Genomic DNA, 57671 nt, shown 5'->3' with positions numbered 1-57671 from the left:
TTGTCATGGGTGGCAAGGAGATCGTGCTGGCGCGGCCGCTCGCTTCGTATGTCATGGAGAATGTATTGTTTAAAATCTCGTTTCCAGCTGAATTTCACGCGCAAACAGCCGTCGAATGTGCAATTCAGTTGCATGAACAGGTTGCGGGTCGCATTGACGAGATCGAGCGAATCGTCATCACGACGCACGAGTCGGCGATTCGCATCATTGATAAGAAGGGACCATTGTACAATCCGGCAGATCGCGATCACTGTCTGCAGTATATGACGGCAATCGGTCTTTTGTATGGGTATCTTACGGCAGATCACTACGAGGACGAGACGGCAAAAGATCCGCGCATCGATTGGCTACGCGAACGTATGGAAGTCATCGAGGATGTTCAATACAGTCGTGATTACCTCGATCCTGACAAACGTTCTATCGCAAACGCCGTACAGGTGTTTTTCCACGACGGATCACATACCGAGAAGGTCGTCTGCGAGTATCCGATTGGCCATCGTCGGCGTCGTGCGGAGGGACTGCCGAAGATTGTGGAGAAATTCCGAGCAAATTTGGCGACCCGGTTTCCACAAAAACGCGTTGATCGCATTCTCGGTCAATGTCTCGATACGCAATCCCTTTACGAAATGGGCGTCGATGAGTTTGTTCAACTGTTTGTTATTTGACGTTCGTGTTTTGAGGAGGAATAGCTTGTGGCCTGGTTGGTTGAACAACAGCCCAGTCAGGAAGAACTGGCACAACAGTTTTTAAAGCGCATTTCAGAAGCTGACATACTTAAAATTCCAGGTGCACACGATGGGCTGGCTGCGCGCATTGCCAAGCAGGTCGGCTTTGAAGCCTTGTATCTGTCAGGAGCGGCGTATACAGCAAGCCGGGGCCTACCCGATCTCGGCATCGTGTATTCCAATGAGGTGGCGGAACGTGCAGCGGATCTTGTCCGTGCTTCTGGGTTGCCGGTGTTGGTCGACATTGACACAGGGTATGGCGGCGTTCTCAACGTGGCAAGAACCGCAAAGGAAATGGTGGAGGCGCGCGTGGCTGCCGTGCAGATAGAAGACCAAGTGATGCCGAAAAAATGCGGCCATCTGAATGGTAAGCAGGTCGTTGAGCCATCCGAGATGATTGAGAAAATCCACATGCTGAAGACTGCCGCTCCGACGCTGGTCGTCGTTGCTCGTTCGGACGCGAAGAGTGTTGAGGGTATCGACGCGATGATTGAACGGGCAAATCGGTACGTTGAAGCAGGGGCCGACGCCATTTTCCCTGAGGCTTTGGCGAGTGAAGAGGAGTTTCAGTACGTTGCGGAGCGTGTACAGGCACCGCTTCTGGCCAACATGACAGAATTCGGGCGGACACCTTACTACTCAGCTGAGCAGTTTCAGGCTTGGGGATATCGCATGGTGATTTACCCTGTAACAAGTTTGCGTGTCGCAGCGCATGCCGTGGAGCTCGTATATCGGGAACTCGCCGAGCATGGTACGCAAAAGGCGTTTGAGTCAGCGATGTTGACGCGGCAGGCGCTGTATGAAGCCATACGTTATTATGATTATGAAGCCCTTGACACGCATATCGCACAGACGGTGCTCGAAGGCCACATGAAGAAGAAGTGACACCTACGTGAGAGCATCTTCATTGGCATTGATACCTCCACGCGCATGTGCGAGAAAGTGATCAATCAAGATTTGCTTAGGACCATGGGCGTTCGCGATGAGTGAGATGTTCCACGTGCATGCGGATTCGAGCGGCAGGTAGGTGACGCCGTCCGCACGCAGATGTGTGAACGATACGGGTATCAATGCGACGCCCATGTTTGCTGCGACAAACGCGACAATGGTTAAAATCTCGGGCGCTTCGACCGCCACCCGTGGCACAAATCCAGCTTCCTTGCAACACAGTGTTACAATTTCGTAGTAACCGGATCCGCTGCGGTACGGCGTGAGAATGAACGGATGCGGCGCGAGATCGCCAAGGGATACCGCCGTCTTGTGAGCGAGCGGGTGTGAACCGGGGAGTGCCGCCACCAAGGGCTCCTCGGCGATACCTTTGCAAATCAGGTTGGGATTGGCCACCGCTCCGCGGACGAGGCCGACGTCGATTTTGCCATCATAGAGTGCCTGCATTTGTTCCGTACTTTTCATTTGTCGCAACTCGATGTGTACGTCGGGAAAGTGCAGGCGAAACGTTTGCAGGATGGCCGCCACCCGATAGGTCAGGGAGCCAACAAAGCCAATCGATAAGCTTCCTTTTCGTCCTACGTGAAACTGCTCGGCCTCGCGTCGGGCCTGTTCCATGGCAGTGAGGATTTCCCGGGCTTTCTCCAAATAGACTTGTCCGGCGGCCGTCAGTTCGACGTGATGTCGATCTCGCGCGAACAACGGAAACCCTAGCATGTCTTCCAACTCTCGGATTTGTCGGCTCAGTGGCGATTGTGAAATGTGTAAGCGCTCGGCCGCGCGGCTGAAGTTCAACTCTTCAGCGACAGCGACAAAATAGCGGAGATGTCTGAACTCAATCATGCCAATCACCTTCCATCATCCTGACGGCGCTATTGTATCACGAGCGCTCTTGCCATGCGTTTGCGGGAGGTAAAGGAGGCGTTCTACTTGTTAAACGTTGCTGCACCAACGGCGGCAGATGTCGAAGCGGCCCGCGAGCGATTGCGCGATCGCGTCTTGTATACGCCGCTCGACTATTCCGAGACATTCTCGCAGTTGTCCGCCAACGATGTTTACCTAAAGCTCGAGAACCTACAAAAGACGGGATCCTTTAAGCTGCGAGGAGCTTACAACAAGATTTCCACGTTGACCGCAGACGAACAGGCACGTGGCGTGATCGCAGCTTCCGCCGGCAATCACGCGCAGGGTGTCGCGTATGCCGCGCGCGGCAAGGGTGTCCCCTGCACGATCGTCATGCCGGAAGGCGCGAGTCTTGCCAAGGTGATGGCGACGCAGCGCTATGGCGCGCGCGTCGTTTTGCACGGAAACGATTACGATGAGGCATACGCCCACGCTAAGCAACTGGCGGACAGTGAAGGTCTCACATATATTCACGCGTTTGACGATCCGTACATCATTGCGGGGCAGGGGACGATAGGGCTGGAGGTCCTGGAACAACTGCCGGATGTCGGAGCGATTGTCATCCCGATGGGCGGCGGTGGCCTTGCTACCGGGATTGCGTTGGCGGTCAAATCGCAGCGTCCAGACATCAAGATTATTGGCGTCCAGGCACAAGCTGTACCATCGTTCGTCCATGCTCTCGGGCGAGGCCAAATCGACGCTGTCCAGGGTCAGCCGACGATTGCCGATGGCATCGCCGTCAAGCGTCCCGGCGCATTGACGTTTGTTCTCGCCAGGCGTTATGTTGACGACGTCGTCACGGTGGACGAGGATGAGATTGCGCGGGCGATGATTTATTTACTTGAGCGTTGCAAGCTTGTCGCCGAGGGTGCCGCTGCTGCAGGCATTGCGGCAACGATTTTCCGAAAGATCCCGAACAACCTAGGGAAAGTTGTCTGTGTTCTCTCAGGCGGCAACGTCGATGTCGTTGTGTTGTCGCGCATCATCGAGCACGGCTTGACAGAAGCCGGCCGTTACCTGCGCCTTGCGGTCACTATTCAGGACAGAGTGGGGGCCTTGCGGGATGTGCTGGATATCGTGGCTCGGCATCGCGCCAATGTATTGACCGTGCACCATCAACGTGTCGGATCGCACATTCATCTCGGGCAGACAGAAGTGGAAATCGATTTGGAAACGCGCGATCACGCCCATATTCAAATACTGTGTGACGCGTTGAAGCAGGCTGGCTACACGCCAACCCTTCGCGACTAGCAGCCTTCATACCAAGAAACCCCGTTTTTGTGCGCGATATGTAGTCAGGGGTGGATCAAAGCATAGAAAAACTGGCCTTTACTTCGTGAATGGCGCGATGACCACAGTCTGATGTCGCGCACATCGCAAAGCAAAGGCCGTTTTATGCAAAACACATTTCGGTTAAACCCAGTTGTCTCCGTTGTTATCATTGAACGAGTCGTTTTGGAACGGGTCATCATTCGTTGGGAAGTCCACCTGGTTGTCCCAACTGTTTGGGCCCATGTCGCCATACGGCCCTTGGTCATACGGGCCATTGTTCCAATCGGCGCCCCCGTACTGATCCATGCCAATTTCTCGCTGCAATTGATCGATCTCATCTTGCTGAATAATGTTCTGCTGCATCAGCTCGTTGATCATCTGCTGATCTTCCATCTGGCGAAACATGTCGTATTGCATCATGTCGATCCGCCCTTGTTCCAATAGGTAACTGAGCAGCGCACCAGCCGCCATGCCGCCGAGAAACGATCCGGTTCGCCCAAAACCGGCCGTATACCCTGGGTTGCTGTACGGCGGGGTCACATCGTAATACTGGTTGTCGCGAAATCCGTTGTTTTGAAACGGCCCTCTACGATAGCCGTTCCCAGCTTGATTTCGCCTTGCCAACAACACGACAAGCAGAATGACGATCACGACAAGCAAAATCACGATCAAGATGTTTCACCTCTCGCTTTGATGTACCCATCATACCGATATCATCCCTCGCCGGCCATACAAAACACAAAAAATGTGTTGCAACTTTGCGAGGTTGCGTTATAATAAGGTCAAGGATAGTCAAAGTCAAACAAACACCTCTTATTGGTCAAAGATAGTTAAGGTTAACTGAGGATGATTCAGCTATTGCGAATGAAATGTTGAGTACAAGGGAGGTCAATCGACATGAAATGCAACTTATGTCACGAACGTCCCGCAACGGCACACATTCGGACGCAGCGAAATCAGCAAGTGTTCGAACTGCACCTGTGCATCGAATGTATGGCGAAAGTTCAAGCAGGCTACAAACTGCCCAGTGCGTTGGGCGGCTTCGATTTTGGTTCGGCAATTCCCGGAATGAACGACTTGTTTGCACAGTTTCGTGGTGTGCCGCGCGAGGCACAGATTCGCACACAAACGTCAGGCGGCGGTTTCCTTGACCAATTCGGTCGCAATCTAACACAGCTTGCGGCCGACGGCCGGATCGATCCGCTGATCGGGCGCGACAAGGAAATCGCGCGTACCATCGAGATTCTTAATCGTCGCAACAAGAACAATCCGGTGCTCATCGGGGAGCCTGGTGTCGGTAAAACGGCCGTCGTCGAAGGCTTGGCGTTACACATTGTGCAAGGTCAAGTGCCGAGCAAGCTTCGCGACAAGCAGATTTACGCTATCGATGTGGCATCCCTGGTCGCAGACACGGGCATTCGCGGCCAGTTTGAAGAGCGCATGCAGGGGCTCATTCGCGAATTGGAGTCTCGCGACGACGTGATCGCGTTTATCGATGAAATCCATCTGCTCGTAGGGGCTGGGTCGGCACAAGGCTCTATGGATGCAGGTAACATCCTGAAGCCCGCACTTGCACGCGGCGATTTGCAAGTCATCGGTGCCACGACCTTGAAGGAGTATCGGCAAATTGAAAAGGACGCAGCCCTGGAACGCCGATTCCAGCCAGTGACGGTCAATGAGCCGAGCGTTGACGAGGCAATCGCGATTTTGCAAGGGATCCGTTCGAAGTATGAGGAATTTCACCAAGTTCAATTCACGGATGAAGCGGTACGCGCGTGTGTGACGTTGTCTCAGCGTTATATCGCTGATCGGTTTCTTCCCGATAAGGCGATTGATTTGATGGACGAGGCGGGTTCCAAGGCGAACTTGGCTCAGGCCGATGGCCGCGCGGATGACATACAGGCACGACTTGCGGCATTGGCTCGTGAAAAAGCCGAAGCGGCCCGCGTCGAGGCGTATGAACGCGCAGCGGAACTGCATCGGGAAGAGATGCAATTGCGCGAGCAGTTGGCAAGCATGGCGGCGCAGGGCAGTCAGTCCAAGCGGCCGACCGTGACGGAACGGGACATCGCCGCGATCGTCGAAGGGAAGACGGGCATTCCGGTGACGAAGGTAGAAACCGATGAACAAACCAAATTGCGTCACTTGGAAGAGGATTTGGCGCAATACGTCATCGGACAGCCACAGGCGGTCAAGCAGGTGGCCAAGGCAGTGCGACGGAGCCGAGTGGGCTTGCGCAAGGGCGACCGGCCGATTGGTTCGTTCTTGTTCGTCGGACCGACTGGTGTTGGTAAGACAGAATTGGCGAAGCGTCTGGCCGAGCGCTTGTTCGGCTCCAAGGATGCGATGATTCGGCTCGATATGAGCGAATACATGGAAAAGCATGCGGTATCCAAGTTGATTGGTTCGCCTCCGGGATATGTCGGATATGAAGAAGCTGGCCAATTGACAGAGCAAGTGCGGAGAAAGCCGTACAGTCTGATCTTGCTCGACGAGATTGAAAAAGCGCATCCTGACGTACAACACATCTTCCTGCAAATCATGGAGGATGGGCGTTTGACGGACAGCCAGGGACGTACGGTCAGCTTTAAGGATACGATTCTCATTATGACGAGCAACGCGGGTGTCATGGAGCGCAAATCGACGGTTGGCTTTGCACTTGGGGAAGACAAGCACGATGTCTCGACGGAGTCGAATGCGGATCAGCTGACCGCGTATTTCAAGCCTGAGTTCCTGAATCGTTTTGACGCAATCGTGCAGTTCTCTCCGCTTGCCGAAGCCGATATCGCGCGGATTGTGGAGCTATTCCTCGGTGAGCGCAAGCAATGGCTGGCGGAGCAAGGCGTCGAATTGTCCTGGACGCCGGAGGCCGTAAAGGTGCTGGCTGCGCGTGGGTATCACCCAACACTGGGGGCGCGTCCATTGCGCCGAGCCATTCAGGAGTTGGTTGAAGACCCCATTGCCGACTTGTTGATCGATCACGAACATATTCAAGCTGTGCGGATCGACGGTAACGATGGCGCATTGGTTGTCGAACCAGCCATGGCCGCGCAGACGGCGTAAGCCGACAGCGTCATCATGCGAGTGAGAAAGCGATGGCTTCCCAAAGGGGGCCATCGCTTTTTATGGTTTTTCAGTGCAACTTCAGAGCTTGTATCTGAAATGGTTTCGTCAATCTTTTACGGCGCACTTTCTTCGGGTTTGCAATCTCTCTATCATGGAATTCAAAAGCGCCGTACAGGGAGGTATTGCGAACACTGTGCTGAATACCATCGTTGCCGTCATTTCGTTGGCAAATTTCGTATTGTTAATTTGGATCGTGTTTGGACGGGGAGGTGGATTGTCAAACAAATCAAACAATAGACAAGAATCAGGGGTTCAATTCGAACGCCTGGAGCGTGGTCTGCGCGACGAAATCATGGCGAGTCGCGAAGAGGCGAATCGATCGGCGCGCGAGGCCAGAATGGAGTTGGCGGCTCAGGTACAGGGGCTTTCGCAGTCGCTGGCACGCACGCTTGCTGAAGGCGCAAACAGCACTGTGCAAGCGATCACGCTGCAACAACAGGCATTGATCGATGCCATCGGTGAGATGTCGCGACAGCAAAAGGGCATGCTCGATTCGTTTAACAAGCAACTCGCCGATTTGGCTCAGCTTAATGCGAGTCAATTGGAGCAAGTGCGCGAAGCTGTGGAGCGCCGCCTGCGCTATTTACAGGAGGAAAATAGCAATAAGCTTGAGCAAATGCGAATGACTGTCGACGAGAAGTTGCACCAGACACTCGAACGACGCCTCGGGGAATCGTTTCAACTGGTCAGTGAACGCTTGGAACAGGTTCATCAAGGATTAGGCGAAATGCAGTCGCTTGCGGCGGGGGTTGGCGATTTAAAGCGCGTGCTGACGAACGTAAAATTCCGTGGGACGATGGGGGAATTGCAGCTTGAGACCCTGCTCGAGCAAGTGCTAAGTCCCGAGCAATATGCACGCAATGTCGCCATCCGGCAAGATTCACAAGAACGGGTCGATTTTGCCGTCCGTTTGCCCGGGAAGGATGACGGTGACGCACCCGTATGGTTGCCGATCGACGCCAAGTTCCCCCTCGAAGATTACCAGCGTCTGCAGGAGGCTCAAGAAGCGGGCGACCTCGACCTGTTTACAGAGGCGGCAAAGGCACTCGAAAATCGCATCAAACTCGAAGCCAAATCGATCCGCGACAAGTACATACAGCCGCCGCTCACGACCGATTTTGCGCTTATGTTTCTACCGGTAGAGGGGTTATTTGCCGAGGTCTTGCGCCGCTCCGGCCTCTGGGAGACGTTACAGCGCGAGTATCGCGTCATCATCACGGGACCAACCACGATTACGGCTCTCCTCAACAGCCTGCAGCTTGGCTTTCGCACTTTGGCTATACAGAAGCGATCCAGTGAGGTGTGGAATCTGTTGGGGGCGGTTAAATCTGAGTTTGGGAAGTTCGGGGATGTGCTTGAACGGACGCAGAAAAAGTTGCAGGAGGCGAGCAACACCATCGACAAGGCCGCGGTTCGCTCGCGTGCTATCGAGCGGCAACTGCGTTCCGTCGAAGCGAGTCCTTTACCTTCGGAACCCAAATGGCTGGAAGGCGAAGGGTGACGGCACAAGGCGGCCGTCACCTTCGTGATCGCTTTGGTCAGTGTTTTTTATTCGTTTTGATACGCCGCCACTTCCGATCGTCGTTGGTTGTTTCGGGAAACCGTTCTCCCTTGTGCAAATACACTCGCCGTGGGTGATGTAGATCCTCGCTGTCCGGGTGTGCTCCAACTTCAATGTACACGCCGTTGTTTGGTGCTTCATAGCCAGGGGTAAACTCGGAACGTTCGCCCATGTATCATCACCTCACAGCTAGTGTCCACCGCTTTGGCGGTTCACATGACTGGTGATTCGAGGCATGTTACGTAAGCAACGGTACCAGACTGGGCGCGAGTGCCAGCGTAATGAAGGCTGCAATTACCATCGACAGACTTGAGCAAGTACCTTCCATTTGCCCCATTTCAAACGCACGCGCCGTGCCGATGCCATGGCATCCCATGCCGAAGATGGCACCTTTGGCGATTGCGGATCGAATGCGGACATAGCGGATGACGAGGGGTCCGATGACGACGCCGGAAATACCAGTAATAATGACGAATACGGCCGTAAGCGTTGGAATGCCGCCAATGGTTTGCGAGATGTCCATGGCAATCGGAGTCGTCACTGACCTAGGCGCAACACTGGTCTCAATCATGCCGCCTAGGCGCATGAGCCGCGCGAGGAGGATGGACGACACAATGGCGGCCGCAGCGCCGGAGACGAGGCTGACAAGGAACTCAAGCCAATGCGCTTTTAATATGTGCACGTTTCGATACAATGGGATGGCAAGAGCCACCGTCGCCGGACTCAGCATGTCGGTCAGCCATTTGCCGCTTGCAAAGTAGGTATGGTATGAAACGTGCGCCAAGGATAGGAATGCAATCAGTACGGCTAAGCACGTCAGTACAGGATTCAAAAATACATAGTGAAAGCGCTGATACAATTTTTTGCAAATCCCGTAGCAAATCAAGGTCGATACGAGACCAAGCCACATTACCATGATGCCACCTCTTTTGCATCTTCATGTGCTGTGCGGCGAGTGCGGCGCCGCTGCCTTGCCTTCCAGATGTTATCGGCCATGGTGCCCGTGACGAGCATGACAATAGCTGTGCTACAAACAATCGTGACTAAAATTTGTAATCCCTCATGTAACATCAAGTGTCCGTATGTCATAATGCCGACGGACGAAGGGACGAAAAATAAAAGCATCTCGCGAATTAAAAGGTCGCCGCCACGAGCAATCCAGTCGAGTCTCAGTACCCGAAATTGCAGCAGCAAAAACAAGATGATGAGGCCAAAAATACTGCCGGGAATGGGCGTGTGCAGCAATTTCGAGATCAAACCACCAATATCGGCCAACCCGTACAAAACTGCGATCTGCAGAATGAGAACCGCAATTGCCACGGTTTTTTTGCGTATCCATGTCAAGCGTTGCATCGTTGCGCACTTCCTTTCCGTATTAAGCTTACGCCGGCCGGAATAGAAGGTCTAATATATAAATCGTAAGTGAATGAGTCGAAAAACGAATCATGAAATGGGGTGATGATGACGGAACTTCGTCAACTCGAATACTTCGTCGCCGTCGCTGAGGAGTTGCATTTTGGCCGCGCCGCGAAACGTCTTGGTCTGACACAGCCTCCCTTAAGTCAGCAAATCCGACAATTGGAAGGTGAGCTTGGGGTGCGTCTGTTGGATCGAACCAACCGCAAGGTGCGCTTGACCGACGCGGGAATGGCCTACTTACAGGAGGTGCGCCAGGTTTTGGCACGGTTGCAGGCGGCCACCGAGACGGCAAGACGAGCCGCGTCTGGCGCCGTTGGTAAACTTGTCGTTGGCTTTGTCGGGTCGGCTACGTATGATTGGTTGCCACCCGTCATTCGCCGTTATCAGGAACTCTGCCCAGGCGTCGAGCTCATCTTGCGTGAAATGCCGACACCGGCGCAAATGGAAGCTCTCCTCACGGGTGCGATCGACGTCGGTGTGCTGCGCACCCCGGCTGCTCATCCGGATTTGCATGTGTGTTCAATTCGGCGGGACGAGTGTGTGGTTGTGTTGCCGGTCGGCAGTGACTTAGCGGCCAAAAGCGGCGTCCACATGGAGGATTTACAGGGCGAGCCGTTGGTGCTTGTCGCGCGATCGATCTGGCCCGGGCTGTATGACAGTGTCGTCACGCTCTGTCGGGCGGCCGGCTTCGGTCCGACCATTCGTCTCGAAGTCACGGAGGTGCAAACTGCCGTTGGGCTGGTTGCGGCCGGCATGGGCGTGAGCATCTTGCCAAAGGCGACGCAAAACGTGCATGCGCGCGAAGTGCGATACGTACCCATCGAAGGGCCGGCACCAGTGGTGGAATTGGGCATTGCTTGGCGGCGAGACGACGATTCCAGCGTTGTCCAGCGGTTTTTGCAGATTGCTCAGGATTGACAAATGAAGAAACAAAGTGTTATGTTATATTCTGACTTCACGCGAAAGGAGTGTGCATTCCCATGATTCGTATGCTGACGATTGCACTGGTTCCCATGGTCATCCGCTCGGGAATGCGACCTCCGTCTCGTTGCGCGAAAGCATGAGCAAACGAGTACATATCGCGGGTCGCGTTCCGACGCGGCTCGCGTTTTTCATTTGCATGGTTTGCAAATGAAATTACGGCATGCCGCGTCAGGTATGCCTTTTTTGTGTAGGAGGACGAAACGTGTTCCAAGTATTGTGGAAATTGCGATGGTTTTTCTGGCAACAGCGAAAGCGCTATGCCATTGCCGTTGGCCTGCTCTTGTTCCTCAACTTCGTTGAGGTCGCTCCACCGGATATCGTGGGGCGCGCCATCGATTTGATGAATCAGCGGGGGATGACGGCGGGCACGTTGTGGGATCTCGTCGGCGCCCTGGCGCTTGTCATTGTCATCAGCTATACGTGCGGCTTCACCTGGCAGTATCAGTTGTACGGGGGTGCGCGCGTGCTCGAGTTGTCGCTGCGCAAGCGGCTCATGCGACACTTTCTCCAAATGACGCCGCGATTCTTTGAACAGAATCGCACCGGAGACTTAATGGCGAGATCGACCAACGACCTAAATGCGGTTTCACAGACCGCCGGGTTCGGCATTTTGACGTTGATCGACTCGACCACCTATTCCGCGACCATTCTTGTGACGATGGGCTCCTTGGACGGATGGAGGTTGACGTTGCTTTCACTCGTCCCCATGCCGTTTATCGCCTTGGCGATGACCAAGTATGGGAAGATGTTGCACGAGCGATTCACACTTGCGCAGGACGCGTTTGGCGATATGAACGATCGCGTCTTGGAGACCATAGCCGGCATTCGTGTCGTGCGGGCCTACGCGCAGGAAAAGCACGAGGAGGAGCGCTTCGCGGCGACGATGGCCGATGTCTATCGCAAGAACATCGCCGTGGCGCGCATTGACGCGTTGTTCGATCCGACCATCAGCATGCTTGTTGGCATTACCTATTTGATTGGCCTTGGCTACGGGACTTACCTCGTCTTTCAAAGCCAGCTGACGATTGGCCAACTGACGTCGTTTAACGTCTATCTGGGAATGTTGATTTGGCCGATGCTTGCCTTCGGACAGTTGATTAACATCATGCAACGCGGCAACGCATCTCTGGATCGAGTCAACGAGACACTTGCGTACAAGCCGGATGTCGTCGATCCGCCGACAACCGTGGCCGTTGACCGCCCTGAGGAGATCCGCTTTGAACACCTGACCTTCCGCTATCCAACTTCGGATCGAGACAACCTGAGCGACATCGAACTCGTTATTCGCCGCGGTGAAACCCTAGGCATTGTGGGGCGCACAGGGAGTGGCAAATCGACATTGCTACGCCAGTTGCTTCGCGAGTATCCACCATCGCAAACAGGTGCCTTGACCATCGGCGGCGTGCGGATCGAACAGATTGCCATGGATATCGTGCACGGTTGGTTGGGATATGTCCCGCAGAATCCCATGCTGTTCTCGCGCAGCGTCCGCGATAACGTGCGCTTTGGTCGGCACGATGCGACGGACGCCGAAGTCCTGGAAGCCTTGCGCCTCGCCGATTTTGTGAAAGATCTTGAAAGGCTGCCAAACGGCCTCGACACGTTGGTTGGAGAACGTGGGATTTCGCTCTCCGGCGGACAGAAACAGCGCATTGCTCTGGCGCGGGCCCTGCTCGTCGATCCTGAGATTCTCATTCTTGACGACGCCATGTCTGCTGTCGATGCCCGCACGGAGGCACATATCATCGAATCGATCCGCTCGGTTCGCCAAGGCAGGACTACTCTTATCGCAAGCCACCGCATGTCGGCAGTCGCACATGCCGATTGGATTGTCGTGATGGATGATGGGCGGATCGCAGAAGAAGGCACGTTTGCCGATTTGATGGCGCAGGGAGGCTGGTACGCGCAACAGTACGAGCGCCAGCAAGCGTACGGGGAAGAGGCACTGGATGACAGCGATGCCATTGCTTTGGCGGAGGAACGGGGGTGATTGATCTGAACGCCGAAAAGCAGGTAAACAAGCGACTTGTGGAATATGCAGCACATGCGAAGGGAGCCATCGCGTTAGCCATTGTCATGCTTGTACTCGCCGTGGCGGCGCAGTTGGCAGGGCCGTTTGTCGCAAAGGCCATTATCAATCGACACATCATGGGCATTCAGCAGGTCTGGTACGAGGTGACACCGCGAGCCGGCGGCGCGGTCGAGTGGGAAGGCAAGTGGTATGTGCGGGCCGACCGAATGCCGGCGCAGAGCAAGCGATTAAACCCACACACGCTGGTGGCCGTGGGCACGCGTACGTATTTTCTCGACGGCGTGGTATCGCATGTCGCGCGAGGCAATGAGGCAGGCCAGATTCGCGAACAAGAGGGCGGTCGCTCGCAGCTGATCACGGCCAGGCCGTTGACACGGCAGCAGCTGTTTTCGTTTTATCGTCCCGAAATCCCGGGCGTCATTCGGTTGGCTTTGGTCTACTTCGGACTGCTCGCTGGCGCCGCAATCTTTTTGTACGGTCAGCAGTACTTGTTACAAGTATCGGCAAACCGGATTTTACAGCGGATGCGCAAGGACGTATTTCACCAAATTCATCGTTTGCCGATCCGCTATTTTGACAACTTACCAGCCGGCAAGGTCGTCTCGCGCATTACGAACGACACAGAAGCCATTCGCGACTTTTACGTAAATGTGCTCGCCAACGTATTGTCAAGTATCGCGACGATGGTCGGTATCTACGTCGCTCTGTTCATTCTGAACGTCTGGCTCGGCCTGATGGCGAGTATTTTAATCCCGATTTTGATCGTCTGGATTTGGTTATACCGACGGGCGACGGTCTCCGTCAATGTACGCATTCGAGCCCTTTTATCCGAGATCAACGCGATGTTGAATGAAACGATCCAGGGCGTCCCTATCATTCGCGCCTTTCATCGCGAACAACGGACACAAGCCGAGTTCGACGAGCTTAACCAAGCGTATTACGATGGGCAAACGCGGTTGCTTCGCGTAAATTCAGCGACGGGATTTAATCTGGCCGGCGTCTTTCGCAATTCGTTTTTCATCGCTGTTATCGCCATCTTCGGCTGGCGCTCGATGCATCTGGAGTCTCTTGTCTCGTTTGGCGTCCTATATGCTTTTGTTGATTATCTGAACCGGCTTTTTCAACCCGTCACACAGGTTGTAAACCAATTGGCCAATCTGGAACAGGCGCGCGCTTCCGCCGTTCGCGTATTTGAATTGCTCGACGAGCCCGGGGTCGATCCGGTGTTTGGCTCCATCCCGCGCTTTTGCGGCGAGGTGGAGTTTGACCATGTGACCTTTTCGTATGACGGTGAACATAACGTGTTGAAGAACGTATCGTTTCGCGCTCAGCCAGGTCAGACGGTGGCGCTCGTCGGACACACGGGGTCTGGGAAGAGTTCCATCATCAATCTGCTGTTCAGGTTTTACGATCCGCAGGGCGGTCAGATTCGCATCGATGGCGTCGATATTCGCACCATTGCACCGCAGCAATTGCGCCAGCACTTGGGGATTGTGCTGCAAGACCCGTATCTGTTTACGGGAACAGTTGCATGGAATGTCAGCCTTGGCGATGAACGCGTCTCGCGGGCAAGGGTGGAGCAGGCGTTGCGCGATGTCGGTGCCGATAGGCTGCTCGCACACTTGCCCAACGGCTGGGATGAACCGGTGCTAGAAGGCGGCAGCACCTTGTCGGCAGGCGAGCGCCAATTGATTTCGTTCGCCCGCGCTTTGGCGTTTGATCCGGCCATCCTCGTGCTCGACGAGGCCACGGCGAGCATCGACAGCGAAACCGAGCGCCTCATCCAAGACGCGCTCTCCGTACTCAAGCGAGGACGAACGACATTCATCATCGCGCACCGACTGTCAACCATCCGCGACGCGGATTTGATCCTCGTGCTGGATGCCGGCGAGATCGTCGAACGCGGAACGCACGATGAACTCATACGCCTTGGTGGGAAGTACCGCCAGATGTATGAGTTGCAAACAAATATGGCGCCGGCTAGCGGCGCCTAATGCAATTGCGGTTATAGCTTGACGATCGCGCGCCCGCGCATGTCGCCACGTAGAATCCGTTCCAGCGTCTGCGGCAACTGATCCAGCGATATCTCCTGAACGATCTGTTCGAGCACCTTTTGTGGCTTCAGTTCCCGTGCGATGCGTTGCCACAGCGGGGCGCGGATCGACATCGGGCAGAGCACGGAATCGATGCCGATGAAGGTGATGGCGCGCCGCAGAAACGGAAATACGGTGGCGGCAAATTCAGGGCCGCCGGTAAAGCCGCTCACCGTGACGCAGCCGCCGTATTTTAAGGTATTGAGGATATACGGCAGGGCTTTTCCCGCAACCGGGTCGACGGCGCCGGCGAAACGTTCCGGTAGGTTCGCAAATGAGTCGCCATCGCGCAGCACGAGTTCGTCCGGCGACACGATTTCCTTTGCGCCCAACTCTCGCAGAAACACGTGCTCGCTCTCTTTGCGCGTGGAAGCGATCACGCGATAACCCAGTTGGCTGAACATGGCCACGGCAGTGCTACCCACACCGCCGGTCGCTCCCGTGACGAGCACCGGTCCGTTATCCGGACGTAATCCGTTTTCCTCCATTCGTTGCAAGGAAAGGGCAGCGGTAAAGCCAGCCGTACCTAGGATCATGGCTTCGCGCAACGTGAGTCCCTCCGGCAACGGCACGACCCACGCAGCTGGCACGCGTGCGATCTCGCTGTATCCACCAAAGTGCCCCGTACCGAGGTCGTAGCTGGTCACAATCACCGGATCGCCAGAACGGAACCGGGTGTCCTGCGATTCGATGACCTCTCCTGCCAGATCAATGCCTGGCACCATAGGGTATTGGGTGACCAGACGGCTGTTGGGCAACGAGCAGATACCATCTTTATAATTTACACTCGAATACCGGACGCGAATCGTGACTTCACCCAAGGGCAAATCATCGAGTGTCAACGTGCGGATGCCGGATGTAAAGCCAGCATCCGTTTGGTTGACGAGAAATGCGCGAAACGATTCCACCATCAATCCCCCGTTTCAATGGACGTGCACGCCGATTTTATCCAACAGGAAGGCATAAATTTCTGCTTGCTCGCGCATGTGCTCGAGTCGACCGGAAGATCCGAAGTGACCCGCACCCATGTGCGTCTTCATGACAAGGACGGTATCGTCAGACTTCATGGTCCGCAGCCGGGCTACCCATTTAGCAGGTTCCCAATAGGCCACGCGAGGGTCGTTGATCCCGGTGGTGACGATGATATGCGGATACGCTTTTGCCTCGACGTTGTCGTATGGGCTATAAGACTTCATATACGCGTAATACTCCGGGTCTTCCGGGTTGCCCCACTCGTCCCACTCGAGCGTCGTTAACGGAATCGTCGGATCGAGCATGGTCGTGACCACATCGACAAACGGCACACCGGCTGACAACGCCGCAAATCGATCACCGCCAAGATTAGCCACGGCACCCATCAACAAGCCACCTGCACTGCGCCCATCGGCGGCGAGTTGAGTGCGCGTTGTATATCCGCGACGAATGAGGTCGTCGGCAGCGGCGATGAAGTCGGTAAATGTATTACGTTTATTGAGCATTTTTCCGTTTTCGTACCATTGGCGCCCCATTTCCGATCCGCCGCGGACGTGCGCGATTGCGTAGACCACGCCAAGATCGAGAATTGGCAGGAGTTGTGGCATAAATGCCGGATCGAGATTGTGCCCGTATGAACCATAGCCGTATAGCAACAGTGGTGCAGGGCCGTTTTGCAGAACGTCCTGTTTGTAGACGACCGACACGGGCACTTGCACGCCGTCTTCGGCTGTTGCCCAGATCCGCTCCTGGCGATACATCTGTGGATCGAACGGGCCGCTGACGGGAGCCGTTTGAAGGGCGGACAGTGAGCCTGTTTTTGGCTGAAGGGCATATGTGGTGCGCGGCGTTAAGAACGATTCGTACGCCAAAAGCACTTCGCTCGTGTCGTAACGGCGATTTTCGCTCACATGTACCGCGTACAGCGGGTCAGGCCAGGCAAGGCGCTGCAGGTTGCCATCGCAGTACGTCCAAATCTGGGTTAGGCCGTCTTGCCGCCCTTCGATGACCAGCGCGTCGCGAAATGGGTGCACCGCAAGCAAATATCGAGTGTCGTCGTACGCAAACAATTCGCGCATCTGTGCCGGATTGAGCGGCGCGATTGGGTGTTCAAACAGGCTGAAATTGAATCGGTTGCGATTGGTCAAGACGAGCAGGTGATCACGCCAGTGCTCCAAGCTGTATTCCACGTCGGTCTCGCGCGGGGCGAAAACGGTCCATGAAGCAAGCGGTTGATCCGCAGCGAGATATCGGACCTCGGTCGTTGTTTTTGTCGATGAGGTCAAGAAGAGATAACGTCCACTTTGCGATTTCGCCAAACTCAGAATGTACGTGACATCCGATTCTTCGTAGAGCAAGCTATCGTTTGCCGGATCGTCCCCGAGTTGGTGGCGCCACAGACGATAGGGTCGTTGGCTTTCGTCAACCGTCGTATAAAATAAGTAGGAACCTGTTGCGTCCCACTCGACACTGTCCCCAATAAACACGTTTTCGATGCGATCCGATAGCAATCCTCCGGTCGTGAGATCCTTGACAAAGAGTGTATAGCGGTCGGTGCCGTCCCGATTTTCGAGATAAGCGAGCTTGGTTTCATCGGGGCTGATGCGTTTCTCTGTTACGCTCAAATATCCGTCGCCAGCGAGTTCGTTCAAATCGAGGATAATCTCTTCCTCGGCCGTGGCCAGTTGTGTCCTATCCGCGGCTCGTTTGCGGGCGTAGACCGGGTATTGCAAGGATTTTTCCATGCGGGTGTAGTAAAAGTAATGGTCACCTTGGACGGGCACTTTTTGCTCGCTTTCCGGGATACGAGCGACCATCTCCGCATACAGGTGATTCGTGATGTGGGAAAGCGCGTCCACGTGTTCACGATAGTATTCGTTTTCAGCTTCCAAATACGCCATGACGTCGGGATCGGACTTATCGCGCAACCAGTAGTAATCGTCCGGCCGCGTATCGCCATGAATGGTATGGGGATGGGGAATCCGCTTTGCTTTCGGGGCTTCCATGATGAGTGCCTCCTTGGGTTTTCAACAAAATATGTATCATTCTTTTGTATCATAGCATGCGGTATGGCCATTTTCCTTCAACGGGAGAAGTAAACGAACAGTCCTACATACGAAATGGGGTGAATCGCGTTGCGAAATCTATTTCCATATTTGCGTCCCTACAGGTTCGCCATTGTCTTTATCGTGACGTTTATCTTTATCCAGTGCCTTGGCAATCTATATCTTCCCACCTTGATGTCCGATATTGTCGACTATGGCGTGCTCAAGGGCAATCTTCACTACATCGTCACGACAGGTCTCTTGATGCTTGCGGTCTCCATCGCTTCCGTATGTTTTTCGATCGCGGCGAGCTTTTTATCCTCTCGCACCGCTTCGAGCTTTGGGAAAGTTCTGCGCCGCGAGGTTTTTGCCCATGCACAGACGTTTTCGCTACATGAATTTGACGAATTGGGCACGTCTTCGTTGATCACGCGGACGACCAACGACATCACGCAAGTGCAACAGTTGGTCAACATGATGCTGCGGATGATGATTATGGCGCCGCTCAATTGCATTGGCGGCATTTTGATGGCGGTCTACACGGATGCCAAATTGTCGTTGATCCTCGTCGTCATGGTGCCTGTTTTGGCTGCCATTATCGCGCTTGTCTTCACGCGGGCCACCAAATTGTTTCGCACGATGCAAGCCAAAATTGACACGCTTAACCGCGTTTTGCGCGAGAATTTGACCGGAATCCGCGTCATTCGATCATTTAACCGCGTTGCCTATGAACAGGACCGATTCGATGTAGCCAACTTTGATTTGACGAACACGACCACGCGCGTACAAAAAATCATGGCCGTGATGTCGCCTGCTCTTATGCTGGTCATCAATCTCTCGGTGATTGCGGTCATTTGGTTCGGTGGCATGCGCGTGGAGCACGGCACGATGCAAATCGGATCGCTCATCGCCTTTATTCAGTACATCACTCAACTACTCTTTGCCATCATGATGGTATCAATGATGTTTTTCATGATTCCGCGAGCGTCCGCTTCTGCCAACCGCATTTGGGCTGTGTTACAAACGAACCCGGATATTGTCGATCCTGTTGCTGAGGATGCCCAAGCATCGCGCACAGAGCACGGCCAAGTCGAATTTCGCGACGTCACGTTTCGCTATCCTGGTGCTGAAACGCCCGCTTTGTCTCATATTTCGTTTGTCGCCAGGCCCGGACAGGTGACGGCCATCATTGGCGGCACAGGGGCAGGCAAGTCGACTTTGGTCAACTTGATCCCGCGCTTTTACGACGTGAACGAGGGGGCCGTGCTGGTCGGCGGCGTCGACGTAAGGGCGCAAACGCAGTCGGCTTTGCGCGCAAAAATCGGGTACGTTCCGCAAAAAGCCGTGTTGTTCAGCGGCACCATTGCCGATAACATTCGTGCGGGGCGACAGGATGCAAGTGATGAGGAAGTCAGGCGAGCTGCGGAGGTAGCTCAGGCTATCGAGTTTATCGAGGAAATGCCGGATGGGTTTGCGTCGTACATCGAGCAAGGAGGTCGCAACGTATCCGGCGGCCAAAAGCAGCGTTTATCGATCGCGCGAGCACTCGCCAAGCAGGCTCCGATTTACATTTTCGACGACAGTTTTTCGGCACTCGATTTTCGCACGGATGCCCGCCTGCGTGCGGCGTTGCGCGACGAGGTGCAGGAAGCCACCGTCATCATCGTGGCGCAACGGGTAAGCACGGTACGCGATGCGCACCAGATTGTGGTTCTCGACGAAGGACGCATTGCAGGGGTGGGCACGCACGACGAACTGATCAATTCGTGCCAAGTTTATCGCGAAATTGTTGCATCGCAAATGGCAGAGGGGGAGAGCGCATGAGCGAGGCCGAACGCAGAGACATGCGGACGATGCGCCCGCCGATGCCAATGGGCAGGGGCGGTATGCGCCCTGGTATGCCAGTGCAAAAGCCGAAGGACTTTCAAGGCACGTTGCGTCGGTTATCCCGGTATTTTAAGCCACATCTGTGGCGGCTTGCCGTTGTTCTTTTGATGACGATTCTTAGCACGCTGTTTAGCATCTTGAGCCCAGATGTCATGAAAAATGCGACGGACGATCTCGTCGCTGGCATCCGCCATCGCCTGCATGGGCTCCCGGGCTCTGGGTTTCATCTATCTGGCATTATTCATGTCATCTTGGAACTGGCCGTCTTATACGTCCTAAGTGCGGTGTTTAGCTACATCCAACAGTTTGTCATGGCCGGCGTTGCCCAGAAGACGGTCTACGCCTTGCGCAAGGAAGTCAACGCAAAGATGGCACGCCTTCCCTTATCCTTTTTCGACTCGCGGCCGACTGGCGAGATTATGAGCCGATTTGTCAACGATTTCGACAACATCGGAAACACGCTGCAACAGACGCTCACCCAGTTAATTAGTTCGGTCGTGACGTTTGTCGGCGTGATTGTGATGATGTTCTCCATCAGTCCGTGGATGTCTGTCGTCGTATTTTTGACGTTGCCCCTGTCTTTCCATGTGACGCGTACCATTGCCAAGCGCTCGCAACGCTATTTTGTCGGGCAGCAACGCTCACTTGGGCAACTTAATGGTCACATCGAGGAGATGTACACAGGGCACCAAATCGTTAAGGCGTTTGGCCTTGAGGATAGGGCGATGAGTCAGTTCGTCGAGTATAATGAAAAGCTGTTTGAGTCTGGCTGGAAGGCACAATTTATTTCCGGGATGATTTTCCCTTTGATGAATTTCATCGGGAATATCGGCTACGTTCTCGTCAGCGTGATCGGCGGTTTTCTCGTCACTCGCGGCGCCATTGGTATTGGGGATATCCAGGCGTTCATCATGTACGCGCGGCAATTCTCACAGCCCATCACTCAACTCTCCAGCATCTCCAATATCATTCAATCGACAGTGGCCTCGGCCGAGCGCATTTTTGAATTGCTCGATGAAGAAGAGGAAACGCCGGAGCCGGCAGAGCCGGTGCTACTGTCTGCGCCGACGGGGGATGTGCAGTTCAAGGATGTGCGATTCGCCTATCAACCGGATAAGCCGCTCATGGAGCATCTGAACATTGACGTCAAAGCGGGACAGATGGTTGCGATTGTGGGTCCGACAGGCGCGGGTAAGACGACGCTGGTGAATCTACTCATGCGCTTTTACGATGTCGACGGTGGCTCCATTCGCATTGATGGTGTCGATATCACGCGACTGCAAAGGGGCCACTTGCGCAGCATGTTTGGCATGGTGCTCCAAGATACGTGGTTATTTCACGGCACCATTCGCGAGAATATCGCGTATGGTCGCGCTGGTGCGACGGAAGCCGAGGTGGTTGCTGCAGCAACGGCGGCGCGTGCGGATCATTTCATCCGGACGTTGCCTGATGGGTATGACACAGTGCTCAACGAAGAAGCCTCGAACATTTCGCAGGGGCAAAAACAGCTTTTAACGATTGCACGAGCCATTCTGGCTGATCCATCCATTTTAATCCTCGACGAGGCGACGAGTAGCGTCGATACGCGCACCGAGATCCTCATTCAGGAAGCGATGTCGAAGTTGATGGAGGGGCGAACGAGTTTTGTCATTGCGCACCGACTGTCGACTATTCGCAACGCCGATCTCATTTTGGTGATGAATCACGGCAGCGTGATCGAGCAAGGGACGCATGAGGATTTGTTGGCACGTCGCGGCTTTTATGCCGAACTGTACTATAGTCAATTCGCTGGAGCGCCAGCGTAAACGAGAAAATTCGTCCAGAAGGTACCGCCGCACGAGGTGGATAGCGCCGACTCATCAAGGGGGACAATGATTCGACACCTTGAAGAGGGAGGCGCATCTTAGATGAGGGCGAAGCTCGGTTGGGCAAGTGCCTGTGTCGCGGTTTCTCTGGCGGCCTTGACAGGGTGTGGCACACCGGCGAACACCGCAAACCAGGCTGCCAATACGGCCGCTGGTTGGGTTGCAGGCACGGGTAATGCAGTCGGGCGCGGGTTGGCGGACGTAGGCAACGCGGCCGGCCGCGGGGCAGCTGCGATTGGGAACTTTGCAGGCCGCGGAGCAGCTGATGTCGGCAACGCCATCGGCGGGGCACTGGATCCGCGCGTCGCGCCAAACGGACGCGCGACAACTCCGTATGCGGGCGATGTCGCCAGAGCACCGTATGGAACGATCCGACATCAGGTTCAAGTCAATGCCGCAGCGAAAACGGTGTATGTGCAACTGAACGCCGCCCTGCCGGCACAGACGAACGCTACACGGCCCAATTTGACTGCCAGCGACGGCCGCGCTGTGATGGCACCAACATCGCCGCGCGCCTTCACAGATGGTCGCGGGGTAACAGCACCAACATCGCCAAATGCCTTCACGGATGGGCGCGGTGTGACGGCACCCGGCGCTTACACGGCGGGCTCCGCTCTTGCCAACGGTGGTTGGCTACAAGTGTCTATCCCAACCGGCTGGAATGTCGTCGTAACCGGTAACCAGGCCAACCATGTGCAGCTTCGATCCGCTGGCGACCTGAATCGTGTGGGGGCCAATCCACAGCCTGGACGAACCGCCACGCAGGTGCGTTATCATTTGTCGGCGCCGGGTCAATTCCACCTTGTGACGACGGATGCAAACGGCAGAGTTGCGCAAATTCTCGATACCGTGATTGTCTCGAAAACGACTCAACATCCAGTTTTCACGGTACGATAACACAGCATTCATGAGTTAGAGCATTCGTGCGCACAGCATGCCAAAGTACGTCGGCCGCTCATATGACAGCAATTGCGGCCGGCGTGCTCTTGGCGGCACGGCCCCCGCAAGAACGAGTGCTTGCCAGATGCCATCCGGTTTAGCATTTTCGATGATTTCCTCCGAAAACTGCATAAGCCCTTCCAAATCCCCGCGCGAAATACATGCCACAACCGAATCGTCCAGCGCAGACGCATCCGGGTGCCAACCGTAAGGTCCACTAGGATCGTGGGTGTGTGACCAATCGCAACTCGCGATGATGGCAATACGCCTTCCCATCGATGTTGCGACTTTGGCAATCTGTTCACCCAGCTGAATGTGTTCCTGGTATGTGCGCGATCGCGCCGAATTGACAACGACAATGGGTATATCAGGCATATAAGATAGCGGAATGAGCGAGCCCCAATCGAGCGGGAGTGTCGAGAATACGCCTTTTTGGGTCGCGAAGTTGATAACGGCCATCGGTAACGAAGCGCTATTACTGGCAGCGCCAATGGCTCTGGCAAAAGCTTGGTCGACCACGCGGCGCATGTGGACTCGTTCTCCTACATCCGGACGCGTGTTGCCTACCATCTGGGCGACCGTTAGTTCCGATAACTCCCCTTCCATAAATGAACTTGCGGCAATCGTGAATTGATTGTCTGCGCGCAGGCCGTGCGGCGTGATGACAACGATGACATCGGCTTCCACGGCCCGCATTTGCTGTGCAAGTTTCTCCATACTGGCTCGTGTCTTGGCCATCAAATGGGGTTCATCACCGGCCAGTTCTTTGAGAATGGGCAACCCATGTGGCGTGATGCATGCAAATACGACGGACGATGATGCCATGATTGATCTCCTCCTGTCGCAACTGTACGCCAATTGCGTGCTATGGCCAAGGGAGTAGCAAATTGCTTCTATTGGCTTATGGAAGATAAGCGAATACAATTACAAACGAAGGACGCGAGGATCAGGGGAGATGAACATGGCGAAAAGCCGCGAGCAAGCATTTAACGAGATCGTGCGGCGTGTGCGCAAAGAGTGTTTCGGCAAGGGGCCGGAGCGCATTCATACCGTGTTTGTCGACAACATGGCCATCTCCATCTTGCAAGGAAACTTAACTCCGACAGAGAAATTTATCAGCCGTACGCCGGAAGGCGCGGAAATTGTCAGATCGGCTCGTACCAATATGATTCAGGCATTGTACGCGAAAAAGGTCCCGGAGGGCATGGAGGAACTGGCTGGCTCAAAGATGTTGTACCTGTTCTCTGACTTCAAGGTTGAAGAGGATATGGGCGTTTCCGTCTTTATTTTCGAAAAGCCAATTGGGCAAGGTGCTCTATCTTGTACAAATGCGACTGACGCCACAGATGAAGCGTAAGATATGATCATATCTATGGGGGCTAATCAATTTTTCCGTTGAATTCGCTTTCATAACTAAACTGTGCTATCATACGACATGTGGCGAGCGCATTCGTGTGAGTGAGCGCGCTACAAAAAATGCTCGACGCTTGTATGGTAGGCCTGTAGGCTCTGCAGGCAAACACATCGGCACAAGTTGACTGCTTTGGCGGACAATTTGTGCCTTTTTTGTGTTCTTTGGCTCTCATGGAATCCTGTCATGATTTTTCATTTTCCGGCTGAATTGAAGCATCCTATGCCTGTTCATGCGCGATCGAGCAGCGAAAAAACCTAGAAAGGTGGAATTTGGATGAGCAATTTCTTGACTCCGGCGGAAATCGCCCAAACCGCTGCCGCCATCGGCCACGACAAGGCAAAACAGTCATGGTGGAAACTGTTGATTCTTGGTTTTTTGGCAGGGGCGTTTATCGCGCTTGGATTCCTGGTGGACATTCGCGTGACTGCGAGCTTGCCAGACAGTTTGGCGTCCATCAAGAGTCTATTGGGCGGCGCCGTCTTCCCGGTCGGCCTGATGTTGGTGGTGATTGCCGGAGCAGAGCTTTTGACAGGCAACATGATGACGCTACCTCTCGCGCTGCACGCGAAGAAAATTGGTATCGGCGGCCTTGTGTACAACTGGTTTTGGGTGCTAATTGGCAATCTGATTGGCGCGTTGTTTGTCGCTGGTGTATTTGGGGTGGGTGTACATCTGCTCACCGAGGATCCGTTTAAGACGACTGTCATTGCGCTGGCGACCGCCAAGGCAAAACTGCCGTTTGGTTCGACCATCTTATCCGCCATCGGGTGTAACTGGCTGGTTTGTCTCGCCGTATGGATGGCGTATGGCGCAAAGGATATTGGAGGCAAGATTCTGGCCATCTGGTTTCCCATCATGACCTTTGTCGCGATCGGCTTTCAACACGTTGTTGCCAACATGTTTGTGCTACCGGCGGGTCTATGGGTTGGCGCACCAATTTCATGGGGCCAAATCATTGTCGAGTGGATTGGCGCGTTCATTGGCAATGCCATCGGTGGCTGGCTGTTCACCGCGACCGCATATTTTCTGGTCTACATGCGGAAAGCCGGGGACACCACGACGGGTTGACAAGCCCATCGTATTCATGCGTCGAATGCCGCGCCAAGAACGACTTTGGCGCGGTTTCTTGTCACATTCTCCGAAGCCAACTACATCATTTGCGATAAAAGCAAGGAGGTCATAGCCGTGAAGGAAGGACTCATTCACGTCGTGATTGACGGGCAGGAGCACTGGGTACCATCCGGGGCGTCCGTTTTAGACGCGATTCTCGACAGCGGCGTGGATCATCCGCACGTGTGTTACCATCCTGCACTTGGACCTATCGAAACGTGCGATACGTGCATCGCGCAGGTCGATGGTCAATTGGTGCGCGCTTGTGCTACGCAAGTTGCATCGGGCATGCAGATTCAAACAAAGTCTGTCGCTGCCCGCTACGCACGGAAAGAAGCGATGGATCGGATTTTGCAAAATCACGACCTGTATTGCACGGTGTGTGATAACAATAATAAGAACTGCACTCTGCACAACACCGTGATGAATATGGGCATTGAGCATCAAGCCTATCCTTTTACGCCAAAGCCCTATGAAGTCGACATGAGCAACCCATTTTATCGATACGATCCGAACCAATGTATTTTATGTGGGCGCTGTGTCGAGGCTTGCCAGAACTTGCAGGTCAGCGAAGTGCTCTCCATCGACTGGTCACGTGAGCAGCCGCGTGTCATTTGGGATCATGATGTGCCCATCAATGAATCGTCCTGTGTTTCGTGTGGCCACTGTGTAACCGTTTGTCCATGCAATGCCTTGATGGAAAAATCGATGCTGGGCGAGGCTGGATACCTGACCGGGATTGAAACAGGCACCTTGAGCCAAATGATTGATATCACGAAACAGGTCGAGCCTGGCTATTCATCGATTTTTGCGATCTCGGAAATCGAAGCGGAATTGCGGGAGGCGCGCATTCGTAAAACCAAGACGGTCTGTACCTACTGTGGCGTGGGCTGTTCGTTTGACGTATGGACGAAGGGCCGTGACATCCTCAAAGTGGAGCCCCGGATGGAAGCGCCTGCAAACCAAATCTCGACGTGCGTGAAAGGCAAGTTTGGATGGGACTTTGTCAATAGCGAGGAGCGCATTGTCGAACCGTTGGTTCGTCGCGGCGACGCCTTTTACAGTGTGACCTGGGACGAGGCGCTGGATGTTATTGAAACGCGAATCAAGGCGATTCAAGCCCGCGATGGGTATGACGCGGTCGGATGGATTGCGTCATCCAAGTCGACCAACGAGGAAAATTACTTGATGCAAAAGTTGGCTCGTTCCGTGATGTTTACCAACAACATCGACAACTGTTCGCGCTACTGTCAATCTCCGGCCACGGAAGCCCTGCGGCGGACGATGGGACTTGGCGGCGACACCGGATCGATCCGCGATCTCGAGTTGGCCGATCTCGTCATCATTGTCGGCGCTAATCCGGCCGAGGCGCACCCGGTGCTCTCGACGCGCCTGCGCCGTGCGCAAAAGAAGCGAGGACAGAAGCTGATTGTCGCCGATGTCCGCCGCAATATTATGGCGGAACGTGCCGATCTGTTTTTACAGCCGCGCCAGGGAACCGATCTCGTGTGGCTGTCCGCCGTGACGAAATACATGATTGACTGCGGCAAGCACGATCAACTTTTCCTGCGCGATCGCGTAAATGGCTTTGCGGAGTTCGTGCGCTCACTGGATGCGTTTACGCTTGCGTACGCAAGTGAAGTTTGCGGAGTGCGTGAGGCAGAACTAATTCGCATCGCCGAGATGATTATGGCGGCGGAGCGGGTGTCAATCTGCTGGGCGATGGGCGTCACACAACACGTCGGCGGTTCCGACACGAGTACTGCAATTTGCAACCTGCTCTTGGTGACGGGAAATGTCGCACGGCCTGGCACAGGTGCCTACCCGCTGCGGGGGCACAACAACGTACAAGGTGCGGGCGATATGGGCTGTGCACCTACATTTTTCCCGGGGTATGAGCCAGTGGCCAATGAAGCGATTCGCCGGAAATATGAACAGGCGTGGAAAACGCCCTTACCGATCACGCCGGGTCTCAACAACCACCAAATGGTAGATGCCATTCACGAAGGCAAGCTGAAGGCCCTGTACCTCGTGGGTGAAGACATGGCGGTGGTCGATTCCAACGCAAACTATGTGCAGCAGGCGTTCACAAAACTTGAGTTTTTTGTCGTACAGGACGTGTTTTTTAGTAAAACGGCTCAATTCGCGGATGTCATTTTGCCGGCGTGCCCGAGCTTAGAAAAGGAAGGCACGTTCACCAATACAGAACGCAGAATCCAACGCTTGTATCGGGTTCTGGAGCCACTCGGCCAGGCAAAGCCGGATTGGGAAATCATACAACTGGTCGCCAATCGATTCGGCGCGAATTGGCAATACACATCGCCACAGGAGATCTTCGAGGAGGCTTGTGGTCTTACGGAGTTATTCAAGGGTGCGACCTATGGCCGACTCGAAGGTTATCGTAGCTTACAGTGGCCAGTCGCGGCGGACGGTACAGATACGCCCCTCTTATATGTGGACGGTTTCGCCTTCGCGGACAAAAAAGCGCGCTTGTATCCGGTCGCCTGGACACCACCTATCACAGTTGCTGACGAATATGATCTTGAGCTGAACAATGGCCGCCTGTTGGAGCACTTCCATGAGGGAAATATGACGAGTCGCGTACCTGGCATCCACGCGAAGGTACCTGAAACATATGTCGAAATCTCACCTGCATTGGCGGCGGATCGCAAGATTGCCAATGGCGCACTTGTCCGTCTCATTTCGCCCCACGGACGCGTGAAGGTGCGCGTGGTCGTAACAGACCGTGTATCCGGGAACAAAATCTATCTTCCACTGTTGTCGCGACGCGACGAAGAGGCCGTCAACCTGTTGACGTCAAGCGATCACGACACGGCGACGTTCACTCCGGCGTACAAGGAGATGCGGGTGCGCATGGAAGTCATCGAGGCGCACGGAGAATCGCCGATAAAGACAGGGAACTTCCGCTTGGGTAAGCCGAACCCACAGCCTGGCGTCAATGTGGAGCAAAAGTGGGGCCGGGCAGACTACGCACCACTTGTGACAGACCGCCGTTCATAACGGCAGAAAGGATGGGAGCGATGGGCGAGCCTATTACATCCATTCAGCGGCCGCAGACCGCCGCCATGAATTCAAGCCAGTCCACGCACGAACGTGTCATGGCGCAACTGGCTTCCGATGAAGAAGGCGTCATCGCCGGCTTAAGACTGCTTGGCGCGCTTGAGGACAAAGGATTGCTTCCGCTACTCACCGCGATGGTGGAACGAGGTGACCAGGTTTTGGCCCGTGGGGTCGAGGCCTTGAACACGCCAAGTGGCATTTCCACTTTACAAATCGCAATCACTTTGTTGCAATGGGTAGGGAAACTCGATCCGGACAGCGTTTCCACGCTTTTGACCGCACTGACTGCGGGCGTCAAACGGGCCGCTGGCAAGGACGACGGAACTGCTGTAAGTGTTATGGAGAGCGGTGCACGCCCGCTGGGGATATACGATTTGCTAGCCAAGTTCCAGGACCCAAGTGTGAATACAGCGATTGCATACCTGTTTGAATTCTTGGCGGGTATGGGCGAAGCGCTACGCGAAGCCCGATTGTCGAAATAAGAATTTGTCGCGGGGACGGTGGATCGAACGGTGTGGACCAACATCGGTTGCGGCGAGCGGGTAGATCTCGATGAAGGGCTTCGGCTCTCGCGCCTGTTACCCGCCAGTGATGGTGGTGTGCCGCCGCTCGATCCGCTTTTGCTCGTCGACGACATTCAGATGAACGGGTATGGTTTTCCTTCGCATGTACACAGCGGTTTCGAAAAGCTCACGCTGACCCTAGAAGGACGCGTTCGACATACGGATGAAACCGGGCGCGACGAAATACTGTCTGCGGGCGATGTACACTACCTGTTTGCAGGAACCGGCTTTGTTCACGCGGAGTTACCCGTATCACAATGCCGAATTATCCAAATATGGTTTAATACACCTGCTTATACTCAGGGTGACAGAGGATTTGCAAAAACCTATCGACGACAAGCGTGTGCGACGCACAAGAAGGATTGGGGGAGCCTCATGGAGGTAGCTGGTCCTTCGGCGCCCATTCAATTGGTCTGTGCAGCTTCAGTTTCCATTTGGGAGATGAAACCTCGTGCCATTGCCGAGCCTGGCTGTCAAGGCATGGGCCTAGCTTATTTGTTGCAGGGGGAAGTGTCGACACCGCAAGGGATGGCCAGCAGTGGACAGTGCCTCACTGTTGGCAGCACACATTCACGGTCTGGGAAGATCCAGGCTGGTGATGAAGGATGTGTCTTCCTGTGGGTGACGGGTCAGCCCCTAAAGGAGCCCGTTTCCATGTTGGGCGGGCATGTCATAAAAGTCATATGAGTTCCAGTGTGCGCGAATTTCGTGGCAATACGCCGTTTATGTCGAAGGGTTCGGCCATTTCTCGGGAAATGTCGATCTAGGCAACAGGCTTTTGTGTATCCAGATGGCGGCCTGCGCACCTTCACCCATCGCAATGGAAACCTGCTCTGAGTGTGCCACGACGTCTCCTGCAGCCCATATGAAGGGAACCGAAGTCGCTTTTGTTCGCGCGTCAACCAATATGTGCCTGTTATGGTGTAACGATACACCCAGCTGGGCGGCCAATTCGCTGTGTACGGTGTTGTGTCCAAAGGCGACGAAGGCCCGTTCGACTTCCAGGATCGTTCCGTCTGTGAGTTCGACAGCACGGAGCTGCCCGCGACTCTCGCGAATCTGTTGTACATGTGCTTGTCGTCGCTCAACTCCGAGTTGTCGCAGGGATGCGGACAAGTCGTCGGGCAGGGGAGTCGAGTCGTGATCGATATAGATCAGCTTGGGTTGCCAATAGGTTAGGGCCAAGGCCATCTGCGCACCTGCCTTGCCCTGGCCGAGAACGACTGTCTTTTTACCGCGCACTTCGTATCCGTCGCAATCTGGGCAAACGTACACGGTTATCCCAAGGCATGCGGCGAGGCCTGTGATGTCTGGCAAGTTGTCCAGGACGCCTGTGGCAAGCAGTAGACGCTGTCCCAAAACGAGCTGTCCTGTGCGTGTGTGTACCTCGAACAAGTGCTCCTGATTCACGATGGTCTCGACCCAATCTTCCAGCCATGTGACGCCATATCCTTCAGCCTGCTGTCGGCCGAGTTGTCGAAGTGTTTCGCCACTCACGCCTGCAGGCCAGCCAAGCACGTTGTGATAAGCCCGGCAGAGCGTGCTTCGGCCATAGCCGCCGTCGATCACGGCGACTTGCCGACAGTAACGGCCCAGTTGTATGGCCGCTTGTGTGCCAGCAATGCCGCCGCCTACAATGATACAATCGTATGTCACTGCGAGGCACCTCCATATGCGCCCACCCTCGGACGCAATAGGTTTGCGCGCATACTGTGCCCAAGCAAAGACCTCGTTAGACCTGCTTCGTTAAATTTCAATCCATTGTTTGTGTTTCTTCAAGAGTGCGATGGGGCCACCCAGATGCATCAAATACTTCATCTTCGAGCCGTCTTTCAACACGAGTGCCGCGGTGCCTGTCGCGTGGTGATGGCCTACTTCAGCAACGCCGTAAGTCGGCCCAAGGGACGCGACCATGCCGTGATCGTGATACACGAATTCGTCCATCGTTCCGTTATGACAGAACCGTATGATGTTGTCTGCCACATGCTTGCCCATTTGTTCGGCCACTTGGCCGGTGGGAGGCAGGACCTCGCCATCCTGTGTCGTGAAGCGGGCGCTGTCACCAATGGCAAAGACGTCCGGATGCCCTTGGACCTGCAAGTAGCTGTCGACTTCGATACGATTGCGATCATCGACGGGAAGCCCGGATTGGCGTAATAGGGATGGGGCTTCGACGCCGCCTGTCCAAATGAAGGTATGCGCGTAAAGGCTCCTTCCGCTCGCCAAAAGAACTTCATCGGCGTTCGCTCCGATAACGCGCTCATTCAGAACGAGTCGCACGCCTCGTTCCTGCAATTTTTGCATGGCAACTTGCCGCAGATCATGATGTACGTTCGGCAAAATTTCGTCATGCGCGTGAACGAGGGTCAGTTGAAAATCGTCGGCAGAGAGTTGGTGTTGACGTAGCAGTTTCGGCGCGAAGTCAGCAAGTTCACCCATCAACTCGACGCCGGTTAGCCCGCCGCCAGCGACGACAATTTTGAGATCGTTCGGGTCGCCCGTGCGTCCGTAGCGCAGAAACGAGGCTTCAATGAGTTCGCGGATGGACTTCGCGGTCGCCAATGAGTCCAAGACAAAGGCGTGCTGAGTGAGTCCGGGAATGCCGAATGTGGCTGTTTGACTGCCTAACGCGATGACGAGTTTGTCGTACTCGTAGTAGCCAGCTTCTGTCCAAACCATGTTTTTGTGTAGATCCAGTTCTCGTACGACGTCTTTGACAACGACGCTCGTATCGCGGTGTAGGACATCGCGCAGATCGATCGCGTACGTTTGCGCGTCGTGGCGACCGCCCGCTACTTCGTGCAGCAGTGTTTTGAAATAGTGATAACTATGTTTGTTGATGAGGGTGAACGGAATGTGATGTTTTTCTAAGTGGATGGCCGCGGCGAGACCGCCGTAGCCCGCTCCCAAAATGACGATTTTCGGCTGCAAGGCTCTCGCTCCTCTCTGCCCTCATCATATACGAAAGATGATTCCAAGCGGAGAGAGAAGTGGCGAAGCGGGATCGAAAGACGATGACGAATCATACAAATGGGTCACACTCGTGTGAGTGTGACCTCGGTGAGTTTGCGCTGTCAATCAATAGGCGCCAGCGCCATAGGGCACGAGCAGAATGAACAACACGAAGATGATGAGAAACACGACAGCCCAGCGAGTGTAACCTCCAAATACGCCGTACATATCAGCACCTCCTCGTCGTTCGATGGTTCATCGTACGCAGGAGCCGCGAACGGCGCGTGGACGAATGTCCCGGGTGGTGGAAGAGCAAGGGGGCAGAAAAGAGGGAGGAGAGATGAAAAAAGCCCGGTTTCCCGGGCCGAGCATCTACATCGGAATCAATAGGTATCGGGATCTGGACCGAAGCGGTGATTCTGATTCAACCCGCGAATTTGTTCCATGTCTTCCGGGCTCAGTTCAAAGTCAAAGATATCCGCGTTCTGGATGATGCGATCTCGATGAACGGATTTCGGAATCGTCACGACTTCCTCTTGCAGATCCCACCGCAATACGATTTGCGCCGGCGTCTTGCCGTATTTTCGTGCAAGTTCCTGCAGTACCGGGAGGTCGAGATTGCCACGCATAATGGGGCTCCACGCTTCCAATTGAATCTGGTGTTCGCGGCAAAAAGCGTGTAGCGGTTGCTGTGTCAGCAAAGGATGGTACTCGACCTGATTGACCGTCGGCCTCACTTTGCAGTCGGCGAGAATGTCTTCAAGGTGACGAATCTGGAAGTTGCTGACGCCAATCGCCCGTGCCCGACCTTGCTCGTAAATCGTCTCAAGAGCGCGCCAAGTATCCTTGTACTTTCCGGAGATAGGCCAATGAACCAAGTAAAGATCGACATACTCCATACCAAGGCGCTTCAGGCTTGCGTCGAACGCGCACAGGGTCGAGTCGTAACCTTGGTCGTCATTCCACACCTTTGTGGTGACGAAGATGGAGGCGCGATCGATCCCAGATTCGCGGATGGCCTTGCCAACGCTTTCTTCATTTGCATATAAAGCTGCGGTATCGATATGGCGGTATCCGGCTTCCAATGCGTAGTGAATCGCGGTTTCGACTTCCGTGCCGGCCTGTGCTTTATACACGCCTAGGCCAAACCAGGGCATCTCCACACCATTGTTTAACGTTACCGTGTCCGCGAGATGTTTTGCGGTCATGAAAGCATCCTCCTTTGTCTGCATCCACCAGAGACGATTATAGACCAAGAGCACGCCGCGGTCACAAATTTTGACTTGCCTTATGCGTAAAGTCCAACGGCACCAGTGAGGACCAGACATGGTGACATTCACGTCTAGGCTGGACATTTCGCGCAATTCCGTTCATAGTTGAACTGAGTTCCGAATTGTTAGACGACATATGGGGGATGAGCGCATGGCATACGTCTATCTACTGGATACCACACTGCGCGATGGCACCCAAGGAGAAGGCGTCAGCTTGACAGTGGCAGATAAGCTTAAAATTGCGCAAAAACTGGACGATCTCGGCGTCGCCTACATCGAAGGGGGATTTCCTGGTGCCAATCCGAAAGATCAGGACTTCTTCCGGACGGCCAATGATCGTTTGCATTTAAAGCACGCCAAACTGACGGCCTTCGGCTCAACCAGGCGGCCCTCGACCAAGGCTGAGGACGATGCCGGATTGCAGACTTTGCTCGGCGCCAACACACCTGCCGTCGCCATCGTCGGTAAGGCTTGGGATTTCCATGTCACGGAAGCTTTACGCATTGAACTTGGGCAGAACCTAGACATGATTCGCGACACGGTACGCTATCTAAAGCGGCACGGGCGCGAGGTCATATTCGATGCCGAGCACTTTTTTGACGGCTTTAAGCACAACCGCGCATATGCGCTGGCCACGTTGCACGCAGCAGAAGAGGCCGGTGTCGATTGGGTGGCGCTGTGTGACACCAACGGTGGCAGTTTGCCCGATGAGATTCGCGAGATCGTCGCCACTGTGGTGAGCGAAGTCCGCGTGCAGGTCGGCATTCATACGCATAACGACGGAGAACTCGCCGTAGCCAATACACTTGCTGCCGTCCAGGCCGGCGCTCGCATGGTGCATGGAACCATCAATGGCATTGGGGAACGCTGTGGCAACGCGAATCTGGCCTCCATTATTCCGAACCTCGAACTGAAGCTTGGGTACTCGTGTTTGCCCAGTCGCCAGCATCTGCGCCAATTGACGTCGACGGCGCGTTTTGTCGGCGAGGTGGCGAATCTGGTCTCGCACAGCTATCAGCCGTTTGTGGGTCACAGCGCGTTTGCCCATAAGGGGGGCATACATGTCAGCGCCATCGCTCGCAATTCTGAGACCTATGAGCACATACAACCGGAGCTTGTGGGCAATGAACGTCGCGTCCTGATTTCAGAATTATCTGGCCTGTCAAACGTGCAAAGTCAGGCGGAGGCGTTTGGCATATCGGTGGCCGGGCGATCTGACGATTTGCGGACGCTCCTCGAGAAGATTAAGGAACTTGAATACCTCGGTTATCAGTTTGAAGGTGCGGAAGCGTCTCAGGAACTATTGTTCCGGCGCACACTTGGTGAATTTCAACAACCTTTCGAGGTGTTTTCCGTTCGCGTCGACACAGACGTACAAAGTGAGGCAGATGTCACATCGCAGGCGATTGTCAAACTGGGCGTCGGGGGAGAAATTGTGCACACCGTGTGCGAAGGAAACGGGCCGGTCAACGCCTTGGACGCAGTTCTACGCAAAGCGCTTGCCGCACATAGGCCGGAGATTGCACACATGCATTTGACCGATTACAAAGTGCGCGTACTCGATGAAAAAGACGCGACAGCGGCAAAGGTGCGGGTGTTGATTGAGTCGACCGACGGACAACGCGTATGGCGGACGATTGGCGTATCGGAGAATGTCGTCGAAGCGAGCTGGGAGGCGCTGGTCGACAGCATGAACTACTATTTGGCCATCGTAGTTCCGCAGCGCGAACTGGTGAGCTCAACTTGAATTTGGCTGCTCGGGGCGTCACAATCAGGTGGACGAACCGAGAGGAGATGTTTGTATGGCGACAATGAGAGCTGTTCAAATCGCCCAACGTGGCGGGCCATTGCAACTTGTCGAGTTGCCAATTCCAGAACCCGGTCCGGAACAGGTGCGCATTCGCGTGGAAGCATGCGGCGTGTGCCACGGGGAGATGGTCGCCATCGAGGGGCATCACCCACACATGGTGTATCCGCGGATACCGGGTCACGAAGTCATCGGCGTGATCGACAAGTTGGGGGATGGCGTCGCCGGTTGGCACGTAGGCGAGCGCGTCGGTGTCGGCTGGATGGGCGGCCATGGCGAAGTGACGGGGCTGACGCAGGACGGCGGCTATGCAGAGTATATGGTGGCCTACATCGATGGTCTGGCGCGCGTGCCGGATGGCCTGGAAGCGAAGGCAGCGGCCCCCTTGATGTGCGCTGGCAATACGGTGTTCACTGCCCTTCGCAGCAGCATGGCGCGCCCGGGTGACTTGGTCGCCATTGGTGGCATCGGTGGACTGGGTCACTTGGCGGTTCAATATGCCAGAAAGGCCGGTTATCGCGTTGCGGCCGTATCGCGCGGGCGCGATAAGGAAGAACTGGCAAAATCGCTTGGCGCAGACGTCTACATCGATGCAAAGGCTGACGATCCGGGTGCAGTGTTGCGCGAACTGGGTGGCGCCCGGGTCGCATTGGCGACAGCGCCAAATGCAGCGTCCATCCGGCAATTGTTTGAGGGCCTGGCACCAGGTGGCGAACTGATCATCGTCGCCGGATCGGGAGAGCCCATCGACATCAGTGCTGCGGAAATGCTCGGTGGCAAACGCGCCATGCGCGGCTGGACGGCTGGGCCGGCAGCGGATTCCGAGGCGACTATCCAGTTCAGTCTACTCACGAATGTCGTACCCATGATTGAGACGTTTCCTCTTGAACGAGCTCAGGAAGCGCTGGATAAAATGCTGAATGCCGACGTTCGCTTTCGCGCCGTGTTGTCGATGGCGTAGGAGCTGATGTCATGCAGCAAATAAAGCCTATATCCTGGCAGCGGACACTGTGGACGATGGCCGCTGTCCAGGCTATTATGATGATGGCATTTTCCAGTATGGGACCGTTTCTCGCCCTGTTTATCGGCCAACTGGGTGTCAAGAATGAGCATGCTGTCGAGGTCTGGGCGGGGGTGGTCGCAAGCGCCAACTTCCTGATGTCGGCCATTATGTCACCGATTTGGGGCGGCGTCGCCGATAAGCGGGGCAAGAAGATGATGGTTATGCGCACGACGTTAGCCATCGCCATTGCGACTTGCCTTATGGGGTTTTCCCACAACGTCTATGAACTTCTGATTATCCGTATGTTGCAGGGGGCGTTCAGCGGCTTTTCTGCCTCAGCGAACGCCTTGGTTGCCAGTGTCATTCCCGAGGAACGGCTTGGCTATGCCTTAGGGTGGTTGTCGACGTTTGCTATGGTCGGAAGCCTGCTCGGGCCATTGCTCGGCGGCGTCCTCGTCGATACGTTTCACCACAATTACCGCATCGTCTTCTTTTTGACTGCTCTGTTTGCATCGACAGCGTTTATCTTGACCTGGCTTCTTGTGCGCGAGCCAAGTGGGAAAACGGACGCCAATGCTTCGCGCAAGCGGCTTTCGCTCATCGGACAATTTAAGCTTCTTGGCGAGATGAAGTCGATACAAGTCATGTTTTTTGTTCTGTTTGTTGCGCAATTCTCGGTGATGAGCGTACAGCCTGTGTTGCCGCTGTATATTCGCGAGTTGGCTGGCAAATCGGCGCAACTCGTCGGCATTTTAGGCACGCTATCTGGCGTTTGTTTCGCCGTCACGGGTCTGGCGGACTTGATTTTTTCTCCGTTTCTCGGCAAGCGCAGCGACCGCATCGGTTATAAGCGCGTCTTGTCGATCTCGCTGTTTGGCGCGGCGCTCTGCTATTTGCCACAGGCTTTGGCGCCAAACATCTGGGTCTTCATGCTCGGCCGCTTTGGCCTAGGCATCTTCGTCGGCGGCATTTTGCCGACGGCAAATGCGCTTGTCGGGCGCCTAACGCCGCGTGAACAGCGGGGGCGCATATACGGTTTCACATCGAGCTCGACCTTCCTCGGGAGTTTTGCTGGCCCACTTGTCGGTGGCGCGATATCTGCAGCGTTTGGCATCCGTACAATGCTTGCTGCCGTGATCGGGCTTTATCTTATCAATCTCCTCTGGGTGCGGTTGCGCGTTCAGGAGTGGTCTGACGAGCAAAGCGCAAAAGGTGCCTAACCCAATCAGCGGTATGGCATGTCAGCAAGCGATCAGGCACTTTCGTAGGCTTTCACCACGTGTGCAGAGCCTGCGGGGATGTCTGGTCGCTTTTTACATGGCAGAACAGTTGCTGTGACTGCGACCGCCGCACGATGCTCATCCGCATAGAAATTATCCACCGACACAGGCTATGGGTCATCCGCAGTCTGTTTTTTATGTCAAGTTTTTGCACCGATCCTATTGCCCAATGGAGGTAGATACGCTATGCAGGATGTGGATGCGAAGACCAGGTCTACAGGGCCGCAGCGTGATTCCGATTTAGAGGCTCGTCGCAAAATGGAGCGCAGCTTTGAGGCCATCAGCCCATTCGAGTTTCGGCATGAATTGATCAAACTTGCCCGTGGCCATCAGCGAAAGAGTGCAAAAGCAATGCTGGACGCAGGTCGAGGCAACCCGAACTGGGTCGCGGCTGCGCCGCGCGAAGCGTTCTTTGCACTCGGGCAGTTCGCGATGCAGGAATGCCGACGCGTTTGGGATGATGGCGATCTCGCTGGCATGCCTCGTCGGCCGGGGATCCGTGATCGGTTTCAGGAATTCGTCTCGGCGAACCCAGATCTGCCAGGCATCGACGTATTGGCGGAAGTGGTGAACGAGGGAGAGCACAGGTACGGCTTTGCACCCGATGAATGGTTACACGAGCTGGTCGACGGCATTGTCGGGGATAACTATCCGACGCCGGATCGCATGCTGACGCGTACAGAGCGGGTGGTCGCGCATTTTTTGGCGAAGGAAATCTGCGCGGGTGGCGTCCATCCCGACGACTTACGACTGTTTGCCGTCGAGGGTGCAACCGCGGCGATGTGTTACATTTTCGACTCCTTATTGGCTAATGGCTTAATCGAGCGGGGAGGCAGGGTCGCCATCATGGTGCCCATTTTTCCACCCTATGTCGAGATTCCAGAGTTGGATCGATACGCATTTGACGTGGTCGAGATTCGCGCGACAGGGAGGGATGCCCAAGGGCGCCACACCTGGCAGTATCCGCCCGAGGAGATCGCCAAACTGGCTGACCCGTCCGTGCAGGCATTATTTCTGGTCAATCCGAGCAATCCACCGTCGGTCGCTTTAGACCGCGACACAGTGGCGCAACTAGTGCGCACGATACGGGAACAGAATCCGAATTTGATGATCATCAGCGACGACGTATATGGCACGTTTGTCGATGGGTATCGGTCACTGATGGCGGAGCTTCCCTATAACACGATGCTTGTCTACTCACTTTCCAAGTTCTTTGGTGTCACGGGCTGGCGCCTGGGTGCCATCGCACTTCACCGCGAAAACGTGTTTGACGCCAGGCTGCGGCGATTGCCGAAATCTGAGCAGGAAAAACTCTGTAAGCGATACGGCACCGTTTCGCGCAACCCGGAGGCATTGTCGTTTATCGATCGCATGGTGGCCGACAGTCGCCAGGTTGCTCTCAACCACACGGCTGGCTTATCGACGCCACAGCAGGTTCAGATGGCCATTATGTGCGCGTTCACCATGACGGCGCGCGGTGAGCGCTATAAGCAATTGACGAAAGAGATTTGTCACCGCCGGATGGGACTTTTGTACGATGGGCTCGGACTACCGTTGCCGAACTTGCCGCATGACGCCGATTACTACACCGAGATCGATCTCGAACACTGGTCTGTCAACACGTTTGGCGAGGACTTTACCCAGTATATGCTGGACCGCTACGAGCCTATCGACATTCTCTTTCGGCTGGCCGAGCAATCCGGCATTGTGCTCATGAATGGGGGGGGATTTCACGGCCCGAAGTGGTCTATTCGCATCTCGCTCGCCAACCTGGACGACGAGGCATATGCCGAGATCGGCCATCACCTAAAGGCCGCATTGCAAGAGTATGTGGACGCTTGGCGAAATGAGACGCAAGATACCGCGTCCAAACATGATGCGGAATAGAACTTGTGTTTTATCGATCTAACACTTGAAGTTAGTCTATACTAACTGTAGAATACGTTGTAGAAAGTTGACTACATAGGTCAAGTATCTGGTGTCAACCGAGTATTCTACAGTTAGGAGGACTTCCTTGTGATCGGGCGACGTTTTGGCGTCAAGCAAATCATAATAGGCTTGTTGGCAATGGTGGTCATCGCTGTGTTGGTGTGGCAAGGGTTATCTGCGGGTGGTAATCCGGATCCTACGAGTCCGAATATTGGGCGCGGTGCAGCGATTGTCGATACAGGTATCCTCGTCTTTCGCGAAGGTCTCGAGACGATTCTCGTCTTGTCTGCGATCACGGCGAGCCTCGTTCGCACTGGAAAGGGGTATTGGAAGCCTATTTCCGGCGGCGCTGGGCTCGCCTTTGCGGCAACGCTTGTCACATGGTTCGTTGTCGTTGGCATCATCTCTTTGGTTGGGCAGACGGCACCGGAGCTTTCTATTCAAGCGGGCACAGGTCTGCTTGCCATCGTCGTTTTGCTTATCGTCATGAACTGGTTCTTTCACCGGATTTATTGGACCGGTTGGATCAGCATGCATAACCGCAAGAAGAAAGAGATCATTGATCACCTTGAAACATCTGCGGACACCGGAGCCGCGCAGACCGCGAAGAGCCTTGCCTACCGTGGTTTGGTGATTTTGGGCTTTACGTCCGTCTACCGCGAGGGCTTCGAGGTTGTCCTGTTTTTGCAAAACACGCGGATGCAGGTTGGGTCGGGCGTCGTCGTCATTGGGGCGGCCATTGGCTTGGTGCTGACCATGATGGTTGCCGTGTTGACATTCTTCGCTCACCGCAAACTTCCATATAAACGAATGCTTGTTTTAACAGGCGTCATGCTAGGAGCGGTGCTTCTGGTCATGGTCGGCGAGCAAGTACAAGAAATGCAACAGGCTGGATGGATGCCTTCGACTCCGCTCAACTTGCATCTGCCAGCGTGGACAGGATTGTGGTTCTCGTTGTTCAACAATCTGCAAAGCATTGTCGCACAGCTGATTGCGGCTGTTGTCGTCCTCGGCTCATATTTTGGGGCTCAATATGTGCGCGTCTGGAAACCCCGGCGTGAGGCGGCAAAGGGCATGGCGGTGTAACACCCATTGGTGGTTAAACGCGGCGCGTCTCTGCCTTCTTCCGGCATGCTACAATGGTGTTGTAGGAGAGAACATAGCACCATAGACAGACGGATAGGAGTGGAAGAGGCATGACGTATCAAATGGTGTTTTTCGATATCGATGGCACATTGATTGACGAACATAAACGAATTCCGGCCGACACATTGGAGGCTGTCAAAAGGCTGCAAGAAACCGACGTCGCCGTCGCCATTGCGACCGGGCGAGCACCGGATCAATTCTTGCATATCGCAGAGCAGTTTGGCATTGACTCTTATGTTTGTTGCAATGGGGGATACGCACAGTTTAAAGGTAAGCCGGTATACCGTCGGCCCATTGATCCGAAGTTACTAGAAGCCTTCGCGGAGATGGCGGACAGATATCATCATCCACTTGTCTTTGCAGGCAGTGAGGCTTGTTACGCCAATCAAGAGGATCATCCATTTATTAAGGAAGCGTTCGCTTACCTTGACATTCCAACACTGCCTCTTTACGATCCGGACGGATGGCGAAATCATGAGATTTATCAAGTTTACTTGTACTGCGCGGAAGGTGATGAACAGCCGTTTGTTGAGCGTTTTGCAAGCGACTTCCGCTTTATTCGCCCACACCGCTATTACCTGGATGTATTTCCAAAAGACGTGTCGAAAGCTGGCGGGATTGAGGCGATGCTACGCGAGCTAGGGATTCCACAGGATGCGTCGATTGCGTTTGGCGACGGCGAAAACGACGTCGAAATGCTGTCGTTCGCAGGGCTGGGCATCGCCATGGGCAACGCAAAGCCAACAGTGCAACAGCATGCGGATTATGTAACCAAGCGGGTCGATGACGGCGGGATCGCAGATGCACTCGCTCGCTTTGGACTTATTGATCCGCTTGTCACGGTCTCTCGGTAAGGTGGTAAATGGGAAGCAAGGGCCAGAGGGCCGACAAGGCTACCTACTCCCCGGCAAGCTGTGGGAGATGGGCTGCCTTGTCGCGTCTTGCCATCGATTGTCGTTAGATGGTGTACGGCGTTGCCGTCAGCGATTCCGCCTTGCGCACCGCTTCTTCGAGGGACATGCCGGTAAACGCCTGTGCAGGGAAGAAACGACCACTTTTCTGGTCATCGACGAAAGCGCCGACGGCGATGCCAGGTATCACGCTTTCGACGGAATTGGGCGCATTTGGCCCGCCGAGATCCGTGCGACACCAACCGGGGTCGGCGAGGTTGATCATGACATTCGTTCCCTCGAGACGCGATGCCAAGTCCTTTGTGAACTTATCGAGGGCCGCTTTGCTTGCTGCATATGCCGACTGCTCGGGTTCGTTGCGAATGCCGCTGGTGGTGTTGATGACGCGGCCAAATCCGCGACTGATCATCTTCGGCAACAGTCTGTTACAGATCATGACCGGCGCGATGAAGTTGATGCGAAAGCTCGCTTCAAAATCCTCGACAGGCGTCTTCCAATAATCGGTGCGATATGCGATTTGCACAGCCGCATTGTTGAACACGATGTCGACAGGTGTACCGCGCGTCTCGATTTCATCGAGCATCCGTGTCACTTCGTCGAGATTTTCGAGTTCGGCCGCAACCGAGTACGCCTCAACACCCAGTGCTTGAATATCCTTTTGTAATGGTTCGGTATGGGCAAGGGATCGACTGTGAAGAATCAAGTTGCATCCTTGTTTCGCCATAAAGATGGCCGTTTGATAGCCGACACCTCTGCTGGCACCCGTGATCAATGCCCAACGACCTTGTACATTCACCATGATTGCAACGCTCCCTGGAATCGGTTTCACGGATACCATGGTCCGCACACGGATTCTATCATACTTTTCGGAAGACGTCTTAGACTTCCTTTCCTACCGGGCGTGAGCTACGCTAAGATGGCAGACCAGCGGATGATGGCGCCTGCATAGACAAAGCCGCTGCCAAATCCAGCTAAGAGCAGTGTTTGCCCTGGTTGTATGCGCCCATCGTCGACCGCAATCTGGATTGCCAAAGGAATGCTTGCACTCGACGTGTTGCCATACCACTCACCGCTGAACAGCGTCTTTTCCATGGGCCATCCCATTCGCTCGCAAACCGATTCGATAAGGCGCAGGTTGGCACTGTGCGGAACAAACCAATCGAGTTCGGAGGCTGTCAGACCCGCCTCCGCTAACAACCGCGGGACTTCCGCTTCCAATGTTTGAACTGCCAACTTAAAGACTTCACGGCCGCTTTGCACGATACACCCGTTACCCCCAACCGGCGTTCCTTGCACATCCGGACGCAGGCCGGCGCGATACAGGAGGTGTGCGGCATGGCCGACCGTGTGATTCCCGACGGCCAGTACGCCCGGTTGCGCCGCGGGTTCGACGAGACAGGCGCCTGCACCATCGCCAAACAGGATACAGGTGGACCGGTCCGTATAGTCTGTCACCTTAGACAGCGTTTCACCGCCCACCACCAATACCTTTTGTGCCATGCCACTGGCGACAAAGGCCGTCGCAACTTGTATGCCGTAGACAAAACCGGCACAGGCGGCGGATAGGTCGATGGCACCTGCGCGCTCAATGCCAAGGCGCGCTTGTAGCTGCGCGGCTACACTTGGCATGGGGTGATCGGGCGTAATGGTGGCAACCACAATCATGTCGACATCCGCCAGCGACACAGAAAAGCGTTGGATCATATTTTCAGCGGCACGATAGCAAAGGTCACTTGTAAATTCTGAAGGGTCGGCGATGTGCCGTTCGCGTATACCTGTGCGTTGAACGATCCACTCGTCTGTTGTCTCGACTGTCTCCGAGAGATCCTTGTTGCTTACAATGCGGTTTGGTACATATGCACCAAAAGCGGTAATGGCGGCGTGGTACGGTCGTTGGCAGGAAGTGGGCATGCCGTCACGTCCTCTCGAAGTTTGTCGAATATAGCTATATGTCAGATTGACGGCGTTATGAAGCCAGAGGGCACGTCAGGTTGTCGCGGTGCACATAGTGAGTGAGCAAGGTGCGCCACCGCCAAGAGTAAACAAAGCTGTGTCGCCGTTTGATACGCGATCAAGAGGCTAAATTCCTGCTGGAACTGCAAGGGAGGCTGTGCTATGGAGAAGCGCGGCAAATGGACAATTCTCAGATCTGAAGTGAAGTATAAGAATCCTTGGCTTTCCGTCGTTGAGCACGAGGTCGTACGTCCGGACGGGAAGCTTGGCATATATGGCGTGATCGACGCGGGATACAATGCCGCCACCGTTGCGATTGACGGTGAGTTTAACGTCATTTTGGTTGACGAGTTCGTCTTTCCGTTTGGCGTCGTGCAGCCGCAAATACCCAGCGGGCAGTTTCGCGATGACGAGGAGCCGCAGGCCGCTGCTTCTCGCGAACTGTTCGAGGAGACAGGCGTCACGGCGACCTCTTGGGTGAGCTTGGGGACCTTTCAACTGAGCGGGGGGATTTCAACACAGGTTAGCCACCTGTTCCTCGCACAGAACTTGTCCTTCGGCGAAAGAATGTTGGAAGGAACAGAACAGATAGAGATGCGGAAAGTTCCGTTCGCGGACGCCTTGGCCATGTGTCTCGACGGTCGCATTCAAGACTCGGTCTCCTTGGTCGGGCTCTTGCGGGCTGCAAAGTGGTTGCGGCAAAAAGGGAGTTTGAAGGGTTAGGCCCTTGCCATCTGGACCTAATCTGTACTGATGAGTGCGAAGGGGCGTGTATGATGCAACTGGGACATCAAGTGTATCCATTGAATATGGCGACAGACGTCAAAGTGCCGGCGCTATCTCTACCAGCTATGCTTATGCAATCCATCGAGCGGTATCGAGAGCGGATCGCCCTTGTCGCTGGTGAGCGCCGCGTTACCTACGGCCAACTTGGCGACGATGTACAGGCTTTTGCGGCTGCCTTGCAGGCTATCGGCGTCGGGGTTGGCGATCGCGTTGCATTGATGTTGCCCAACTGCCCGGAGTATGTGACAGCCTACTACGGGACGCTCACGGCAGGGGCCGTTGTTGCGCAAATCAATCCGATGTCTGTGGATCGCGAATTGGATACTCTGCTTCGGGACTCCGGGGTGATCGTGCTCGTGGGGATGGTAAAGGCCAAAGCTAGGCTAGAAGCGTGCCGCCGGGAGAGCGCGATCCATACATTGATCCTAGTCGATACAGAAACACCAAAGCGCGCGATCACGTCTGTAAGGCTGGGGGAAACAGAGCGGGTATACAGCTTTGACGAGTTTTTAAGAAACGGGCGTGCTCTAGGCGTGACACCTGTTTCGTTTGACCCAAGTACACACCTAGCAGCCCTGCAGTATACGGGCGGCACCACTGGCCAGCCAAAGGCGGCGATGTTGACGCATCGCAATCTGGTTGCCAACGTTGTACAAGCTGCGCATTTCTATCAAAGTGCGTTGCTGCCCGGCAAAGATGTCTTTCTTGCCGCGTTGCCCTTGTTTCACGCCTTTGGCATGACCCTGTGCATGAATGTTCCACTGTGCCTGGGAAATCGCGTCGTGCTTATGCACAGGTTTGATGCTGAACTCGTGGTTGACGTGATTGAACGTGAACAGGTCGATATCTATCCCGGCGTGCCCACAATGTTTATTGCCATTGCCAATTTGCCCAACCTGCAGCCCGCGAGGCTTGCTTCTTTGCGGCTTTGTATCAGCGGTGGCGGGCCGCTCGCGCCCGACGTCCTGATCTCGTTTGAACATCTTGCCGGCTGTCCGGTTCTAGAAGGGTACGGTTTGTCCGAAACATCTCCCATCACGCATTGCAACCCCCCGTTTGCGCAGCGCAAACCCGGCACGGTAGGGGTGCCGTTTCCTTCGACCGAGTGTCGCATTGTCGATCTCGCCGATCACGCACGCGAGTTGCCGGCAGGCCAACTTGGCGAACTGGTCGTACGAGGTCCGCAGGTCATGCAGGGATACTGGCGAATGCCCGTGGAGACTACCGACGTGCTCAAAGACGGCTGGTTTTCTACGGGGGATCTCGCCGTCGCCGACGAGGAAGGTTATATCTCGATTGTCGATCGCAAGAAGGACATGATTATCGCCAGTGGGTACAACGTATATCCACGCGAAGTCGAGGATGTTCTGTATCGACATCCGAAAGTTCGAGAAGCGATTGTCGTCGGTGTACCAGACGCATATCGCGGTGAGACGGTCAAGGCCTGTATCGTGTTGAAGCCAGGTGCGCAACTTAGTGAAAATGAGCTGAAGGAACATTGTCGACAATATCTGGCGGCGTACAAAGTGCCAACGCAAGTCGCCTTTGTCGACGAACTTCCGAAAAGTGCGGTTGGAAAGTTATTGCGTCGCGCTTTACGAACATGATGGACCGTCGTGATAAGGAGGGCGTCAAATGGCAAGTAGCCGGTGGCGGATGCTTATGGCGGCAGGCTTGTGCGCCGCCATGTTAACGGGATGTGCCAATGAGCATGCTGTTTCGCCAGAAAACGCAAAACAACATGGAATACAGTCACATAACGGAGCAAACGCGGCGACTTCGACGCCGGCTGGGAGCCCAAGTATCACGTCGAAACCGCTGCCCGCAGGTGTCACGAATGTGCAACAGCTTGCCTATCAGCTTCGTGGCGAACTTTTGAAGCAGATATCCAATCCAGCCCAAGGCCAGGTGTGCCTTGACAACGCGTGCACCACGGCGGTGACGTCGTTTACTGGACCATCGTCGGAGAATCCGAAGGACACGTTGACGATGGCATTTTATCAAATGAAAACCGGTTGGTACGTTCTTGTCGCACCGACGGTGGGAAACGCGTTGGCGACCGCGCAGCAGATTGCCAAGGCCCATCTCGCGTTTCCCAGCCAATCGGGCGTTCTCGTCGTCCGCGACGGCGAGATGGAGTGGTATTGGCTCACACAAGGGCGTGAGTGGACGAAACGACAGCCGTTTGTCAGCCGTTAGCTGAGCTTGTTTGCCAACGCGATAAACGCATCGACATCGGCTGCGGCGAGATCGACCGCAGATTGCCAGAAGCCTTGCTCCTCCAGGTTGACGCCCAGATGTTTCGCGGCGAGCTCTTCCACGCGCATGCGTCCCGTGTCGCGCAGTAGTGCGACATATTTCTTTGCGAAGGCAGGGCCTTCGCGCAGAGCTTGCGCATATATGCCGCTGCTGAACAGAAATCCGAACGTGTATGGGAAGTTATAAAACGGCGTTCCTGTAATGTAGAAGTGAAGCTTCGACGCCCAAAAGTGCGGATGATAACTCGCCAGAGCGTCCTGGTAGGCTTCGCGCTGTGCTGCGACCATCAATTCATTTAGGCGATCCGCCTTGACAAACCCTTTGCGGCGCTCTTCATAAAACCTTGTTTCAAACAGGAAGCGCGCATGAATGTTCATCAACATCGCGACCGCGCGGCCGATTTTTTCGTCGAGCAGTGCCAGCTTTTCTGTGTCGCTCTCGGCTTCCCGGATAGCCGCGTCCGAGACGATGGCCTCTGCGAACGTCGATGCTGTTTCCGCGACATTCATTGCATAATTGCTGAGCAACTGCGGCAGACCGCGCATCACGTGCTGGTGATAGGCATGTCCAAGTTCGTGCGCCAGCGTCGCGACATTGCCGGGCGTGCCGGAGAACGTCACGAAAATGCGCGTTTGCTGGCTGACAGGAAAGCTGGTGCAAAATCCACCAGGCCGCTTTCCGGGTCTATCTTCCGACTCGATCCACCGATTCTCGAAACAGGAATCCGCAAACCTCGCCATATCTTCACTAAAGCGCGCAAAATGACGGACGATGAACGCGCGGGCTTCGTCGTAGGACACTTTGTGCGAGGCGGCATCATAAAGTGGTGCGTCGACGTCTTCCCAGCGCAACTTTTTCACCCCAAGAAGGTTGGCCTTCGCCTCTAAGAAACGTACCATCGCTCGCTTATTTTGTTCGATCACGCTCCACATGGCATGTAGAGTGTGTTCCGACATGCGGTTTATTTCCAAGGGCTCTCGCAGAACCGACGTCCATCCTCGTGCTTCATAGACGGCAAGCCTGTATCCAGCAAGATGGTTGAGCGCGTCTGCACACAAATCGGCTTCGCCAGCCCATGCTTTTTCCCAGATGGCAAACAGTTTTTCCCGATCGCTCGCCTGCGCTGAAGCGATCCGGTTAGCCAACTGTCCCATTGAGACTTGTTCGTGTTGTCCATCGATTTCGATATCAGCATGCATCCGGCCGACAATGGTGTCGTACAGCTCGCCCCAAGCGCTATAACCGTCCACTGATAACTTTGCAATGAGTTTCTCTTCTGGCGCGGGTAATTGTTCCTTGGCGCGCCGAACCCGTTCCTGTAAGGCAAACGCCAAATCGCTGATTTGAGGTTGCGCGAGAAGTTCGGAGAAAGCCGAGTCGTTGAGAGAAGTTAGAAGTTCGTTAAAGCTGGTCAAGGCGCTTGTGAACGTGGCGCGCATGTTCTGCAGGCGTCCAAGCAACCATTTGGCGTCTGCGTCACGAACATCTTGTGCCGTGAGGCAGGAGATGAAAGCTCCACTTTCGCGCGTGCGCGCGGCGATTTCCTGCATATCGAGCACCAGTTGCGCAAGTGTCCTAGCCTCGGCGTTTCCACGTTGGACGAGGTCGTCACATGCGCTCGTAAAATGGCGTATCCGTGTGTCGAGATCGTCGAGAAACGCGTGAAATGATTGGGATTTGCTGCCGCCTGCAAAAATGACGTCCAAATCCCATGTCTGCTGCGAACGATGAGTCAAGCGTATCGCCTCCTTAAGACCATTATAGTAAACGTTTAACTCTATCATCTTTACATTGCATGTATTTCTTTGCCTATGCGTTCTTTACAACGTTCGCCAGTTCGGCTAATCTGCAGGTGGCACACTGCTGAAAGATGTTTGGAGGCTTTGCCATGGAGCGCTGCGGCTGGGTACATCATGATCCGCTTTATGTTCGCTACCACGACGAAGAGTGGGGCGTCCCGGTATACAATGACCGCAAACTGTTCGAATTTCTGGTTTTGGAGAGCGCACAGGCGGGGCTCAGTTGGTATACAATCTTAAAAAAGCGGGAAGCGTACCGTCGAGCGTTTGCGGGGTTTGATCCAGTGCAGGTGGCGGCGTTTGGTGAGGAAGAAATTGCTGCGTTGTTGTCCGAGGGCTCCGAGATTGTGCGCAATCGCGCGAAAGTGGAGGCGGCCATCAACAACGCCGCAAAATTTGCCGAAATCCAGGCCCGTTGTGGTTCCTTCGCAAACTATCTGTGGTCCTTTGTCGATGGCAGGCCAATTGTCAACGCGTTTCGCGACGTCGCGGAAGTACCCGCGAAAACGCCGCTTTCGGAGCGGATCAGCCGCGAATGGAAGCAAGCAGGATTTCAATTTGTGGGGCCAACAATCGTTTACTCGTACATGCAGGCTGTGGGCGTGACAATGGATCACGTGGTCTCGTGTTTTCGCTATGCAGCGCTAGCCGGCTCGTCTGCTGTTCGCTAATCGGTTCAACGTCGGGGTGTGTTTTGACGTCTCGTTTTCTCTGCCACTCGTTTTCCGCGGCGCTTCCGTTTTGTCGTCGCTGGCTCGCCCAAGATGGCCTGCAACAAGGCTTGCACATGACGGAGTTCGGCAATGAGCTCCGAATCCGGGACAGAGAGGATTCGTTGTTCCAGGCGCGGGTGAATCAGCGGCAAGGCCTGATTGACGATGACGCGGTCGAATCCATGAGCATTGGCGCGGACCCGTTCCTCCATCAGCTCGATGGCAGCGAGCGTTCGTTCAGCCGTGGTTTCTCCCTGTAGTTGTGGCGATTCATCGCTTTCGTTCATGACTCACCCTCCTGTCGTCCGAGGATACTAACACCTTACGTTGCCTCACGTCGGTGAGAGGCGGCCCTTATCCATGATGGTGGGATGGCGGCTTGAGTATGATTGACCCAGAGATATGAAGAGTGCTACTATAAAAAAGTAACCTGTAACCATAGGGGGTATTGACATGGCAACCACAAAACTTACGGACGCCAACTTCAATGAGGCGATTCAGAGCGATAAACCCGTTCTCGTCGATTTCTGGGCTACTTGGTGCGGCCCGTGCAAAATGATGGCCCCAGTTCTCGAGGAGTTTTCGGAAGCGCATAGCGACAAAGTGACGGTCGCCAAAATTGACGTCGACGAAAATCCTGTAACAACCGGGCAATTTGGCATCATGAGCATTCCAACACTCATTCTCTTTGTCAACGGGCAACCTGTGAAGCAGTTGGTTGGATATCAGCCAAAGGAGCAACTCGAGGCTCAATTGTCCGACGTGTTGGCGTAAGCGAAAGGGCGGGATCTGGATGTCGGCATCGATGGAACATGCGGACGGCCAGAATATCGAGCGCGCAACCTTTGCCGGGGGTTGCTTTTGGTGCATGGTCAAGCCGTTTGACACGTGGCCTGGGGTGGTACGCGTCATCTCTGGTTATACAGGTGGAGATGTCCCACATCCGACATATGAGCAAGTTTGCACCGGCACGACTGGACATACAGAGGCTGTTCAAATATGGTATGATCCGGCCGTCATGTCGTATGAACAATTGCTCGACATCTTTTGGCGGCAAATCGATCCGACAGATCCCGGTGGGCAGTTTTACGATCGCGGTTCGTCGTACAGAACCGCGATTTTTTATCACACAGAGGCACAGCGGCAAGCTGCTGAGGCATCGAAGGTAAGGTTGGCAAACAGTGGGCGTTTTCGTCAGCCCATCGTCACCGAAATCCTTCCTGCCGGGCCATTTTATGAAGCAGAGGAGTACCATCAGAATTTTTATCAAAAGCAACCTGAACATTACCGCAGATATCGTCAGGCGTCAGGGCGGGATCGGTTTATTGCCGAACACTGGAGCCCGGCAGAAGATAGATGAAGCAGGCGGACGTCCGTCCGCCATTTTTGTCGTCTATCCCTTGCGCCGTCTGGCCATATTAAACGTGAGTATGCAGACGGTTGGCGAAGGGGATTTTTGAAGATGGCCACGTTTACAGAGATGGGATTGAGCGCCCCTGTTGAAAAAGCGCTCGAAATGATGGGCTTTGAATCTGCGACCGACATTCAGTCGCAAGCGATTCCAGTTGCGCTTTCTGGGCAAGACGTCATTGGACAAGCGCAGACCGGCACGGGTAAGACTGTCGCTTTTTCGATCCCGGTTGTTGAAAAGATTGACGTGCAAAGTGGCGCGTTGCAGGCTGTGATTCTGACGCCGACGCGCGAGCTTTGCATTCAAGTTGCCGAAGAAATCACGAAGGTGGGCGGTGTAAAAGGCGTGCGCGTGCTCGCGGTGTATGGCGGGCAGGACATCAACCGCCAAATTCGGGGCTTGCGCAATCGTCCCCATGTGGTAGTCGCAACCCCAGGGCGCCTTATGGATCACATGAATCGCGGCACCCTGAGCCTGCAAAACATCGTGATTGCTGTATTGGACGAAGCGGACGAAATGTTGGATATGGGCTTTGTCGAAGACATTGAAACGATTCTTGGCGCTTGTCCGCAAGATCGTCAGACTTTGTTGTTTTCGGCGACGATGAAACGCGGTGTCGTTCAGTTGGCACGCAAGTTTATGCGCGATTTCGTCACGGTGACCGTAAAAGCGAGTGAAGTGACGGTACCGACCATTGAGCAGGAGTACTACGAGGTCCCGGAGATGCAGAAGCTTGACGTTCTGACGCGGTTGCTTGACATCCATAATCCGGAGCTTGCGATTGTCTTTGGCCGGACGAAGCGGCGCGTGGACGAATTGACTAACGCCCTGCAGATGCGGGGATATGATGCCGATGGGCTGCATGGTGATCTCAGTCAGAAGCAGCGCGACATGGTTATGAACAAATTCCGCGAAGGAAAACTGGAAGTGCTTGTCGCAACAGACGTGGCTGCGCGCGGCTTAGATGTAAGCGGCGTGACGCACGTTTACAACTTCGACATCCCGCAGGACATTGATAGCTACGTACACCGCATTGGCCGCACAGGACGCGCTGGCAAAAGCGGAATCGCGTCGACGTTTGTCACACCGCGGGAAGTCGACCATTTGCATCAAATTGAACGGATCACGCGTCATAAGATCCGCAGGCGTCCATTGCCAACCTTTAGTGAAGCGAAAGAAAGTAAACAGCGTCTGGCAATGGAGGAATTGCTCAAGGCAAGTCAAGCGGCTGATCTCAGCTCGTATCGCGGCTTTGCCGAAGAACTGCTCAGTCAACAGGATTCGATGGCCTTGGTCGCAGGCGCCTTAAAGCTGTTGACCAAGACGCGCAAAGAAATCCCGATTCGCTTGACCGCAGAGCAACCTATTCGTATCCGCAAGCCGCATGGAGGGCGGGATCGCAAAGGTCACGGAGATCATTACCGACGCCCTCGCCAGGGGTATGTACGTTCTGATGGGCGGCGCTAAATGCGGTGACCAAGTTGTAGATCAGCGCACGGTTAACCAAACCCGTTGATTCTCCCAGGTCGTGCGGACATCGACGTGAAACGCGTTCCGTAACACGTCGTCGGTCAGTACGGCCTGTTTTGCGCCGGATGCGGCTACGCGCCCTTCATCCATCACGAGGGCGTGCGAGATAAACGGTAGGATTTCTTCGACGTGATGCGTGACGTAGATGATCGTGGGTCCGTCGCCATTCTTCTGCGTGCGTTCGAGCGACGAAAGCAAAAGTTCGCGTGCACGTATATCGAGCCCCGTACACGGCTCGTCGAGAACGAGTAGCTTGGGTTTTGCCATAAACGCGCGTGCGATGAACAGACGTTGACGCTCGCCTTGTGATAGCGTGTTGAACGGTGCGTCCGCCAAGTGCAAAAGTGAAACCTGTTCAAGTGCATGTAAGGCATCCTGGCGATCTTCGTCCGTGGGCGGCTGCCATAAGCCGATGGAACCGTACTTGCCGCTGATGACGACCTCGTAGGCCTTATCAAGGCTGGCGTCGGCCTCAAAACGACTGGCGATAGCACTGCTCACCCAGCCGATGTGCTTTCGCACCTCGCGGACATCCACGCTACCGTACCGCATTCCAAGTACGGTCACGCTGCCCTGTGTCGGCCACTGGTAACCGCTGATGATCTGTAACAGCGACGTTTTGCCTGATCCGTTTAGGCCAAGGAGTGCCCAATGTTCGTTCGCGCGAATGCGCCAGTTGACGTGTTCCAAGATGGTTCGGTTGCCACGTACCCAAGTGATGTCTGATAAATGCAAAATCTCCAAACAAGCCACCTCCTCGCTTTGCTATCATGCTACCACAGAGGGACGTAAGTTTAGGAGAGCGTCGGCTTTTATGTATGGCGATCTGTCAATTTCTTAAGGATGTGCGTGAGGCCTTCGCGAAATCGCGCATCATCCTCTGCCGATCTCGCTTTTGGACCGCGCAACTTAGAGCGCATAGACCGTGGCATGCGCCGCATACGAGCGCTTATGGCGCGGTTCGCGAGCAATGTATCAATGTTCTCAGCGTCAAAGATGAGTCCGTTTGGCGATAATGCGGCGGCTCCTCTCGTCAGTACGAGCGCGGCCAGGCCGTAATCTTGCGTGACGACCACGGTTGGCACGTTCGGATTGATGTGGTTCACGATAGCCATATCGGCAGCTTGCGGATCGGCATCGACGGTGATGTGGTTTGGTTCGTCACGGAGATGGTTGATGGAACTCACCGTGGTCACCACCGCGCCGTATGACTCGGCAAGCTCGCGCGCGATCGCGATTGCGGAGCGCGGGGTGGCATCGGCATCAATCCAAATCGCCACGTTTATTTTGAGGTTCATCGTCGTGGCCCTCCTCAGGAAATGAAAAATCGCCACATCGCGTGGCGATTTTTCATGAACGAGAACTCTGTTTATGCCTTGCTGGCTTGGATTTCGAGCTCAATTTTCACTTGGTCGCTCACGAGGACCCCACCCGTCTCCAGTGCCGCGTTCCATGTAAGACCGAAATCCTTGCGGTTGATGCTGGTTGTCGCACTGAAACCGGCGACCTCTGCACCCCATGGGTTTTTACCCGTTCCTTCGTAAGTCACATGGAAGGTGACTGGCTTTGTGACCCCACGAATGGTCAAATCGCCCGTCATATCGTAAGCATTGGTGCCCGTTTTGGTCGTGCCCGTTGCGTGGAAGGTGATTTGCGGGTGGTTCTCCACATCAAAGAAATCAGCGCTGCGCAGGTGATTGTCGCGGTTTTCGTCACCGGTATCGATGCTTGCCGTCTCGACCGTGAAGTCAATCTCTGCGTTCGTCAGGTCTTCCGGATCAGCGACAACGGTTGCTGAGAACTGTTTAAAGCTACCGCGTACGGTGGTAAACATCATGTGCTTGACGCTAAAGCCGACGTGGCTGTGGCTCGTATCGACGTTCCATGTGGACTTGGCCATCAGAAGTTGCCTCCCTGTTCATGAGTTCGTTGCGATAGAGCGGACAATCATCCGCGCTTCGTTCATTCCTTATTATTCATCAGTAAAGTTCGTTTGGTAAGTACGCACCTGTAAGTTCCATGGTATACTTGAAGTAACCATAATCGAGTGGGTAGGGATATTCGAGTGGAAAATCATCTGACGCAATCCGAGTGCCTTGTGGCATCAACCCTCCAGGTCATCAGCGGCAAGTGGAAGATGGTGATTCTCTACCACTTGTTTTCGCAACCCAATATTCGTTTTTCTGAACTCAAGCGCAGAATTCCCGGTGTCTCGCAACGCGTTCTCACGAAACAACTGCGCGAGTTAGAGCAAGAAGGAATCGTCGTTCGCACCGTCTATCCAGAGGTTCCGCCACGCGTCGAATATGCCATTTCACCATACGGTCGTTCGTTGCGTCCCATTCTGGACATGATGCATAGTTGGGGCGAGGAGCATTTGAAGCGAACTGGGCGACTGTGAATCAGATAAGCCTGCTCGGGCAGGCGTGCCTTTGCACTTGTATTATAATCCATAAGTTTAACTTTTATACATTTTATAGATTATAATGGCTTTCTCAGGTGAATAAAATCACAGTTTGCCGGTCGATATACTTATAGATTTCTTGTCTGCTCGTGAAAAACGTGGGATGATAGAAGAAGGAGTGAAGCTGTCGGCTGGACATCGGTCGATTGGCCTGACTCGATGCACCCACTAGGCAGGACTAAAGGAGGCACATAAGTGGCAGGTTCAAGCGGAGCCAGCGTTCAACTGGTGAATTTGATGGTCGCTCCAGAAGCGGTTGCGGACAAGCGGGCCAGCCTGAATTCAAAGAAGCAAGTTGTCCTCGATGAAGTGGCTGTTTCTGATGTGTATCAATTGGGGATTGGCGCATTCAGTCCGCTCACGGGTTTTATGTCCGAGCGGGACTATTTGAGTGTCGTCGAATCGATGCGACTCGAAAGCGGATCGATCTGGTCGATTCCTGTTGCACTTCCGGTTTCGGAGGAACAGGCGAAAGACATTCACTTGGACGACGAAATTGCCCTCGTGCGCCCGGACGGGGTCATCTGTGCGGCGATGCGCGTCGAGCATATGTATCGCCCGAACCTCGAGCACGAGGCGGAAATGGTGTATCGCACGAAGGAGGACGCCCATCCGGGGGTTCGTCGCGTCTATGAGCGAGGATCTGTCTATCTCGGCGGCTCTGTACAGGTGTTTGCTGACGAACGGATCGATGAGTTTTCGAACCACTTCTATACGCCGCAACAAGTTCGCGCCGCCTTCGCGGAGCGTGGATGGAAGACAATTGTCGGATTTCAAACGAGAAATCCCGTTCACCGTGCGCATGAATACATTCAAAAGGTCGCATTGGAGACGGTCGACGGGCTGTATCTCAATCCGTTAGTCGGCCCGACGAAAGCGGACGATGTCCCGGCCGATGTGCGCTTGCGCGCTTACAAGGCCATCCTTGAGCACTACTATCCGCAAAACCGCGTCTTCTTTGGCGTTTACAAAGCCGCGATGCGTTACGCCGGCCCTCGCGAAGCGGTCATGCACGCGCTGGTCCGTCGCAACTTTGGTTGCACGCACTTCATCGTCGGGCGCGATCACGCCGGTGTTGGCAATTACTACGGCACGTACGACGCTCAGCGGATCTTTGATCAGTTCGATTTTGCGGAGTTGGGAATCACGCCGTTGTTCTTTGAGCATTCGTTCTACTGCAAGCGCTGTGGGGGAATGGCCACACCCAAAACCTGTCCACATGGCGACGAGGATCACGTCATCCTGTCCGGCACCAAGGTACGGCAGATGCTGCGCGAGGGCATCGCTCCGCCGCCGGAGTTCAGCCGCCCTGAGGTTGTAAAGGTACTCATGGAATACTACTCAAAACAGGCCTGACGGCCCAAGGTTTGACCGGTCTTCACGACCGGTTCCTTCCCGGACGGAGGAAGTACATGTCTGACAAACCGTTTGTCAAGCTTGACGATCACCTTTGTTTTACGATTTACGCGTGTTCGCGCGAGACGATGAAGTTGTATCGGCCGCTGTTAGAGCCGCATGGACTCACATTCCCGCAGTACCTCGTGTTGGTCGCCTTGTTCGAACTAGGGGAATGCACCGTCAAGTCGCTTGGCGAACGACTGTATTTAGACTCCGGGACCTTGACGCCACTGCTCAAACGCATGCAAGAGTCGGGGCTGGTGCATCGGCGTCGGGCTGAGGACGACGAGCGGAAGGTTTACGTTTCTCTTACTGAAAGCGGGAAGTCCCTGCGTCAACGGGTTGCGGACGTACCCGAATGTGTTCTTTCTCGCGTACAAAATCTCGCGATTTCCGACGTCGAGCGACTTCTCACCGATATTCGAGCGCTGCTGGGGAAGATTCACGCGGCGACGCAGGTCGACGGTTGACACCGTTTTGGACGCTGCGCATCATGCAGGGATGAGCGGCCAAATGCGAGCCGTAATGGGTTGTGCGGTAAACAGCAAGGGCTCTGGCGCCAGCGGTGCGAACCCGAATGGCGTAAATAGGCTGTTATGTTCAAGGCGCCATCGCGCTTTGCGGAGTTGCCATGGACTGTGGGCGAGATCGCCTCGCCATAGTCTTTCATGCCAATATGTAAATAAGTGAAATCGGTTGACCAGCCATGCTTCGAGCGATCCGCCACTTGGCGTGAATGGCTCAGCAGTCGGAATGGGTTGGTACGTACACGCAAGGCCACCTCGATGCAGGTGGCCATTTGCGTGGAACCTACAAATGGTCTGTTGATGTGTTGAGGAAAAATAGAACCTGGCATATTGATACGGTACGTGAAAGCCAATTCGCCCGAGCGATGGCACGAAAACATGTCCGGCATCCAATCGAAAAAAATAGACGCCCGGTGTACCACGGTACGTCACATACGTGCGCAGGTTACATTCGGGGAAGTCGGCCAAGCCGGGTAAAGCCGGCAACCCACGTAGATGCATGCGAGTGACATAAAAGGGGATGGCGCTGACCCAAGCCGTTCCGTCATACGTGTCGACCTCTAGACCCACCGGCAAAAGTGGTTGAATATGCCTTGCTGCGACAGGCCAATGCGCAAACAACAGGTGTTGCCATGTTTGCTCCATCACCCAGCTGACACGGTACAAGCCCCGAAAACTCATCATGGTCATCCTGCCCCCAAACTGTAAGACGTTGTCGTCGTACAGATTAGGGTGTGCCACGGACGGGAAAAGGATAAGTCGTTGTGCTCCAGGATTCTCCTCCATCAGTCGTGACCATCCAACGGATGGTGCCACTCTTCAAAATTTCAACCGCATATGCCTGCGAGGCTGAGATTGGTTGAACGTCGATGAGCGATGAAACGCGAATCGACGATGCAACTGATTTCCATGTGTCCCCTCCATTGTCGGTTGTGAACACTTTGTTTTGTTTCGGGTCGATGGCCCAACCCGTTTGCGGCGTGACGAAATGAAGGGCGACGCCAGGGGCCCACCGCTCCACTGCGACAGGGCTCCAGGAAACTCCGCCATCCGAACTCCGATAGATGATGTAGACGTGCTTGTTGGCGACGCTTGCCTCGAGGGCCCAGATGCCGACGTTTCCGAAAAACTGCGGCAACTCCGTCCAATGGATGTTCGTCAATGCGGCTGTGCCACTCGGGAGCGATAGCTGCGGCAGCTTGCTCGACCACGAACTCCCTGCGTTGGTCGTATACGCAATGGACGTTGGCGATGACCAGCGATAACCCACGGCGGCGCTCGAAAACGAGATCGCTTGGGGTGTACCTGGGAACCAAGGGTTTACGGTTGCCAGTGGGTCTGTCCCGCTCAGAGTGGTCACCCAGTTCTGACCGCCGTTCACGGTTTCCCAAAGGGAAAACACACTGCCGTCTTCGGCATACGCATATCCGACGTGGGCGTTGACCATGTCGATCTGTCGGACAACTTCCCCCGCGGCAGGCAGGTTCGCCGCAACCCACGTATTGCCTCCGTCGTTGGTGCTGTACAAGGTGGTGACCCCGTTTTGCAGTGTCGCGATGACCCCTGTGTTTGGACTTTCAAATCCGCATGCCG

The 57671-nt window shown here is 54.8% G+C and carries 52 protein-coding genes (2 of these 52 cut by a window edge); 32 read left to right on the top strand and 20 right to left on the bottom strand.

Annotation, left to right across the window (positions count from 1 at the left end; genetic code table 11):
- Positions 1 to 665: the end of a bifunctional 2-methylcitrate dehydratase/aconitate hydratase gene (locus tag QMF38_RS08785; RefSeq protein ID WP_281759196.1), read on the top strand. The gene continues 787 nt to the left of window position 1, outside the view; 665 of the gene's 1452 nt are visible here — the last part of the coding sequence; its start codon lies off the left edge, out of view; its stop codon occupies positions 663 to 665.
- 27 nt (positions 666 to 692) lie between these two features.
- A complete protein-coding gene (gene prpB, locus QMF38_RS08780; protein WP_058095673.1) occupies positions 693 to 1610 on the top strand; it encodes a methylisocitrate lyase in 918 nt (305 codons plus the stop codon).
- A gap of 3 nt (positions 1611 to 1613) precedes the next feature.
- Here prpB and QMF38_RS08775 read toward each other — a convergent pair whose 3' ends face one another.
- Positions 1614 to 2516 (bottom strand): LysR substrate-binding domain-containing protein, encoded by a 903-nt coding sequence (locus QMF38_RS08775; RefSeq protein WP_232302383.1) that lies wholly within the window; start codon positions 2514 to 2516, stop codon positions 1614 to 1616.
- A 54-nt stretch (positions 2517 to 2570) separates the two neighbouring features.
- On the opposite strand from QMF38_RS08775, the gene ilvA reads away from it, so the two are divergent.
- On the top strand, positions 2571 to 3827 hold the full coding sequence (ilvA, locus tag QMF38_RS08770) for a threonine ammonia-lyase (RefSeq protein WP_390854347.1): 1257 nt from the start codon (positions 2571 to 2573) through the stop codon (positions 3825 to 3827).
- Between the two features lie 162 nt (positions 3828 to 3989).
- Here the strand turns inward: ilvA and QMF38_RS08765 are convergent, their stop codons facing one another.
- Positions 3990 to 4514: a DUF2076 domain-containing protein gene (locus tag QMF38_RS08765; RefSeq protein WP_232302384.1), complete on the bottom strand. Its 525-nt coding sequence runs from the start codon at positions 4512 to 4514 to the stop codon at positions 3990 to 3992.
- Positions 4515 to 4745: 231 nt separating this feature from the next.
- On the opposite strand from QMF38_RS08765, the gene QMF38_RS08760 reads away from it, so the two are divergent.
- Positions 4746 to 6911, top strand: coding sequence for an ATP-dependent Clp protease ATP-binding subunit (locus QMF38_RS08760; RefSeq protein ID WP_281759195.1), 2166 nt, complete (start codon positions 4746 to 4748; stop codon positions 6909 to 6911).
- Positions 6912 to 7107: 196 nt separating this feature from the next.
- A complete protein-coding gene (locus QMF38_RS08755; RefSeq protein ID WP_232302380.1) occupies positions 7108 to 8475 on the top strand; it encodes a DNA recombination protein RmuC in 1368 nt (455 codons plus the stop codon).
- A 37-nt stretch (positions 8476 to 8512) separates the two neighbouring features.
- On the opposite strand, the gene QMF38_RS08750 is transcribed toward QMF38_RS08755, so the two are convergent.
- The 3 genes from QMF38_RS08750 to QMF38_RS08740 all read right to left on the bottom strand — a co-directional run bounded on the left by QMF38_RS08750 (position 8513) and on the right by QMF38_RS08740 (position 9888).
- Complete coding sequence (locus QMF38_RS08750; RefSeq protein WP_040288831.1) at positions 8513 to 8707, bottom strand: YjzC family protein; 195 nt, start codon at positions 8705 to 8707, stop codon at positions 8513 to 8515.
- A 66-nt stretch (positions 8708 to 8773) separates the two neighbouring features.
- Entirely contained in the window at positions 8774 to 9451 is a 678-nt protein-coding gene (locus QMF38_RS08745; RefSeq protein ID WP_232302381.1) for an LrgB family protein, read from the bottom strand.
- A complete protein-coding gene (locus QMF38_RS08740; protein ID WP_281759194.1) occupies positions 9445 to 9888 on the bottom strand; it encodes a CidA/LrgA family protein in 444 nt (147 codons plus the stop codon). The genes QMF38_RS08745 and QMF38_RS08740 overlap by 7 nt, the downstream gene beginning before the upstream one ends.
- A gap of 108 nt (positions 9889 to 9996) precedes the next feature.
- On the opposite strand from QMF38_RS08740, the gene QMF38_RS08735 reads away from it, so the two are divergent.
- The 3 genes from QMF38_RS08735 to QMF38_RS08725 all read left to right on the top strand — a co-directional run bounded on the left by QMF38_RS08735 (position 9997) and on the right by QMF38_RS08725 (position 14964).
- Complete coding sequence (locus tag QMF38_RS08735; RefSeq protein ID WP_232302382.1) at positions 9997 to 10872, top strand: LysR family transcriptional regulator; 876 nt, start codon at positions 9997 to 9999, stop codon at positions 10870 to 10872.
- Positions 10873 to 11140: 268 nt separating this feature from the next.
- Positions 11141 to 12928: an ABC transporter ATP-binding protein gene (locus QMF38_RS08730; RefSeq protein WP_058095680.1), complete on the top strand. Its 1788-nt coding sequence runs from the start codon at positions 11141 to 11143 to the stop codon at positions 12926 to 12928.
- A complete protein-coding gene (locus QMF38_RS08725; RefSeq protein ID WP_269744881.1) occupies positions 12925 to 14964 on the top strand; it encodes an ABC transporter ATP-binding protein in 2040 nt (679 codons plus the stop codon). Before QMF38_RS08730 ends, QMF38_RS08725 begins: the two co-directional genes overlap by 4 nt.
- Before the next feature lie 11 nt (positions 14965 to 14975).
- On the opposite strand, the gene QMF38_RS08720 is transcribed toward QMF38_RS08725, so the two are convergent.
- A complete protein-coding gene (locus QMF38_RS08720) occupies positions 14976 to 15971 on the bottom strand; it encodes an acrylyl-CoA reductase family protein (protein WP_058095681.1) in 996 nt (331 codons plus the stop codon).
- 15 nt (positions 15972 to 15986) lie between these two features.
- On the bottom strand, positions 15987 to 18041 hold the full coding sequence (locus QMF38_RS08715; RefSeq protein ID WP_058095682.1) for a S9 family peptidase: 2055 nt from the start codon (positions 18039 to 18041) through the stop codon (positions 15987 to 15989).
- 129 nt (positions 18042 to 18170) lie between these two features.
- Here QMF38_RS08715 and QMF38_RS08710 point away from each other — a divergent pair, with 129 nt between their 5' ends.
- From QMF38_RS08710 to QMF38_RS08700, 3 genes are all read left to right on the top strand, one after another.
- Positions 18171 to 19904: an ABC transporter ATP-binding protein gene (locus QMF38_RS08710; RefSeq protein ID WP_058095683.1), complete on the top strand. Its 1734-nt coding sequence runs from the start codon at positions 18171 to 18173 to the stop codon at positions 19902 to 19904.
- On the top strand, positions 19901 to 21772 hold the full coding sequence (locus tag QMF38_RS08705; RefSeq protein ID WP_058095684.1) for an ABC transporter ATP-binding protein: 1872 nt from the start codon (positions 19901 to 19903) through the stop codon (positions 21770 to 21772). The genes QMF38_RS08710 and QMF38_RS08705 overlap by 4 nt, the downstream gene beginning before the upstream one ends.
- A 102-nt stretch (positions 21773 to 21874) precedes the next feature.
- Positions 21875 to 22729 (top strand): hypothetical protein, encoded by an 855-nt coding sequence (locus tag QMF38_RS08700; protein ID WP_058095685.1) that lies wholly within the window; start codon positions 21875 to 21877, stop codon positions 22727 to 22729.
- Positions 22730 to 22744: 15 nt separating this feature from the next.
- On the opposite strand, the gene QMF38_RS08695 is transcribed toward QMF38_RS08700, so the two are convergent.
- Positions 22745 to 23596, bottom strand: coding sequence for a DODA-type extradiol aromatic ring-opening family dioxygenase (locus tag QMF38_RS08695; RefSeq protein ID WP_058095686.1), 852 nt, complete (start codon positions 23594 to 23596; stop codon positions 22745 to 22747).
- A 136-nt stretch (positions 23597 to 23732) separates the two neighbouring features.
- On the opposite strand from QMF38_RS08695, the gene QMF38_RS08690 reads away from it, so the two are divergent.
- The 5 genes from QMF38_RS08690 (at position 23733) to QMF38_RS08670 (ending at position 29626) form a co-directional block, all read left to right on the top strand.
- A complete protein-coding gene (locus QMF38_RS08690; RefSeq protein WP_058095687.1) occupies positions 23733 to 24128 on the top strand; it encodes a DUF2294 domain-containing protein in 396 nt (131 codons plus the stop codon).
- 330 nt (positions 24129 to 24458) lie between these two features.
- Positions 24459 to 25253 (top strand): formate/nitrite transporter family protein, encoded by a 795-nt coding sequence (locus QMF38_RS08685; protein ID WP_058095688.1) that lies wholly within the window; start codon positions 24459 to 24461, stop codon positions 25251 to 25253.
- A gap of 117 nt (positions 25254 to 25370) precedes the next feature.
- Positions 25371 to 28316: a formate dehydrogenase subunit alpha gene (gene fdhF, locus QMF38_RS08680; RefSeq protein WP_281759193.1), complete on the top strand. Its 2946-nt coding sequence runs from the start codon at positions 25371 to 25373 to the stop codon at positions 28314 to 28316.
- A 20-nt stretch (positions 28317 to 28336) separates the two neighbouring features.
- Positions 28337 to 28858 carry a DUF1641 domain-containing protein gene (locus QMF38_RS08675; protein WP_058095690.1) on the top strand — a complete coding sequence of 174 codons (522 nt, stop codon included), beginning with the start codon at positions 28337 to 28339 and terminating at the stop codon, positions 28856 to 28858.
- 30 nt (positions 28859 to 28888) lie between these two features.
- Positions 28889 to 29626 (top strand): pirin family protein, encoded by a 738-nt coding sequence (locus QMF38_RS08670; RefSeq protein ID WP_058095691.1) that lies wholly within the window; start codon positions 28889 to 28891, stop codon positions 29624 to 29626.
- Positions 29627 to 29662: 36 nt separating this feature from the next.
- On the opposite strand, the gene QMF38_RS08665 is transcribed toward QMF38_RS08670, so the two are convergent.
- The 3 genes from QMF38_RS08665 to QMF38_RS08655 all read right to left on the bottom strand — a co-directional run bounded on the left by QMF38_RS08665 (position 29663) and on the right by QMF38_RS08655 (position 33099).
- A complete protein-coding gene (locus tag QMF38_RS08665; RefSeq protein ID WP_058095692.1) occupies positions 29663 to 30595 on the bottom strand; it encodes an NAD(P)/FAD-dependent oxidoreductase in 933 nt (310 codons plus the stop codon).
- Between the two features lie 90 nt (positions 30596 to 30685).
- Complete coding sequence (locus QMF38_RS08660) at positions 30686 to 31870, bottom strand: NAD(P)/FAD-dependent oxidoreductase (protein ID WP_058095693.1); 1185 nt, start codon at positions 31868 to 31870, stop codon at positions 30686 to 30688.
- Between the two features lie 404 nt (positions 31871 to 32274).
- Complete coding sequence (locus QMF38_RS08655) at positions 32275 to 33099, bottom strand: aldo/keto reductase (RefSeq protein WP_058095543.1); 825 nt, start codon at positions 33097 to 33099, stop codon at positions 32275 to 32277.
- Between the two features lie 214 nt (positions 33100 to 33313).
- Between QMF38_RS08655 and cimA the strand changes: the two genes are divergently transcribed.
- The 6 genes from cimA (at position 33314) to QMF38_RS08625 (ending at position 41181) form a co-directional block, all read left to right on the top strand.
- Positions 33314 to 34909, top strand: coding sequence for a citramalate synthase (cimA, locus tag QMF38_RS08650; RefSeq protein WP_058095542.1), 1596 nt, complete (start codon positions 33314 to 33316; stop codon positions 34907 to 34909).
- A gap of 55 nt (positions 34910 to 34964) precedes the next feature.
- Positions 34965 to 35930, top strand: a complete 966-nt coding sequence (locus QMF38_RS08645; RefSeq protein ID WP_058095541.1) for a zinc-binding dehydrogenase — start codon at positions 34965 to 34967, stop codon at positions 35928 to 35930.
- Between the two features lie 11 nt (positions 35931 to 35941).
- Entirely contained in the window at positions 35942 to 37192 is a 1251-nt protein-coding gene (locus QMF38_RS08640) for an MFS transporter (RefSeq protein WP_083496235.1), read from the top strand.
- Between the two features lie 246 nt (positions 37193 to 37438).
- On the top strand, positions 37439 to 39139 hold the full coding sequence (gene aspD, locus QMF38_RS08635; RefSeq protein ID WP_309298698.1) for an aspartate 4-decarboxylase: 1701 nt from the start codon (positions 37439 to 37441) through the stop codon (positions 39137 to 39139).
- Positions 39140 to 39268: 129 nt separating this feature from the next.
- Positions 39269 to 40267 carry an FTR1 family iron permease gene (locus QMF38_RS08630; protein WP_232302369.1) on the top strand — a complete coding sequence of 333 codons (999 nt, stop codon included), beginning with the start codon at positions 39269 to 39271 and terminating at the stop codon, positions 40265 to 40267.
- A gap of 110 nt (positions 40268 to 40377) precedes the next feature.
- Complete coding sequence (locus QMF38_RS08625; protein WP_058095540.1) at positions 40378 to 41181, top strand: Cof-type HAD-IIB family hydrolase; 804 nt, start codon at positions 40378 to 40380, stop codon at positions 41179 to 41181.
- A 103-nt stretch (positions 41182 to 41284) separates the two neighbouring features.
- On the opposite strand, the gene QMF38_RS08620 is transcribed toward QMF38_RS08625, so the two are convergent.
- Together QMF38_RS08620 and QMF38_RS08615 are read right to left on the bottom strand one after the other, a co-directional pair.
- Positions 41285 to 42037 carry an SDR family NAD(P)-dependent oxidoreductase gene (locus QMF38_RS08620; RefSeq protein WP_058095539.1) on the bottom strand — a complete coding sequence of 251 codons (753 nt, stop codon included), beginning with the start codon at positions 42035 to 42037 and terminating at the stop codon, positions 41285 to 41287.
- A gap of 107 nt (positions 42038 to 42144) precedes the next feature.
- Positions 42145 to 43149 (bottom strand): ketoacyl-ACP synthase III, encoded by a 1005-nt coding sequence (locus tag QMF38_RS08615; protein WP_058095538.1) that lies wholly within the window; start codon positions 43147 to 43149, stop codon positions 42145 to 42147.
- A 204-nt stretch (positions 43150 to 43353) separates the two neighbouring features.
- Here QMF38_RS08615 and QMF38_RS08610 point away from each other — a divergent pair, with 204 nt between their 5' ends.
- Genes QMF38_RS08610 through QMF38_RS08600 form a run of 3 tightly spaced genes read left to right on the top strand, consistent with a single transcriptional unit; the run spans position 43354 to position 46176 of the window.
- Complete coding sequence (locus QMF38_RS08610; protein WP_281759192.1) at positions 43354 to 43914, top strand: NUDIX domain-containing protein; 561 nt, start codon at positions 43354 to 43356, stop codon at positions 43912 to 43914.
- Positions 43915 to 43967: 53 nt separating this feature from the next.
- A complete protein-coding gene (locus tag QMF38_RS08605; protein WP_083496234.1) occupies positions 43968 to 45584 on the top strand; it encodes a long-chain-fatty-acid--CoA ligase in 1617 nt (538 codons plus the stop codon).
- A 28-nt stretch (positions 45585 to 45612) separates the two neighbouring features.
- On the top strand, positions 45613 to 46176 hold the full coding sequence (locus tag QMF38_RS08600; RefSeq protein ID WP_058095535.1) for a hypothetical protein: 564 nt from the start codon (positions 45613 to 45615) through the stop codon (positions 46174 to 46176).
- Here QMF38_RS08600 and QMF38_RS08595 read toward each other — a convergent pair.
- Entirely contained in the window at positions 46173 to 48020 is a 1848-nt protein-coding gene (locus QMF38_RS08595; protein WP_083496233.1) for a M3 family oligoendopeptidase, read from the bottom strand. The genes QMF38_RS08600 and QMF38_RS08595 overlap by 4 nt on opposite strands.
- A 104-nt stretch (positions 48021 to 48124) precedes the next feature.
- Between QMF38_RS08595 and QMF38_RS08590 the strand changes: the two genes are divergently transcribed.
- Entirely contained in the window at positions 48125 to 48706 is a 582-nt protein-coding gene (locus tag QMF38_RS08590) for a DNA-3-methyladenine glycosylase I (protein ID WP_058095533.1), read from the top strand.
- Between the two features lie 5 nt (positions 48707 to 48711).
- Here the strand turns inward: QMF38_RS08590 and QMF38_RS08585 are convergent, their stop codons facing one another.
- A complete protein-coding gene (locus tag QMF38_RS08585) occupies positions 48712 to 49035 on the bottom strand; it encodes a hypothetical protein (protein WP_058095532.1) in 324 nt (107 codons plus the stop codon).
- Between the two features lie 166 nt (positions 49036 to 49201).
- Here QMF38_RS08585 and trxA point away from each other — a divergent pair, with 166 nt between their 5' ends.
- From trxA to QMF38_RS08570, 3 genes are all read left to right on the top strand, one after another.
- Complete coding sequence (gene trxA / locus QMF38_RS08580; RefSeq protein WP_006446126.1) at positions 49202 to 49522, top strand: thioredoxin; 321 nt, start codon at positions 49202 to 49204, stop codon at positions 49520 to 49522.
- A 19-nt stretch (positions 49523 to 49541) separates the two neighbouring features.
- Positions 49542 to 50108 carry a peptide-methionine (S)-S-oxide reductase MsrA gene (msrA, locus tag QMF38_RS08575; RefSeq protein ID WP_198146700.1) on the top strand — a complete coding sequence of 189 codons (567 nt, stop codon included), beginning with the start codon at positions 49542 to 49544 and terminating at the stop codon, positions 50106 to 50108.
- A gap of 102 nt (positions 50109 to 50210) precedes the next feature.
- The gene (locus QMF38_RS08570) at positions 50211 to 51626 is read left to right on the top strand and encodes a DEAD/DEAH box helicase (RefSeq protein ID WP_058095531.1); all 1416 of its coding nucleotides are present in this window, start codon (positions 50211 to 50213) and stop codon (positions 51624 to 51626) included.
- A gap of 21 nt (positions 51627 to 51647) precedes the next feature.
- On the opposite strand, the gene QMF38_RS08565 is transcribed toward QMF38_RS08570, so the two are convergent.
- The 3 genes from QMF38_RS08565 to QMF38_RS08555 form a co-directional block, all read right to left on the bottom strand.
- Positions 51648 to 52433 carry an ABC transporter ATP-binding protein gene (locus QMF38_RS08565; protein ID WP_058095530.1) on the bottom strand — a complete coding sequence of 262 codons (786 nt, stop codon included), beginning with the start codon at positions 52431 to 52433 and terminating at the stop codon, positions 51648 to 51650.
- A 68-nt stretch (positions 52434 to 52501) separates the two neighbouring features.
- Positions 52502 to 52987: a DUF188 domain-containing protein gene (locus QMF38_RS08560; RefSeq protein ID WP_058095529.1), complete on the bottom strand. Its 486-nt coding sequence runs from the start codon at positions 52985 to 52987 to the stop codon at positions 52502 to 52504.
- A gap of 71 nt (positions 52988 to 53058) precedes the next feature.
- Positions 53059 to 53589 (bottom strand): YceI family protein, encoded by a 531-nt coding sequence (locus QMF38_RS08555; RefSeq protein ID WP_058095528.1) that lies wholly within the window; start codon positions 53587 to 53589, stop codon positions 53059 to 53061.
- Positions 53590 to 53754: 165 nt separating this feature from the next.
- On the opposite strand from QMF38_RS08555, the gene QMF38_RS08550 reads away from it, so the two are divergent.
- The 3 genes from QMF38_RS08550 (at position 53755) to QMF38_RS08540 (ending at position 56021) form a co-directional block, all read left to right on the top strand.
- Entirely contained in the window at positions 53755 to 54090 is a 336-nt protein-coding gene (locus tag QMF38_RS08550) for a winged helix-turn-helix transcriptional regulator (RefSeq protein WP_058095527.1), read from the top strand.
- A gap of 291 nt (positions 54091 to 54381) precedes the next feature.
- The gene (gene sat / locus QMF38_RS08545; RefSeq protein WP_269744880.1) at positions 54382 to 55509 is read left to right on the top strand and encodes a sulfate adenylyltransferase; all 1128 of its coding nucleotides are present in this window, start codon (positions 54382 to 54384) and stop codon (positions 55507 to 55509) included.
- 56 nt (positions 55510 to 55565) lie between these two features.
- Complete coding sequence (locus QMF38_RS08540) at positions 55566 to 56021, top strand: MarR family winged helix-turn-helix transcriptional regulator (RefSeq protein WP_058095526.1); 456 nt, start codon at positions 55566 to 55568, stop codon at positions 56019 to 56021.
- 21 nt (positions 56022 to 56042) lie between these two features.
- Here the strand turns inward: QMF38_RS08540 and QMF38_RS08535 are convergent, their stop codons facing one another.
- Both QMF38_RS08535 and QMF38_RS08530 read right to left on the bottom strand, forming a co-directional pair.
- Positions 56043 to 56762, bottom strand: coding sequence for a YqjF family protein (locus QMF38_RS08535; protein WP_058095525.1), 720 nt, complete (start codon positions 56760 to 56762; stop codon positions 56043 to 56045).
- A 43-nt stretch (positions 56763 to 56805) separates the two neighbouring features.
- Positions 56806 to 57671, bottom strand: partial view of a WD40/YVTN/BNR-like repeat-containing protein gene (locus QMF38_RS08530; RefSeq protein ID WP_058095524.1) — the 3' portion only. It continues 409 nt past the right edge of the window; the window shows 866 of its 1275 coding nt (coding positions 410–1275); its start codon lies beyond the right edge, outside the window — the gene reads right to left on this strand; it ends in the stop codon at positions 56806 to 56808.

Origin of the sequence: Alicyclobacillus hesperidum subsp. aegles, assembly GCF_027923525.1 — a bacterium.
GTDB classification, from domain to species: Bacteria; Bacillota; Bacilli; order Alicyclobacillales; family Alicyclobacillaceae; genus Alicyclobacillus; species Alicyclobacillus aegles.
This window is presented reverse-complemented; position numbering and strand designations above follow the sequence as displayed.

Coding starts and splice junctions, on each gene's coding strand:
- QMF38_RS08645 (WP_058095541.1), top strand. CDS start 34,965: ATGGCGACAATGAGAGCTGTTCAAATCGCCCAACGTGGCGGGCCATTG.
- QMF38_RS08640 (WP_083496235.1), top strand. CDS start 35,942: ATGCAGCAAATAAAGCCTATATCCTGGCAGCGGACACTGTGGACGATG.
- QMF38_RS08535 (WP_058095525.1), bottom strand. CDS start 56,762: ATGATGAGTTTTCGGGGCTTGTACCGTGTCAGCTGGGTGATGGAGCAA.
- QMF38_RS08600 (WP_058095535.1), top strand. CDS start 45,613: ATGGCAAGTAGCCGGTGGCGGATGCTTATGGCGGCAGGCTTGTGCGCC.
- QMF38_RS08705 (WP_058095684.1), top strand. CDS start 19,901: ATGAGCGAGGCCGAACGCAGAGACATGCGGACGATGCGCCCGCCGATG.
- QMF38_RS08585 (WP_058095532.1), bottom strand. CDS start 49,035: ATGAACGAAAGCGATGAATCGCCACAACTACAGGGAGAAACCACGGCT.
- QMF38_RS08595 (WP_083496233.1), bottom strand. CDS start 48,020: ATGATAGAGTTAAACGTTTACTATAATGGTCTTAAGGAGGCGATACGC.
- msrA (WP_198146700.1), top strand. CDS start 49,542: ATGTCGGCATCGATGGAACATGCGGACGGCCAGAATATCGAGCGCGCA.
- aspD (WP_309298698.1), top strand. CDS start 37,439: ATGCAGGATGTGGATGCGAAGACCAGGTCTACAGGGCCGCAGCGTGAT.
- QMF38_RS08675 (WP_058095690.1), top strand. CDS start 28,337: ATGGGCGAGCCTATTACATCCATTCAGCGGCCGCAGACCGCCGCCATG.
- QMF38_RS08740 (WP_281759194.1), bottom strand. CDS start 9,888: ATGCAACGCTTGACATGGATACGCAAAAAAACCGTGGCAATTGCGGTT.
- QMF38_RS08540 (WP_058095526.1), top strand. CDS start 55,566: ATGTCTGACAAACCGTTTGTCAAGCTTGACGATCACCTTTGTTTTACG.
- QMF38_RS08745 (WP_232302381.1), bottom strand. CDS start 9,451: ATGGTAATGTGGCTTGGTCTCGTATCGACCTTGATTTGCTACGGGATT.
- QMF38_RS08620 (WP_058095539.1), bottom strand. CDS start 42,037: ATGGTGAATGTACAAGGTCGTTGGGCATTGATCACGGGTGCCAGCAGA.
- QMF38_RS08615 (WP_058095538.1), bottom strand. CDS start 43,149: ATGCCCACTTCCTGCCAACGACCGTACCACGCCGCCATTACCGCTTTT.
- QMF38_RS08775 (WP_232302383.1), bottom strand. CDS start 2,516: ATGATTGAGTTCAGACATCTCCGCTATTTTGTCGCTGTCGCTGAAGAG.
- QMF38_RS08570 (WP_058095531.1), top strand. CDS start 50,211: ATGGCCACGTTTACAGAGATGGGATTGAGCGCCCCTGTTGAAAAAGCG.
- QMF38_RS08560 (WP_058095529.1), bottom strand. CDS start 52,987: ATGAACCTCAAAATAAACGTGGCGATTTGGATTGATGCCGATGCCACC.
- QMF38_RS08655 (WP_058095543.1), bottom strand. CDS start 33,099: ATGACCGCAAAACATCTCGCGGACACGGTAACGTTAAACAATGGTGTG.
- QMF38_RS08735 (WP_232302382.1), top strand. CDS start 9,997: ATGACGGAACTTCGTCAACTCGAATACTTCGTCGCCGTCGCTGAGGAG.
- QMF38_RS08555 (WP_058095528.1), bottom strand. CDS start 53,589: ATGGCCAAGTCCACATGGAACGTCGATACGAGCCACAGCCACGTCGGC.
- ilvA (WP_390854347.1), top strand. CDS start 2,571: ATGCGTTTGCGGGAGGTAAAGGAGGCGTTCTACTTGTTAAACGTTGCT.
- QMF38_RS08695 (WP_058095686.1), bottom strand. CDS start 23,596: ATGGCATCATCGTCCGTCGTATTTGCATGCATCACGCCACATGGGTTG.
- QMF38_RS08625 (WP_058095540.1), top strand. CDS start 40,378: ATGACGTATCAAATGGTGTTTTTCGATATCGATGGCACATTGATTGAC.
- QMF38_RS08685 (WP_058095688.1), top strand. CDS start 24,459: ATGAGCAATTTCTTGACTCCGGCGGAAATCGCCCAAACCGCTGCCGCC.
- QMF38_RS08700 (WP_058095685.1), top strand. CDS start 21,875: ATGAGGGCGAAGCTCGGTTGGGCAAGTGCCTGTGTCGCGGTTTCTCTG.
- QMF38_RS08605 (WP_083496234.1), top strand. CDS start 43,968: ATGCAACTGGGACATCAAGTGTATCCATTGAATATGGCGACAGACGTC.
- QMF38_RS08610 (WP_281759192.1), top strand. CDS start 43,354: ATGGAGAAGCGCGGCAAATGGACAATTCTCAGATCTGAAGTGAAGTAT.
- QMF38_RS08715 (WP_058095682.1), bottom strand. CDS start 18,041: ATGGAAGCCCCGAAAGCAAAGCGGATTCCCCATCCCCATACCATTCAT.
- trxA (WP_006446126.1), top strand. CDS start 49,202: ATGGCAACCACAAAACTTACGGACGCCAACTTCAATGAGGCGATTCAG.
- QMF38_RS08750 (WP_040288831.1), bottom strand. CDS start 8,707: ATGGGCGAACGTTCCGAGTTTACCCCTGGCTATGAAGCACCAAACAAC.
- QMF38_RS08760 (WP_281759195.1), top strand. CDS start 4,746: ATGAAATGCAACTTATGTCACGAACGTCCCGCAACGGCACACATTCGG.
- cimA (WP_058095542.1), top strand. CDS start 33,314: ATGGCATACGTCTATCTACTGGATACCACACTGCGCGATGGCACCCAA.
- QMF38_RS08690 (WP_058095687.1), top strand. CDS start 23,733: ATGGCGAAAAGCCGCGAGCAAGCATTTAACGAGATCGTGCGGCGTGTG.
- QMF38_RS08590 (WP_058095533.1), top strand. CDS start 48,125: ATGGAGCGCTGCGGCTGGGTACATCATGATCCGCTTTATGTTCGCTAC.